The 56,934-nt window shown below is 73.1% G+C and carries 48 protein-coding genes (1 of these 48 cut by a window edge); 32 read left to right on the plus strand and 16 right to left on the minus strand.

Translation table 11 applies throughout. The features are described from left to right. The first annotated feature begins 176 nt into the window (after positions 1 to 176). The 3 genes from D4B81_RS04730 to D4B81_RS04740 all read left to right on the plus strand — a co-directional run bounded on the left by D4B81_RS04730 (position 177) and on the right by D4B81_RS04740 (position 3,600). On the plus strand, positions 177 to 1,532 hold the full coding sequence (locus D4B81_RS04730) for a PhoH family protein (protein ID WP_237565814.1): 1,356 nt from the start codon (positions 177 to 179) through the stop codon (positions 1,530 to 1,532). Between the two features lie 240 nt (positions 1,533 to 1,772). Continuing rightward, positions 1,773 to 2,708 (plus strand): aggregation-promoting factor C-terminal-like domain-containing protein, encoded by a 936-nt coding sequence (locus D4B81_RS04735; protein ID WP_122261313.1) that lies wholly within the window; start codon positions 1,773 to 1,775, stop codon positions 2,706 to 2,708. An 82-nt stretch (positions 2,709 to 2,790) separates the two neighbouring features. Continuing rightward, positions 2,791 to 3,600, plus strand: a complete 810-nt coding sequence (locus D4B81_RS04740; RefSeq protein ID WP_237565815.1) for a DUF1206 domain-containing protein — start codon at positions 2,791 to 2,793, stop codon at positions 3,598 to 3,600. Positions 3,601 to 3,649: 49 nt separating this feature from the next. Here D4B81_RS04740 and coaA read toward each other — a convergent pair whose 3' ends face one another. Continuing rightward, positions 3,650 to 4,609 carry a type I pantothenate kinase gene (gene coaA / locus D4B81_RS04745; RefSeq protein WP_122261436.1) on the minus strand — a complete coding sequence of 320 codons (960 nt, stop codon included), beginning with the start codon at positions 4,607 to 4,609 and terminating at the stop codon, positions 3,650 to 3,652. 56 nt (positions 4,610 to 4,665) lie between these two features. On the opposite strand from coaA, the gene glmS reads away from it, so the two are divergent. The 4 genes from glmS to D4B81_RS04765 all read left to right on the plus strand — a co-directional run bounded on the left by glmS (position 4,666) and on the right by D4B81_RS04765 (position 9,194). Beyond that, positions 4,666 to 6,531: a glutamine--fructose-6-phosphate transaminase (isomerizing) gene (glmS, locus tag D4B81_RS04750; protein ID WP_122261315.1), complete on the plus strand. Its 1,866-nt coding sequence runs from the start codon at positions 4,666 to 4,668 to the stop codon at positions 6,529 to 6,531. A gap of 9 nt (positions 6,532 to 6,540) precedes the next feature. Continuing rightward, the gene (locus D4B81_RS04755) at positions 6,541 to 6,921 is read left to right on the plus strand and encodes a holo-ACP synthase (RefSeq protein WP_097187256.1); all 381 of its coding nucleotides are present in this window, start codon (positions 6,541 to 6,543) and stop codon (positions 6,919 to 6,921) included. Beyond that, complete coding sequence (locus D4B81_RS04760; protein ID WP_122261316.1) at positions 6,922 to 8,505, plus strand: bifunctional ADP-dependent NAD(P)H-hydrate dehydratase/NAD(P)H-hydrate epimerase; 1,584 nt, start codon at positions 6,922 to 6,924, stop codon at positions 8,503 to 8,505. It abuts the gene before it with no gap. A gap of 230 nt (positions 8,506 to 8,735) precedes the next feature. Beyond that, on the plus strand, positions 8,736 to 9,194 hold the full coding sequence (locus D4B81_RS04765) for a VOC family protein (protein ID WP_122261317.1): 459 nt from the start codon (positions 8,736 to 8,738) through the stop codon (positions 9,192 to 9,194). Here D4B81_RS04765 and D4B81_RS04770 read toward each other — a convergent pair. After that, a complete protein-coding gene (locus tag D4B81_RS04770; RefSeq protein WP_122261318.1) occupies positions 9,151 to 10,185 on the minus strand; it encodes a TerC family protein in 1,035 nt (344 codons plus the stop codon). The genes D4B81_RS04765 and D4B81_RS04770 overlap by 44 nt on opposite strands. A gap of 248 nt (positions 10,186 to 10,433) precedes the next feature. Continuing rightward, a complete protein-coding gene (gene leuA / locus D4B81_RS04775; protein WP_237565832.1) occupies positions 10,434 to 12,125 on the minus strand; it encodes a 2-isopropylmalate synthase in 1,692 nt (563 codons plus the stop codon). Positions 12,126 to 12,530: 405 nt separating this feature from the next. Here leuA and D4B81_RS04780 point away from each other — a divergent pair, with 405 nt between their 5' ends. Then, the gene (locus tag D4B81_RS04780; RefSeq protein ID WP_122261320.1) at positions 12,531 to 15,122 is read left to right on the plus strand and encodes a M14 family zinc carboxypeptidase; all 2,592 of its coding nucleotides are present in this window, start codon (positions 12,531 to 12,533) and stop codon (positions 15,120 to 15,122) included. A gap of 111 nt (positions 15,123 to 15,233) precedes the next feature. Here D4B81_RS04780 and leuD read toward each other — a convergent pair whose 3' ends face one another. Both leuD and leuC read right to left on the minus strand, forming a co-directional pair. Further along, positions 15,234 to 15,833: a 3-isopropylmalate dehydratase small subunit gene (gene leuD / locus D4B81_RS04785; protein WP_122261321.1), complete on the minus strand. Its 600-nt coding sequence runs from the start codon at positions 15,831 to 15,833 to the stop codon at positions 15,234 to 15,236. After that, on the minus strand, positions 15,833 to 17,239 hold the full coding sequence (leuC, locus tag D4B81_RS04790) for a 3-isopropylmalate dehydratase large subunit (RefSeq protein WP_122261322.1): 1,407 nt from the start codon (positions 17,237 to 17,239) through the stop codon (positions 15,833 to 15,835). The genes leuD and leuC overlap by 1 nt, the downstream gene beginning before the upstream one ends. A gap of 91 nt (positions 17,240 to 17,330) precedes the next feature. On the opposite strand from leuC, the gene D4B81_RS04795 reads away from it, so the two are divergent. The 6 genes from D4B81_RS04795 to pheA all read left to right on the plus strand — a co-directional run bounded on the left by D4B81_RS04795 (position 17,331) and on the right by pheA (position 23,420). Then, positions 17,331 to 18,464 carry a 3-isopropylmalate dehydrogenase gene (locus D4B81_RS04795; RefSeq protein ID WP_122261323.1) on the plus strand — a complete coding sequence of 378 codons (1,134 nt, stop codon included), beginning with the start codon at positions 17,331 to 17,333 and terminating at the stop codon, positions 18,462 to 18,464. Next, a complete protein-coding gene (alr, locus tag D4B81_RS04800) occupies positions 18,461 to 19,672 on the plus strand; it encodes an alanine racemase (protein ID WP_122261324.1) in 1,212 nt (403 codons plus the stop codon). The genes D4B81_RS04795 and alr overlap by 4 nt, the downstream gene beginning before the upstream one ends. After that, entirely contained in the window at positions 19,669 to 20,151 is a 483-nt protein-coding gene (gene tsaE, locus D4B81_RS04805) for a tRNA (adenosine(37)-N6)-threonylcarbamoyltransferase complex ATPase subunit type 1 TsaE (RefSeq protein ID WP_202613567.1), read from the plus strand. The genes alr and tsaE overlap by 4 nt, the downstream gene beginning before the upstream one ends. A 10-nt stretch (positions 20,152 to 20,161) precedes the next feature. After that, positions 20,162 to 20,770: an arsenate reductase/protein-tyrosine-phosphatase family protein gene (locus D4B81_RS04810; RefSeq protein WP_161964987.1), complete on the plus strand. Its 609-nt coding sequence runs from the start codon at positions 20,162 to 20,164 to the stop codon at positions 20,768 to 20,770. Between the two features lie 194 nt (positions 20,771 to 20,964). Further along, positions 20,965 to 22,458 carry a sugar transferase gene (locus D4B81_RS04815; RefSeq protein ID WP_202613568.1) on the plus strand — a complete coding sequence of 498 codons (1,494 nt, stop codon included), beginning with the start codon at positions 20,965 to 20,967 and terminating at the stop codon, positions 22,456 to 22,458. Between the two features lie 32 nt (positions 22,459 to 22,490). Next, positions 22,491 to 23,420 carry a prephenate dehydratase gene (pheA, locus tag D4B81_RS04820; RefSeq protein ID WP_122261326.1) on the plus strand — a complete coding sequence of 310 codons (930 nt, stop codon included), beginning with the start codon at positions 22,491 to 22,493 and terminating at the stop codon, positions 23,418 to 23,420. A gap of 4 nt (positions 23,421 to 23,424) precedes the next feature. On the opposite strand, the gene D4B81_RS04825 is transcribed toward pheA, so the two are convergent. The 6 genes from D4B81_RS04825 to D4B81_RS04845 all read right to left on the minus strand — a co-directional run bounded on the left by D4B81_RS04825 (position 23,425) and on the right by D4B81_RS04845 (position 28,294). Continuing rightward, positions 23,425 to 24,096 (minus strand): GDSL-type esterase/lipase family protein, encoded by a 672-nt coding sequence (locus D4B81_RS04825; protein ID WP_122261327.1) that lies wholly within the window; start codon positions 24,094 to 24,096, stop codon positions 23,425 to 23,427. Between the two features lie 30 nt (positions 24,097 to 24,126). After that, positions 24,127 to 24,297: a DUF6104 family protein gene (locus D4B81_RS18430; protein WP_202613569.1), complete on the minus strand. Its 171-nt coding sequence runs from the start codon at positions 24,295 to 24,297 to the stop codon at positions 24,127 to 24,129. Positions 24,298 to 24,306: 9 nt separating this feature from the next. Further along, positions 24,307 to 25,362, minus strand: a complete 1,056-nt coding sequence (locus D4B81_RS04830; protein ID WP_122261328.1) for a GNAT family N-acetyltransferase — start codon at positions 25,360 to 25,362, stop codon at positions 24,307 to 24,309. After that, entirely contained in the window at positions 25,359 to 26,147 is a 789-nt protein-coding gene (locus D4B81_RS04835; protein WP_122261439.1) for an alpha/beta fold hydrolase, read from the minus strand. Before D4B81_RS04835 ends, D4B81_RS04830 begins: the two co-directional genes overlap by 4 nt. Before the next feature lie 222 nt (positions 26,148 to 26,369). Then, a complete protein-coding gene (locus D4B81_RS04840) occupies positions 26,370 to 27,257 on the minus strand; it encodes an aldose-1-epimerase (protein ID WP_122261329.1) in 888 nt (295 codons plus the stop codon). Beyond that, on the minus strand, positions 27,254 to 28,294 hold the full coding sequence (locus D4B81_RS04845) for a LacI family DNA-binding transcriptional regulator (protein ID WP_122261330.1): 1,041 nt from the start codon (positions 28,292 to 28,294) through the stop codon (positions 27,254 to 27,256). The genes D4B81_RS04840 and D4B81_RS04845 overlap by 4 nt, the downstream gene beginning before the upstream one ends. Before the next feature lie 135 nt (positions 28,295 to 28,429). Between D4B81_RS04845 and D4B81_RS04850 the strand changes: the two genes are divergently transcribed. Genes D4B81_RS04850 through D4B81_RS04875 form a run of 6 tightly spaced genes read left to right on the plus strand, consistent with a single transcriptional unit; the run spans position 28,430 to position 36,797 of the window. Beyond that, the gene (locus D4B81_RS04850; protein ID WP_122261331.1) at positions 28,430 to 29,785 is read left to right on the plus strand and encodes an ABC transporter substrate-binding protein; all 1,356 of its coding nucleotides are present in this window, start codon (positions 28,430 to 28,432) and stop codon (positions 29,783 to 29,785) included. Between the two features lie 2 nt (positions 29,786 to 29,787). Then, complete coding sequence (locus tag D4B81_RS04855; protein ID WP_122261332.1) at positions 29,788 to 30,786, plus strand: carbohydrate ABC transporter permease; 999 nt, start codon at positions 29,788 to 29,790, stop codon at positions 30,784 to 30,786. Then, a complete protein-coding gene (locus D4B81_RS04860) occupies positions 30,783 to 31,610 on the plus strand; it encodes a carbohydrate ABC transporter permease (RefSeq protein ID WP_122261333.1) in 828 nt (275 codons plus the stop codon). Before D4B81_RS04855 ends, D4B81_RS04860 begins: the two co-directional genes overlap by 4 nt. Positions 31,611 to 31,648: 38 nt before the next feature. Beyond that, positions 31,649 to 33,901, plus strand: a complete 2,253-nt coding sequence (locus D4B81_RS04865) for a glycoside hydrolase family 43 protein (protein WP_122261334.1) — start codon at positions 31,649 to 31,651, stop codon at positions 33,899 to 33,901. Next, positions 33,898 to 34,944: a glycoside hydrolase family 43 protein gene (locus D4B81_RS04870; protein WP_202613570.1), complete on the plus strand. Its 1,047-nt coding sequence runs from the start codon at positions 33,898 to 33,900 to the stop codon at positions 34,942 to 34,944. The genes D4B81_RS04865 and D4B81_RS04870 overlap by 4 nt, the downstream gene beginning before the upstream one ends. Then, the gene (locus D4B81_RS04875; protein WP_122261335.1) at positions 34,944 to 36,797 is read left to right on the plus strand and encodes a glycoside hydrolase family 2 protein; all 1,854 of its coding nucleotides are present in this window, start codon (positions 34,944 to 34,946) and stop codon (positions 36,795 to 36,797) included. Before D4B81_RS04870 ends, D4B81_RS04875 begins: the two co-directional genes overlap by 1 nt. A gap of 133 nt (positions 36,798 to 36,930) precedes the next feature. On the opposite strand, the gene D4B81_RS04880 is transcribed toward D4B81_RS04875, so the two are convergent. Continuing rightward, a complete protein-coding gene (locus D4B81_RS04880; protein ID WP_161964988.1) occupies positions 36,931 to 38,052 on the minus strand; it encodes an amidohydrolase in 1,122 nt (373 codons plus the stop codon). 70 nt (positions 38,053 to 38,122) lie between these two features. Between D4B81_RS04880 and D4B81_RS04885 the strand changes: the two genes are divergently transcribed. Genes D4B81_RS04885 through D4B81_RS04895 form a run of 3 tightly spaced genes read left to right on the plus strand, consistent with a single transcriptional unit; the run spans position 38,123 to position 40,965 of the window. Further along, a complete protein-coding gene (locus D4B81_RS04885) occupies positions 38,123 to 39,442 on the plus strand; it encodes a saccharopine dehydrogenase family protein (RefSeq protein ID WP_122261441.1) in 1,320 nt (439 codons plus the stop codon). A gap of 9 nt (positions 39,443 to 39,451) precedes the next feature. Further along, positions 39,452 to 40,618: a M14 family zinc carboxypeptidase gene (locus D4B81_RS04890; protein WP_122261337.1), complete on the plus strand. Its 1,167-nt coding sequence runs from the start codon at positions 39,452 to 39,454 to the stop codon at positions 40,616 to 40,618. A gap of 35 nt (positions 40,619 to 40,653) precedes the next feature. Next, positions 40,654 to 40,965: a putative quinol monooxygenase gene (locus D4B81_RS04895; RefSeq protein ID WP_237565833.1), complete on the plus strand. Its 312-nt coding sequence runs from the start codon at positions 40,654 to 40,656 to the stop codon at positions 40,963 to 40,965. Positions 40,966 to 41,067: 102 nt separating this feature from the next. Here the strand turns inward: D4B81_RS04895 and D4B81_RS04900 are convergent, their stop codons facing one another. Beyond that, complete coding sequence (locus D4B81_RS04900) at positions 41,068 to 41,721, minus strand: hypothetical protein (RefSeq protein WP_122261338.1); 654 nt, start codon at positions 41,719 to 41,721, stop codon at positions 41,068 to 41,070. A gap of 115 nt (positions 41,722 to 41,836) precedes the next feature. Between D4B81_RS04900 and D4B81_RS04905 the strand changes: the two genes are divergently transcribed. Both D4B81_RS04905 and D4B81_RS04910 read left to right on the plus strand, forming a co-directional pair. Beyond that, a complete protein-coding gene (locus D4B81_RS04905; protein WP_122261339.1) occupies positions 41,837 to 43,150 on the plus strand; it encodes an MFS transporter in 1,314 nt (437 codons plus the stop codon). 10 nt (positions 43,151 to 43,160) lie between these two features. Then, the gene (locus D4B81_RS04910) at positions 43,161 to 43,562 is read left to right on the plus strand and encodes a PaaI family thioesterase (RefSeq protein WP_122261340.1); all 402 of its coding nucleotides are present in this window, start codon (positions 43,161 to 43,163) and stop codon (positions 43,560 to 43,562) included. 25 nt (positions 43,563 to 43,587) lie between these two features. Here D4B81_RS04910 and D4B81_RS04915 read toward each other — a convergent pair whose 3' ends face one another. Next, complete coding sequence (locus D4B81_RS04915) at positions 43,588 to 46,449, minus strand: FAD-binding and (Fe-S)-binding domain-containing protein (RefSeq protein WP_122261341.1); 2,862 nt, start codon at positions 46,447 to 46,449, stop codon at positions 43,588 to 43,590. A gap of 103 nt (positions 46,450 to 46,552) precedes the next feature. Here D4B81_RS04915 and D4B81_RS04920 point away from each other — a divergent pair, with 103 nt between their 5' ends. Further along, positions 46,553 to 47,083: an acyl-CoA thioesterase gene (locus D4B81_RS04920; protein ID WP_237565816.1), complete on the plus strand. Its 531-nt coding sequence runs from the start codon at positions 46,553 to 46,555 to the stop codon at positions 47,081 to 47,083. A gap of 68 nt (positions 47,084 to 47,151) precedes the next feature. On the opposite strand, the gene D4B81_RS04925 is transcribed toward D4B81_RS04920, so the two are convergent. Beyond that, positions 47,152 to 48,762, minus strand: a complete 1,611-nt coding sequence (locus D4B81_RS04925) for a Na+/H+ antiporter NhaC family protein (RefSeq protein ID WP_122261342.1) — start codon at positions 48,760 to 48,762, stop codon at positions 47,152 to 47,154. Positions 48,763 to 48,858: 96 nt separating this feature from the next. Then, a complete protein-coding gene (locus D4B81_RS04930; RefSeq protein ID WP_122261343.1) occupies positions 48,859 to 50,085 on the minus strand; it encodes an ROK family transcriptional regulator in 1,227 nt (408 codons plus the stop codon). Positions 50,086 to 50,192: 107 nt separating this feature from the next. Here D4B81_RS04930 and D4B81_RS04935 point away from each other — a divergent pair, with 107 nt between their 5' ends. From D4B81_RS04935 to D4B81_RS04960, 6 genes are all read left to right on the plus strand, one after another. After that, positions 50,193 to 51,722, plus strand: a complete 1,530-nt coding sequence (locus D4B81_RS04935) for a sugar ABC transporter ATP-binding protein (protein ID WP_122261344.1) — start codon at positions 50,193 to 50,195, stop codon at positions 51,720 to 51,722. Beyond that, on the plus strand, positions 51,719 to 52,765 hold the full coding sequence (locus D4B81_RS04940) for an ABC transporter permease (protein ID WP_122261345.1): 1,047 nt from the start codon (positions 51,719 to 51,721) through the stop codon (positions 52,763 to 52,765). Before D4B81_RS04935 ends, D4B81_RS04940 begins: the two co-directional genes overlap by 4 nt. Before the next feature lie 102 nt (positions 52,766 to 52,867). Then, positions 52,868 to 53,935: a substrate-binding domain-containing protein gene (locus D4B81_RS04945; protein ID WP_122261346.1), complete on the plus strand. Its 1,068-nt coding sequence runs from the start codon at positions 52,868 to 52,870 to the stop codon at positions 53,933 to 53,935. Positions 53,936 to 54,012: 77 nt separating this feature from the next. Continuing rightward, positions 54,013 to 55,230 carry a Gfo/Idh/MocA family protein gene (locus D4B81_RS04950; RefSeq protein WP_122261347.1) on the plus strand — a complete coding sequence of 406 codons (1,218 nt, stop codon included), beginning with the start codon at positions 54,013 to 54,015 and terminating at the stop codon, positions 55,228 to 55,230. Next, complete coding sequence (locus D4B81_RS04955) at positions 55,230 to 56,234, plus strand: sugar phosphate isomerase/epimerase family protein (RefSeq protein ID WP_097187221.1); 1,005 nt, start codon at positions 55,230 to 55,232, stop codon at positions 56,232 to 56,234. The genes D4B81_RS04950 and D4B81_RS04955 overlap by 1 nt, the downstream gene beginning before the upstream one ends. 107 nt (positions 56,235 to 56,341) lie before the next feature. Continuing rightward, positions 56,342 to 56,934, plus strand: the 5' portion of a protein-coding gene (locus D4B81_RS04960) for a LamB/YcsF family protein (RefSeq protein ID WP_122261443.1). Its footprint extends 172 nt past the window's final position; only the first 593 of its 765 coding nucleotides appear in the window; it begins with the start codon at positions 56,342 to 56,344; its stop codon lies beyond the right edge, outside the window.

Genomic DNA, 56,934 nt, shown 5'->3' on the forward strand with positions numbered 1-56,934 from the left:
CCGTCGGAGCAGACGCCAGGACGCCCCGTCCTCGTCTCGGGAGGCCCACCACATGGAGCTCACGCTTCGGACGGAGGGCCGGCACCGGCTCCTCGTTCCCATGGCGTGGTCCGGTCCCGGTCCCACTCCGACGAACGGCACGTCACCGTGAGGGCGCGTGCCAGCAGGGAGCCTCGATGACGACCACCACCCGCACCCCCGTCGCGACGCCCGGCGCCGACGGGGCGCCGCCCACCGGCCTGAAGACCTACGTCCTGGACACCTCGGTGCTCCTGTCGGACCCGCGCGCCGTGCAGCGCTTCGCCGAGCACGAGGTCGTGCTCCCCGTCGTCGTCATCACCGAGCTGGAGGCCAAGCGGCACCACCCGGAGCTGGGTTACTTCGCCCGTCAGGCGCTCCGCCTCCTCGACGACCTGCGGGTCGAGCACGGCACGCTGAGCGAGCCGGTGCCGGTCGGGGGCGCCGGCGGCGTCGTCCACGTGGAGCTGAACCACAGCAACCCGGACGCGCTCCCCGCCGGTTTCCGGCTGGGGGACAACGACACGCGCATCCTGGCGGTCGCCGCCAACCTCGCCGCCGAGGGCAAGGACGTGACGGTGGTCAGCAAGGACCTGCCGATGCGGGTCAAGGCGTCCGCGGTGGGCCTCGACGCGGAGGAGTACCGCGCCGAGCTGGCCGTGGAGAGCGGCTGGACGGGGATGGCCGAGCTGGAGGTGGACGACGAGGGTATGCACACGCTCTACGAGCACGGGCGGCTGGAGCACCCCGAGGCCCGCGAGCTGCTCGTGCACACCGGGCTCACGGTCCTCGGTCCCTCGGGCAGCGCGCTGGGTCGCGTGGCGCCCGACCACAGCGTGCGCCTGGTCCGAGGCGACCGTGACGCGTTCGGGCTGCACGGCCGCTCCGCCGAGCAGCGGATCGCCCTCGACCTCCTGCTCGACCCCGACGTCGGCATCCTCAGCCTCGGTGGCCGGGCGGGGACCGGCAAGAGCGCGCTCGCGCTCTGCGCGGGGCTCGAGGCCGTCATGGAGCGTCGGCAGCACCGCAAGGTGATCGTCTTCCGCCCGCTGTACGCCGTCGGCGGGCAGGAGCTCGGCTACCTGCCGGGCAGCGAGAACGACAAGATGGGCCCGTGGGCCCAGGCGGTCTTCGACACCCTCGGCGCGGTCGTCTCCAAGGAGGTCGTGGAGGAGATCCTCGACCGCGACATGCTCGAGGTCCTGCCCCTGACCCACATCCGGGGGCGGTCCCTGCACGACGCGTTCGTCATCGTCGACGAGGCGCAGTCGCTGGAGCGCAACGTGCTCCTGACCGTGCTGTCCCGGATCGGCCAGAGCTCGCGGGTGGTGCTCACCCACGACGTCGCCCAACGGGACAACCTGCGGGTGGGGCGTCACGACGGCATCGCCGCCGTCATCGAGGCGCTCAAGGGGCATCCTCTCTTCGCGCACGTCACCCTGACGCGGAGCGAGCGCAGCCCGATCGCCGCTCTCGTCACCGAGATGCTGGAGGGAACTGCGGGTCTGGTGTGATCTCCTGGGACGCAGGTGGCCGATGACGCGGTCGGGAGGCGTCCCCAGGGTGTGACCTTGACCACCTGGGCGGGTCTCGGTTTGACCTCCCGGGGGTTCGGCGGGCATCGTGGAGGAACTTGATCACGATTTGGTAACGCCGCCAGTCCCCCATCCGGGTGTCCCTGTGCGGTCCCGCGACAGGATGCGGGACCTGCTCCCCCGGAGCGTGCGGTGCGCCGATCTCCGAGAGGTAGCCCCATGTCGAACACCCCTGTGCGCGAACCCCTGCACGACCCGAACGCCCGCCATCGCCCGCGTCGCCGCCTCGGCGGTCCCGCGGCGGCCGTGACGGCCGGCATCGCCGCGACGTCGCTGCTCGTGGCCGGCTACGCCGTCAGCACGAACGCCGCGGCCCCGGACACGTCCGGCCTGACCGCCGCGATCAGCCGGATCGACCCCGACCTGGCCACCGACGCCGTGTCGAGCCGTAGCGCCGACGCCGGCGCCGAGGCGCGGGCCGCCTACGCCGAGGCCCGCGAGCTGCGCGCCCGGCAGGGCGCCGAGTCGCTCGGGGCCTCGGCGTCCCTGACCCGCAGCGGTGTGGACGCCGTCAAGGGCCAGGACGAGGCGATCGCCCAGCGCAAGGCCGAGGAGGCCGCCGCCGCCCGCGCCGCCGAGGAGGCTGCTGCGGCGAAGGCCGCCGAGAAGGCCGCCGAGGAGGCGGCCGAGCAGGCCGCCGCCGCCCGTGCGGCCGAGGAGTCGGCCGCGGCGCAGGCCGCCGCCGAGCGCACCGCCACCGAGCAGGCCTCGCGCTCCGCGGCCCGCGAGGCCGCCCCGGCCCCGGCTCCGGCACCCGCGCCGGCCCCCGCACCGGCGTCGACCCCGGTCTACTCCGGCGACTCCCGCTCGATCGCCCGCTCGATGCTCGGCAGCTACGGCTGGGGCGACGACCAGTGGGGCTGCCTCGACTCCCTCTGGCAGCGCGAGTCCGGCTGGAACCACCTCGCCATGAACGCCTCGTCCGGCGCCTACGGCATCCCCCAGTCCCTGCCCGGCAACAAGATGGCCACGGTCGGCTCCGACTGGCAGACCAACCCGGTCACCCAGATCACCTGGGGCCTGAACTACATCCAGGGCCGTTACGGCAACCCGTGCGGTGCGTGGGCCCACTCCGAGGCCGTCAACTGGTACTGAGCCGACCCGGACGGCCGGCACCTCGGCATACTCCGCAAACCCCCGGTCGCACTGCGGCCGGGGGTTTGCGATGGTTAGCCCTGTGAATGACCTCCGCGACACCGGGGCCGGCGCGGAGCGCGCGGCCCGCAGACTCTCCGACCACCCGTGGCTGGAGCGTCTCGCGCGGGTCGGTTTCGCCGCCAGCGGCCTCGTGCACCTGCTCATCGGGTGGATCGCCGCGAGCGTCGCCCTCGGCAGCGGGGGAGAGGCGGACCAGGGCGGGGCCCTCGGCGCGCTGCGCGACGCCCCCGCCGGGGTGTTCCTCCTGTGGGGCTGCGTCGTCGGGTTCGCCGCGCTGGCGGTCTGGCAGGCGCTCGAGGCCGCCTTCGGCGGCGGCGAGGTGAAGGACAGGGTCAAGGCAGCGGCCAAGGCGGTGCTCTACGCCGCCCTGGGAGCCACCACGCTCACCTTCGCCCTGGGCGGGTCCAGCGACAGCGGCGAGACCAGCAGCGACCTCACCGCGCGGCTGATGGAGGCCCCTCTGGGACGGGTCGTCGTGGGGCTGGTGGGGGTCGCCGTCATCGGGGTCGGTGCCTACCACGTCTACAAGGGCGTGGCGAAGACCTTCCTGGAGGACCTGCGGACCACGGGCGGGGGGAAGGTGGGTCGCGGCGTGGTCGTCAGCGGGATGGCGGGGTATGCCGCCAAGGGCCTCGCGCTCGCGATCGTGGGCGGGTTGTTCGTGCTCGCGGCTGTCCAGGCCGACCCCGAGGAGTCGACCGGGATGGACGGGGCGCTCAAGCTGCTGGCTGAGCAGCCGCTGGGCACCGCCCTCCTGCTGGCGGTCGCGCTGGGGCTGGTCCTCTACGGTCTCTACAGCTTCGCGCGCGCCCGCTACGCCGACCTCTGACCTCGGCGGCGCGCCGGAGCGGGCCTCGGGGTAAGCGTGGGCGGGCGGGTCACAGACGGCGTAGCCGGACCCGGTCCACCTTGTGGTCCGGGCCCTTGAGCAGGACGAGGGTCGCGCGGCTGCGGGTGGGGAGGATGTTCTCGACGAGGTTGGGCGCGTTGATGGACTCCCAGATGTTCTCCGCGATGTCGACGGCGGCGTCGTCGCTCAGCGAGGCATACCGGTGGAAGTGCGACTCCGGGTCGGCGAAGGCGGTCTGGCGCAGCGACAGGAAGCGCTCGACGTACCAGCGCTTGACGTCGCCGGCGTGGGCGTCGACGTAGACCGTGAAGTCGAAGAAGTCGCTGACCGCCAGCCCCGCCCGGCCGTTGGTGTGGGCCTGCGGCGGCTGGAGCACGTTCAGCCCCTCGACGACGAGCACGTCCGGCTGCCGGACGACGATCCGCTCGCCCGGGATGATGTCGTAGACGAGGTGGCTGTAGACGGGGGCGCTGACCTCGGCCTTGCCAGCCTTCACCTCGGCCACGAAGCGCAGCAGCGCCCGCCGGTCGTAGGACTCCGGGAAGCCCTTGCGGGCCATCAGGTTGCGGCGGGTCAGCACGTCGTTGGGGTAGAGGAACCCGTCGGTGGTGACGAGGTCCACCGTCGGCCGGGAGTCCCAGCGCGAGATGAGCTCGGCGAGGATGCGCGCCGTCGTGGACTTGCCGACCGCCACCGAGCCGGCCACGCCGATGATGAACGGGGTCCGCTCGGGGCGCTCCCCGAGGAAGTCGCCGGTCACCTGGTGCAGGCGCGCGGTCGCCTCCTCGTAGAAGGACAGCAACCGGCTGATCGGCAGGTAGACCTGCTCCACCTCGTCCATGTCGAGGCGGTCCCCCAGGCCGCGGATCCGCTCGACGTCGGCCGCGTCGAGGTGCATCGGGTGCTCCTCCCGCAGCCGTGCCCAGTCGTCACGGTCCAGCTCGACGTAGGGCGAGGGGATGCTGGCACCGTTGCCCGAGGAACCCATGCGCCGCATTCTGGCAGAGTCGGGATCCGCACCGACGACGTCGTAGGCTGCACCCCATGTGCGGAATCGTCGGTTATGTCGGACCCCGGGCCAGCCAGCGGGCCCTCGACGTGGTGATGGAGGGCCTGGGACGGCTCGAGTACCGCGGCTACGACTCCGCCGGTGTCGCCCTCGTGGGCGAGGGTGTCGTCGAGACCCGCAAGCGGGCCGGCAAGCTGGCCAACCTGCGCTCGGCGCTCGAGGACGCGCCGCTTCCTGACACCGCGACCGCGATCGGTCACACCCGCTGGGCGACCCACGGCGGGCCGACGGACGAGAACGCCCACCCCCACCGCGGCGGCCCGGACGGCAAGCTCGCGCTGGTCCACAACGGCATCATCGAGAACTTCCACTCGCTCAAGCAGGACCTGATCGCGCGCGGGGTGCGTTTCACCTCCGAGACCGACACCGAGGTCGTGGCCCACCTGGTCGACGAGGCGTTCGGCCGGACCGGCAACCTCACCGACGCGATGCGCGAGGTCGTCAACACCCTGCACGGCGCCTTCACGCTGCTGGCCGTGCACGCCGACCAGCCGCACGTCGTCGTCGGCGCCCGCCGCAACAGCCCGCTGGTCGTGGGCCTGGGCGAGGGGGAGAACTTCCTCGGCTCGGACGTCGCCGCGTTCATCGGCTACACGCGCCACGCCCTCGAGCTCGGCCAGGACCAGATCGTCACCATCACCCCGGACAGCTACGAGGTCATCGACTTCGACGGCATCCCCACCGACGGCAAGGCCTACGAGGTCACCTGGGACGCCGCCGCCGCCGAGAAGGGCGGCTACGCCACCTTCATGGAGAAGGAGATCCACGAGCAGCCGCACGCGGTCGCGGACACCCTGCTCGGCCGCACCGACGCCGACGGCAACCTCACCCTCGACGAGCTGCACGTCAGCGAGGACGAGCTCCGCGCCGTGACGAAGATCGTCATCGTCGCCTGCGGCACCGCCGCCTACGCCGGAACCGTCGCCAAGTACGCCCTCGAGCGCTGGACCCGCATCCCGGTGGAGGTCGAGCTCGCCCACGAGTTCCGCTACCGCGACCCCGTCATCGACGAGCACACGCTGGTGGTCTCCATCAGCCAGTCGGGGGAGACGATGGACACCCTGATGGCGGTCCGCCACGCCAAGGAGCTGGGTGCCCGGACGGTCTCGATCTGCAACACCCACGGCTCGACCATCCCGCGCGAGTCCGACGCCGTCCTGTACACGCACGCCGGCCCCGAGATCGCGGTCGCCTCGACCAAGGCCTTCCTCGCCCAGATCACGGCCAGCTACATCCTCGGTCTCTACCTCGCCTCGCTGCGCGGCTCGATGACGGCCTCGGGCACCGACCCCGCGGAGGTGATGGCCGAGCTGCGCGAGGTGCCGGCCAAGATCGAGCAGCTGCTGGGCTCCATGGACCGTGTCAAGGAGATCGCCTACTACATGGCCGACTCGCGCTCGGTCCTCTTCCTGGGCCGCCATGTCGGCTACCCCGTCGCCATGGAGGGCGCGCTCAAGCTCAAGGAGCTCGCCTACATCCACGCCGAGGGCTTTGCGGCCGGTGAGCTCAAGCACGGCCCGATCGCGCTGATCGAGCCCGGTCAGCCGGTCTTCGTCATCGTCCCCTCGCCCGACAGCGAGCACGGCCTGCACGGCAAGGTGGTCTCCAACATCCAGGAGATCCGCGCCCGCGGCGCCCGGACCCTCGTGATCGCCGAGGAGGGGGACGAGGAGGTGGTGCCGTTCGCCGACGTCGTCATCCGGGTGCCGCGCACCTCGGCGTTGCTGGCCCCGCTGCTGACGGTCGTCCCGCTGCAGATCTTCGCGCTGCAGCTGTCCACCGCCAAGGGCCTGGACGTGGACCAGCCGCGCAACCTCGCCAAGTCCGTCACCGTCGAGTGAGGTGAGCCGATGATCGTCGGGGTCGGGATCGACGTCGTCGACATCGAGCGGTTCGCGGCTCGGCTGGAGGCCACCCCCCGCCTGGGGGAGCGCCTCTTCACGCCGGAGGAGCTGGGCCTGCGTCCGGAGTCGATGGCTGCGCGGTTCGCCGCCAAGGAGGCGCTCGCCAAGGCGCTCGGTGCACCCGTGGGGCTGCGCTGGACCGACGCGACGGTGGTCCGCGCCGCCGACGGGCGACCGCACCTGCGGGTCACCGGCACCGTGCAGGCGCGCGCGGAGGCGCTCGGCGTCACCGCCCTGCACGTGTCGCTGTCCCACGACGCGGGGATCGCCTCGGCCGTCGTCGTCGCCGAGGGCGAGGCCCCCGTCCCCGCCGCCGAGGAGGCCTGAGTGCTCCAGGGGTATGCCGTGGAGGACGTCCGCGCGGCCGAGGCCCAGGTGCGTGGGCGGCTGCCGTACGGCGAGCTGATGCAGCGGGCAGCCCGCGGCCTGGCCGCCGTGGTCCGGGAGCGGGCCGCCGAGCGCCAGGCCACGGGCCTGGTCGTGCTCGCCGGGCCCGGCGACAACGGCGGTGACGCCCTGCACGCGGCGGCCCTGCTGGCCGGGCCCCTGAAGGTCACCGCGGTCGGGATCGCCCGGGACCTGCACGCCCGGGGCCTCGCCGCCGCCACCCGGGCCGGGGTGGTCGTGCACCAGGTCGCCCCGGACGGGCCGCTGCCGACGCTGGTCGAGGACCTCCTGTCCAGGGCCGACCTCGTCCTCGACGGGCTCCTGGGCATCGGCGCCCGCCCGGGCCTGCGTGGCGCCATGGCGGCCGCCCTGGACGTCGTGCCGGACACGGCATACCTGATCAGCGTCGACCTCCCCAGCGGCGTCGACCCCGCGGGGATCCGCCCGCCCGGGACCACCTCCCTCGGCGACGCGCTCCACGGCCGGTGCGTGCGCGACGCCGCCCGCGCCGAGGAGACGGTGACGTTCGGCATGCTCAAGCCCGCGCACCTGCTGCCGGCCACCGAGCCCGCCGTGGGACGGCTGACCGTCGTCGACATCGGCGTCCCGCCCGGCCGCCGCCCCGCCGTCGAGCGGCTCGAGCCCGCCGACGCGGCACGGCTGTGGCCGGTGCCCGGTGCGCGCGACCACAAGTACACCCGCGGGGTCCTGGGGGTGGTGGCCGGCAGCGACACCTATCCCGGTGCCGCGGTGCTGTGCACGACCGCCGCGGTCGAGGCCGGGGCCGGGATGGTCCGCTACCTCGGGCCGCGGCGCTGCGCGGACCTCGTGCTCGCGGCCTGCCCCGAGGTGGTCCCCGGCCCGGGGCGGATGCAGGCGGCCGTCGTCGGGCCCGGCATCGAGCCGCACGGCTGCGACCACCCGGACTGCGACGACGACCAGGTGGAGAGGGTGCGCGAGGCGTTCGCGGACCAGGAGCTGGCCCTCGTCGTCGACGCCGGCGCCCTTCCCCTGCTCGCCGGCTGGCTCGCGGCGGGCGGTCGGCGGGCCGCGCCGACCCTGCTCACGCCGCACGCGGGTGAGCTGGCCCAGCTGCTGAGCGTCGTCGTGGCTGGCCAGGACGAGCCTGACCTGCCCCGCGGGGCGCAGGCGGCCGAGCACCACGTCACCCGTGGTCAGGTGGAGGCGGCGCCGGTTGAGCACGCCCGCCGGGCCGCCGCGCTCACCGGCTGCACCGTCCTGCTGAAGGGCGCCACCACGCTCGTCGTCGACCCGGACCCGGCTGTGCCGGTGCGCTCGCAGGCCGACGCCCCGCACTGGCTGGCGACCGCCGGTGCGGGTGACGTGCTCGCGGGGGTGGCGGGGGTGCTGCTCGCCGGTGGGCTGGACCCGCGCGACGCCGGTTCCCTGGCCGCGATGGTGCACGGTCTGGCCGCCGGGCGGGCCAACCCGGGCGGCCCTGCGCGCGCGCTCGCGGTGGCACGCGGGGTGCCGGGGGTCGTGGCCTCCCTCCTGCGGGGCTGACCGCCGCGCACCGCCATCGCGGCCGACCGCCGTGCCGTGCCACCGCCCTGCTCTGCCACCGCCCTGCTCCGCCCGTCCCGCCGAACGGGCACACCTGACCCGTTCCTGGGCCGACGCGGCCGGATCGGCAGATGTGCCCGTTCGCGGCAACCGGAGACTCCGGAGGTGCCGGGCGCCGCTGGGCCACCACCCCGTCGAGCGGGCCGGCGGCCTGTTGTTAGGTTGGCGGCATGGAACAGCGCGTCTCCCTGGTGACCCTCGGCGTGGCCGACATGGACCGTGCCCGCAGCTTCTACACCTCCCTGGGCTGGCGGCCCGGGCCGTCCCCGGAGCACATCGTCTTCTTCCAGGCCGGTGGCATGGTGGTGGCCCTGTGGGAGCGGATGGCGCTCGCGGTGGACTCCGGGATCGACGTCGAGGACGACAACGAGGACACGCCCGGCAGCGGCGACGGCTGGGGCGGCAAGGTGCTCGGGCTGAACGTGCCGAGCGCCGGCGACGTCGACGAGCAGTTCACCGCGGCGGTGGACGCGGGGGCGGAGGTGCTGCGCGCCCCCGCCACCCGCTACTGGGGCGGCTACTCCGGCGTCTTCGCCGACCCCGACGGCCACATCTGGGAGATCGCCTACAACCCCTACTGGAGCGTCACCGAGGACGGCCTGACGCTGCTGGGCGACGGTCGGGGCTGACCTCCCTCGACGACCGGCGGTCGGCGAGCAGGCTGGTCACCACGGTGATCGCGAGGATGCCGACGATGACGAGCAGCGAGGCCAGGGTGGGCACGGTCGGCACCGACTCCCACGTGCCGTGGGCCCAGTGCAGCACCAGCTTGACGCCGATGAAGGCCAGGATCACCGAGAGCCCGTAGCCCAGGTGGCGCAGCCGGCCGAGGGCGCCCTCGAGGACGAAGTACAGCGCCCGCAGGCCGAGCAGCGCGAAGGCGTTGGTGACGAACACGAGGTAGGGGTCGCCGGTGATCCCGTAGACCGCCGGCACCGAGTCGATCGCGAAGACGACGTCGGTCCCGAGGATGGCGAGCGCGACGAGCGCGAGCGGGGTGAGCGCCCGACGACCGCCCTGGCGCACGACCATCCGGGTGCCCCGGTAGTCCTCGGTGACGGGCATCAGCCGCCGGGTCAGGCGCACGACCGGCAGCGTCGCCACGTCGACGTGCTGCTCCCCCTTGCGCGTGTCCCGCAGCACCTTCCACGCGGTGGCGAGCAGGATCAGCCCGAAGACCAGGAAGGTCACCGAGAAGCGCGAGATCAGGGCGGCGCCGACGGCGATGAAGATCGCCCGCAGGACGAGCGCGCCGACGATGCCGATGAGCAGCACCCGCTGCTGCAGGACCCGCGGGACCGCGAACGCGGTGAGGATGATGATGAAGACGAACAGGTTGTCGACCGACAACGACTTCTCCACGAGGTAGCCCGTGTAGTACTCGAGCCCGGTCTGGGAGCCGTGCACGCGCCATACCCAGACGCCGAAGGCGAGCGGGAGCGCGACGTAGAAGGCCGACCAGCCCAGCGCCTCCCGCATCGAGACCTCGTGGGGCCGGCGGGTGAGGAGGAAGTCGAGCGCGAGCAGCAGCAGGACCGCCGCGACGGTGACCGACCACAGCCAGGGGTCGGCGATGGTCGTGGTGCCGCCGGGGGCGGGCAGGGACAGGGGGAGTGACACGGGTGCACCTCACTGGCGACGGACGTCAGCGAGGTCTCCTTCACCCCGTCGGGACGGGGCGCGCGCCGGGCGGAGCATCGGGCTCCACGCAGTGACCGGTCGCGGCTTCGGGAAGTACTCCCCTCGTGCGGGAAGTGTAGGGACAATCCCGTTGAAGCGTCAACCTCACGACCGGTCTCACCGCACGGGCGGGGACCACCACCGGCGGCCGACCTCCTCCATCCGCGCGACGTGCTCGATCACCGACGTCACCCGGCGGTCGGCCGGTTGATCGCGCTCGTCACGGCCCGCAGCGAGGCGGTGACGGTGCTCGGGTGGACGGCGACCCCCCACCGGACCGCGCCGTCGATCGCGCACTCGACGTAGGAGGCGGCGAGGGCGTCCGAGCCCGAGCTCAGCGCGTGCTCGTGGTAGTCGAGGACGCGCACGTCGATGCCCTCGGAGGCGAGGGCGTCGGTGAACGCGGCGATCGGGCCGTTGCCGGTGCCGACCACCCGCCGCTCCTCCCCGTGGACGGTGACGGAGGCCTCGATGCGGTCGTGCCCGTGCTCGTCGTCGTGGGTGACCGTGTAGTCGTGGCCGACGACGGGTCCGCTGTTGTGGAGGTACTCCCGCTGGAACGCCTCCCAGATCTGCGCCGGGGACATCTCGCCTCCCTCGGTGTCGGTGTGCCGCTGCACCGCGCCGCTGAACTCGATCTGCAGCCGGCGGGGCAGGTCCAGCTTGTGCTCCGACTTCATCACGTAGGCCACGCCCCCCTTGCCGGACTGGCTGTTGACCCGGATGACCGCCTCGTAGCTGCGGCCCAGGTCCTTGGGGTCCACGGGCAGGTAGGGGACCTCCCAGCGGAAGTCCTCGACCGGGACCCCGGCGGCGCGCGCGTCCCGCTCCAGCGCCTCCAGACCCTTCTTGATCGCGTCCTGGTGGCTGCCGGAGAACGCGGTGAACACCAGGTCGCCGCCGTAGGGGTGGCGCTCGGGGACCGGGAGCTGGTTGCAGTGCTCGACGGTGCGGCGCACCTCGTCGATGTCGGAGAAGTCGATCTGGGGGTCGACGCCCTGGCTGAGCAGGTTCATGCCCAGGGTGACGAGGCAGACGTTGCCGGTGCGCTCGCCGTTGCCGAACAGGCAGCCCTCGATGCGGTCGGCGCCGGCGAGGTAGCCCAGCTCGGCCGCGGCGACGCCGGTGCCGCGGTCGTTGTGCGGGTGCAGGGAGAGGACGACGTTCTCACGGTGGTCCAGGTGCCGGCTCATCCACTCGATCGAGTCGGCGTAGACGTTGGGGGTGGCCATCTCCACGGTCGCCGGCAGGTTGATGATGACGGGGCGCTCCGGGGTGGGGACGAACACCTCCATCACCGCGTTGCACACGCGGACGGCGAACTCCAGCTCGGTGCCGGTGTAGGACTCGGGGGAGTACTCGTAGGTGATCTCGGTGTCGGGGTAGCGGGCCCGCAGCTGCTCCTCGTGCTTGACGCAGATGCGCGCACCCTGCACGGCGATGTCGACGATCTCGTCCTCGGAGGCGCCGAAGACCACCCTGCGCTGCAGCGTCGAGGTGGAGTTGTAAAGGTGGACGATCGCCTGCCGGCAACCCGCGATGGACTCGTACGTGCGCTCGATGAGGTGCTCGCGCGCCTGGGTCAGGACCTGGATGACGACGTCGTCGGGGATGAGGTCCTCCTCGACGAGCATCCGCACGAAGTCGAAGTCGGTCTGGCTGGCCGCGGGGAAGCCGACCTCGATCTCCTTGTAGCCCATCCGGACCAGGAGCTCGAACATGCGCCGCTTGCGCTCGGGGGTCATCGGGTCGATCAGCGCCTGGTTGCCGTCCCGCAGGTCGACCGCGCACCAGCGCGGCGCTGCGGCGATGGTGCGGTCCGGCCAGGTGCGGTCCGGCAGGTCGACCGCCGGGTATGCGGTGTAGCGGCTCACGGGCATGCCGCTCGGCTGCTGGGGGTTGCGGCGGATCACGTGCGTCGTCGACGCGGGGGAGGTCACCGGGTCGGCGGTGGGTACGGGGGTCTGGATGCTCATGGGGGTGCGGGCTCTCTCGCTGGGTCTGCGTCCGTGGTCCGTCGGGCGACAGCAGGACTCCGCAGCGAGGGCCGGACCTAGGAGGTCTCGCTGCGGCGCGGAAGGAGGAGCAGAGCAGTCATCGCCCGCCACCCTAGCCGATGCACGTGACGCCGCGTCAAGGTGGGTCGCGTCACAGCCTGGTCCGCCGCGGACGGGCGAGGTCCTCGGTCAAGACTTGGTCAAGTCTCTTCTCCCCCCGCTCCCTGAGCGGCAGACTGGCCGGACGCCCGTCCCCGCGTCCGACGCAGAACCCCTCCAGGAGTGCTCATGGTCCCCTTCTCCTCCCGCCGTGCCGTGGTCGGCGTCGTCGCCTCCTCCCTCGCCCTGACGGTGGTCTCCGCGCCCGTCGCCTTCTCCGAACCGCGGAACGGCGGGGGCAAGGGTGGCCAGGAGGTCAACGTCGAGGCGGCCGAGCGCCGCGAGGCTCGCGGTCCCCGCCCGGTCGAGGCGCCCGTCTCGGGGCTGGAGATGCCGGCGTCCTACCCCTTCCAGCCCGAGCTCACGGTCTACCCCGCCGACGCGACGGACCGCTCCTACGCCGGTGACCTCGTCGGTTATGCCGACCTCGCGCCCAGGCTCAACGACCTCATGTCGCGCAGCGACCGGGTGTCGGTGCAGGTCGTGGGGCAGTCGACGAGCGGTCGGGACCTCTACCTCGTCACCCTCACCGCGCCCGAGAGGGCGGCGGAGACCCGGCGCCAGACGGCATACCGGGACCTGATCCAGAACGCCCCCGAGAAGGCGGCGCGGGACAAGAAGCTCGCGGCGGACTACAAGACCCCCGTCTGGTTCTCCTCGAACATCCACGGTAACGAGTGGGAGGGCACAGACGCCTCCCTGGACTACATCGAGGAGCTGGCAACGGCCCCGTGGACGGAGGTCGAGGACCTGCTGACCAACCACCGCCTCTACTTCTCGCTGACGCTCAACCCGGACGGCCGCTTCCTCGGTCAGCGGGCCACGGCGCTCGGTTTCGACGCCAACCGCGACATGATCACCAACGTGACGCCGGAGTCCGCCTCCTACGTGCGCACCACCCAGGCGCTGCTGCCGCTCTATGCCTCCGACATCCACGGCTACACCGGCGTCCTGCAGGTGGAGCCGTGCGGGCCGCCGCACGGGGAGAACTACGAGTACGACCTGTACATCCCGCACAACTACGCGCTCTCGCTGCAGATCGAGCGGGACGTCGTCGAGGCGGACATCCAGGGCAACCCGCTCACCGGCGCCGGCGGGATCCGGATCCCCTACCGGGACACCCCCTCGGGCTGGGACGACTACCCGCCGATCTTCACCGCTCAGTACGCCGCCTACTACGGCGCCCTGACCAGCACCGTGGAGCTGCCCCTGGGGCGCGTCGGAGGGGTCCAGACCCCCTCTGGTGCGGCGACCAACAGCGCTGTCGCGCTGCAGGTCATCCGCAGCACCGTCGACTACATGGCGGAGAACGACACCGAGATCCTGGCCAACCAGATCGAGTTCTTCCGGCGTGGGCTCTCCGGCGAGCCGAAGGCCGCCCTGACGCAGGAGGACGTCGCCGCGGTGCCCGGCCCGGAGCAGTGGAAGGAGCTGTGGGACGTCGCGGACGACCAGGACCCGGTCGCCCTGCCCCAGGCCTACGTGATCCCGGTCGGCGCCGGACAACGGTCGCTGAGCGACGCCACGGCGCTGGTGGACCAGCTGTTGCGGCACGACGTCGAGGTGCGCACCCTCAACGCGGCCACCACGGTCGCCGGCACGACGTACCCGCGCGGCTCCTACGTCGTCGACATGGCGCAGCCCAAGCGGGCCCTCGCCAACACGCTGCTGGACCTGGGCACGGACATCTCCGCCAAGGTGCCGTTCATGTACGACATCTCGGCGTGGAGCTACTCCTACCTGTGGGGGGCGAGCGTCGACAAGGTCGGGGACGTCACCGACGGCCGGGTGCTGCGGACCTCTGCGGTCGAGCGCGCGACCCGGCAGGCCACCGTCCCGGCCCGCGCCCAGCACGTCACCTTCGACGTCGCCGGCGCGCGGGACTACGTGGCGCTGAACGACCTGCTCGCGGACGAGGCGGTGGCCTGGCTGCTCCCCTCCGGTCAGGCGGTCGTCGCCCCCGAGTCGCACTCGTTGGCCGTCAACGTGGCGCTGGAGCACGACATCGCGTTCCGGGCCGCCACTCGCGCGGAGATCGCGACGGTCACCGCCGGGGGGGCCAAGGAGCTGGACGAGGTCAACGTCGGCTACACCGGCAACCAGGACCACGTGAACTCGCTGCGGCAGCTGGGCTTCGACCCGGTGCCGGTCTCCACGGCGACGATCACGGCCGACCCCTCCCTGCTCGAGGACCTCGACGTGATCTGGCTCGGTGCGGCGCTCAGCTTCAGCGGCACCCAGGCGACCGGTCGTGACGCGTTGCAGGCGTGGCTCGACGAGGGGCACGCGCTCGTCGGGTCCGGCAACAACGCCTTCATCACGGCACGGACCTTCGGGCTGGTCTCCGCGACCGCGAGGAACGGGAACCGCGACGGCAACGGCATCGTCGCGGTGGACACGCCGGAGGACTCGATCCTGGCCAACTACCCGCAGTCCTCGGCCTTCGTCTACCCGGCGCAGTCCTACACCGGGCTCGGCGCCGGCACCAGGGCCGAGCAGACCTACGGCGAGGGGGACCCGCTGCTGGCCGGCCACTGGCGTGCGACGAGCGCGACGGACGGCCCGCTGGCCGCGGCCGGTAACGCGTCGGTGATCTCGGGCGAGTCGGCGACCGGCGGCAAGGCCGTCGTCTTCGGGACGTCGGTCTTCTACCGCACCCACCCCAAGGGCGGTCAGAGCCAGGCGGCGCAGGCCATCTTCTGGGCCACCCCGGAGGGCTGAAGCCACAGCGTCCGTCGCGGCGGCACCCGGTCCGGACCGGCACGAGCGAGCGCGCTCGGGGCCGGTCCGGACCGGCATCTCATCGGCACGGACCTGCCGTGGCCGGAGGACCTACTCGACGGCGGCGGTGACGACCGGTGTCCAGCCCGGCCGCCGCGCCTCGAAGGCCGTGATGTCGGCCTCGTGCTCGAGGGTGAGTGAGATGTCGTCGAGGCCGTTCTCCAGCCGCCAGGCGACGTAGTCGTCGATCTCGAACGGGGCGACCACGTCGCCGCAGGTCACCCGGCGGGCCGGCAGGTCGACGGTCACCGTCGTACCGGGCTCCGCCTCCAGCTGCTTCCAGATGAGCTCGATGTCACCCTGTCCCAGCTGGGCCGTGAGCAGCCCGCCCTTGCCGGAGTTGCCCCGGAAGATGTCCGCGAACTTGCTGGACAGCACCGCGCGGAAGCCGTACTGCTGGAGCGCCCACACCGCGTGCTCCCGGCTGGAGCCGGTGCCGAAGTCGGGACCGGCCACGAGGACCGAGCCGGCGGCATACCCCGGCTGGTTGAGCACGAACCCGGGGTCCTCGCGCCAGCGGGCGAACAGCCCGTCCTCGAAGCCGGTCCGCGCGACCCGCTTGAGGTAGTGCGCCGGGATGATCTGGTCGGTGTCGACGTCGGAGCGCCGCAGGGGTACCCCGACACCGGTGTGCGTGGTGAAGGGCTCCATCAGACCAGGACCTCCAGGTCGGCGGGGGAGGAGAGGGTGCCGCGCACCGCGGTTGCGGCGGCCACCGCCGGGGAGACGAGGTGGGTCCGGCCCCGGGCGCCCTGGCGGCCCTCGAAGTTGCGGTTGGAGGTGGAGGCGCACCGCTCCTCGGGGGCGAGCTGGTCGGGGTTCATGCCCAGGCACATCGAGCAGCCGGCGAGGCGCCAGTCGCCCCCGGCTGCGGTGAAGACCTCGTCCAGGCCCTCCTCCTCGGCCTGCAGCCGCACCGCGTGGGAGCCGGGCACGACGAGGAGCCGCACTCCCTGCGCCACCCGGTGACCACGCAGCACGTCGGCGGCCAGCCGCAGGTCCTCGATCCGGCCGTTCGTGCACGAGCCGAGGAAGACGACGTCCACCGGGATCTGCCGCATCGGCGTGCCGGCCTCCAGACCCATGTACTCCAGCGCCCGGCGAGCCGTGTCCTTGGCGTCGTCCTCGCCGAACGTCTCCGGGTCCGGGACGGCCTCGCCGAGCTGGACCGACTGGGCCGGGTTGGTGCCCCAGGTGACGTAGGGGGTCAGCTCGGTGGCGTCGATGTGGATCTCGGCGTCGAAGACCGCGTCGACGTCGGAGGGCAGCTGGCGCCAGGCCGCGACGGCGGCGTCCCAGTCGGCGCCCTGCGGGGCGTGCGGCCGACCCTGCAGATAGGCGAAGGTCGTCTCGTCGGGGGCGATCATCCCCGCCCGCGCGCCTGCCTCGATGGACATGTTGCAGACCGTCATCCGGCCCTCCATCGACAGGCTCCGGATCGTCGAGCCGCGGTACTCCAGGACGTAGCCCTGCCCGCCTCCCGTGCCGATGCGGTGGATGACCGCCAGGATGATGTCCTTCGCCCCGACCCCGACCGGCAGCTCGCCCTCGACGGTGACGGCCATCGTCCGGAACGGCTTGAGCGGCAGCGTCTGGGTCGCCAGCACGTGCTCGACCTCGGAGGTGCCGATGCCCAGGGCCAGCGCGCCGAACGCGCCGTGGGTGGAGGTGTGCGAGTCGCCGCACACGATCGTCATACCCGGCTGGGTCAGGCCGAGCTCGGGCCCGATGACGTGCACGATGCCCTGACCGAGACGGCCGCGCTCGTGGTGGACGATCCCGAACTCGGCGCAGTTGGTCCGGAGCGCGTCCAGCTGGGTCCGCGAGGTGAGGTCGGTCACCGGGCCGAGGGTCGTCGGCACGTTGTGGTCCTCGGTCGCCACCGTCAGGTCCGGCCGGCGGACCCCCCGCCCGGCCAGCCGCAGTCCGTCGAAGGCCTGCGGGCTGGTGACCTCGTGCACGAGGTGGAGGTCGACGTAGAGCAGGTCCGGCTCACCGTCCGCAGAACGGACGACGTGCTGCGCCCAGACCTTCTCGGCCATCGTGCGGCCAGCCATGACGGGCCCCTTCCTGCGGGTCGTGGCGGGTGGGTAAGAATGCATGCACTGTAGTGCCCGTGCCTTGACGCGACGTCACCGGAGGTCCTCCATGCGCTCCCACTCCATCGCCGTCCTGCCCGGTGACGGCGTCGGTCCCGAGGTGACGTCGGCCGCGCTCGCCGTCCTCGACGCGGCCCAGGAGCGGCACGGCTTCACGACCACCCGCACCGACGTCTCGCTCGGCGCGGAGCACTACCTCGCCACCGGCGAGCTGCTCGAGGACGAGGCGGTCGAGCAGCTCCGCGGGCACGACGCGATCCTCTTCGGCGCCATCGGCAGCCCCGCCGTGGCCCCCGGCATCCTCGAGCGCGGCATCATCCTCGCGCTGCGCGGCGCCATGCGGCAGGCCATCAACCTGCGGCCCGTCCGGCTCTACCCGGGCGTCCCGACCCCCATTCGCGGGCTCACCCCGGAGCGCTGCGACCTCGTCATCGTCCGGGAGAACACCGAGGGCGCCTACGTCGCCCAGGGCAGCACCGTCCACCGCGGCACCCCCGCGCAGGTGGCGGTCCAGGAGTCGGTCAACACCTGGTATGCCGTCGAGCGCGCCGTGGACTTCGCGTTCCGGCTGGCGTCCGAGCGCCGCGGGCGCCTCACGCTGTGCCACAAGACCAACGTGCTCGTCGAGGCGGGTCGGCTCTGGACGGCGGTGATGGAGGAGGTCGGCGCGCGTCACCCGGACGTGGAGACGGACTACGTCCACGTGGACGCCATGTGCATGCACCTGCCGGTGAGCCCCGAGCGCTTCGACGTGGTCGTGACCGACAACCTCTTCGGGGACATCGTCACCGACCTCGGTGCGGTCCTGCAGGGCGGGCTCGGCGTGGCGGCCAGCGGCAACCTCAACCTCGACGGGGCCGCGCCGAGCATGTTCGAGCCCATCCACGGGTCGGCGCCCGACATCGCCGGCCGGGGCTGGGCGAACCCTGCCGGTGCCTGCCTCTCCCTGGCGATGATGCTCGGGCACCTCGGCGAGGGCGAGGCGGCCGCGGCGGTCGAGTCCGCGACGGCCGCCGTGCTGGCCGACCTCCCGGCGCTCGCCGGCGCGGGGATGGGTGCCTCGACGCAGGAGCTGGGGGAGCGTGTCGCGGCGCTCGTCCGGGACGGGGGTGCCCCCGAGGTGGAGGGCAGCCTGATGAGCCAGCTGGCCCGGGTGATGGCCGGCCTGCGGCCGTCGTCGTGACCACCGCGGCAGGCCTCTGGCCCGCGCACGTGACCGTCGACCTCGACGCGATCCGTGACAACGTCCGTACCCTGCGTGATCGTGTGGGGGGCGCCGAGCTGATGGCTGTCGTCAAGGCCGACGCCTACGGCCACGGGCTGGTCCCGGCGGCCCGGGCCGCCCTCGCCGGCGGGGCCTGCGCGCTCGGGGTCGCCCAGCCGGCCGAGGCGCTGGCCCTGCGGGCGGCCGGCGTCGAGGCGCCCGTGCTCACCTGGCTGGTCGTGCCCGGCCCGGACCTGCGGCCGCTGGTGGACGCCGACGTGGAGGTCGCGGTGTCCGACCCCCGCCTGCTGGACGAGCTCGCCGCCACCGCCCGCGCCGCCGGGCGTCCGGCCACCGTCCAGCTCAAGGCGGACACCGGGCTGGCGCGCAACGGCGCCTACGCCCTGCGCGTCCGCCCGGACGACCCCCGCACCGACTGGGTCGCCCTCGCCGACCGCGCGGCCCGGCTGCAGGCCGAGGGGGCGGTGCGCGTGCGCGGGGTCTTCAGCCACTTCGCCTACGCCGACGCCCCGGAGCACCCGACGGTGCGCGCGCAGCAGGAGGTGTTCGCCGACGCCGTGGCTGTCGCCGAGCGGGCCGGTCTGGCGCTGGAGGTGCGACACCTCAGCAACTCCGCCGCGACCCTGACCAACCCTTCGGCCACGTGGGACATGGTGCGGCCCGGGCTGGCCGTCTACGGCCTGTCGCCCGTGCCGGACGTCGGCAGCGCCACCGACCTCGGGCTGCGCCCGGCCATGCGGGTCAGCGCCCGGGTCGCGGTCGCCAAGCGCATCCCCGCCGGTCAGGGAGTCTCCTACGGCCACACCTACGCGCCCTCCTCGGAGACCACCGTGGTCGACGTCCCTCTCGGGTATGCCGACGGCGTGCCCCGCCACGCCTCGGGCACCGGGCCGGTGCAGGTGGGTGGCCGGCGGTTCCGGGTCTCCGGCCGGGTCTGCATGGACCAGTTCGTCGTGGACGTCGGCGACCTCGACGTCGTGGCCGGGGACGAGGTGGTGCTCTTCGGCGCCGGGGACGCCGACGAGCCGACGGCGCAGGACTGGGCCGAGGCGGCCGGCACGATCAGCTACGAGATCGTCACGAGGTTCGGGCCACGCGTGCCCCGGGTCTACGTCGGCGCGGACGTCGGCCGGGACGGCGGGACCATCTCGGGGGCGGACGGGTGAGCGGGCCGCTGCGCCTGGACCTGCCCACGAGCGAGGACACCCGCGCGCTGGGTGCCCGGCTCGGCGCACTGCTGAGGGCGGGGGACCTCGTGGTCCTGACGGGTGACCTCGGAGCGGGCAAGACCACCCTGACCCAGGGCCTGGCCGAGGGCCTCGGGGTGCGGGGGCCGATCACCTCGCCGACCTTCGTCATCGCCCGCGTGCACCCGTCGCTGGTGGGCGGCCCGGCGCTGGTCCACGTCGACGCCTACCGGCTGGGGGGCGAGGCCGAGCTGGACGACCTGGACCTCGACACCTCCCTGGAGGAGTCGGTGACGGTCGTGGAGTGGGGGCACGGGCTGGCCGAGCACCTCGCCGAGGAGCTGCTCGAGCTGGAGCTGCAGCGCTCCGGCACCGAGGACGGCGACCAGCAGTCGCGCACGGTGACCCTGCGCCCGGTGGGGGACCGGTGGCGGGACCTGCAGAGCCTGCTCCCGTAGGGTGAGCCCCGTGGACAACGCTGCGATCCTGGTGGTGTGCACCGGCAACATCTGCCGGTCCCCCGTCGTCGAGCGCGTCCTGCAGGCCGGGCTCGACGAACGCTACGGCGCCGGCGCCGTCCAGGTGCGCTCGGCCGGGACCGGAGCGCTGGTCGACCACCCGATCGACGAGCGCGCGGCCAGGGTGCTGGCCGGCCTCGGCGGCCGGGCCGACGGCTTCCGGGCCCGCCGCCTGGCGGAGCCGATGGTCGCCGGGGCGGACCTCGTCCTCACGGCGACGCGGGAGCACCGGGCCCAGGTCGTGCGGATGCACCCGCGCGCGCTGAAGCGCACCTTCACCGTGCGTGAGCTGGCTGACATCGTCTCCCGCCTCGCCGACGACGAGCTCCCGGCCCGCGACGACCCCGCGGAGCAGGTCCGCGAGCTGGTCCGGGTCGCCGTCCAGAACCGGGGTCTGCACCTGCCGGCCGAGGCTGCGGACCACGACGTCGTCGATCCCTTCCGGCGCGAGGACGCCACCTACGACCTCATGCGCGACCAGGTCTCGACGGCTCTCCCGCACCTGCTGCGGGCGCTCAGGGCCCGACCCTCCCCAGTCATACCCCCGGGGGTTTCCTGACTTCGCTGCGCATGAGGGTAGACGCGGTGGGGTAGGGACTGATTAAATGCCCGAGGGTAAAGAGTTGGTAAGGAAGAATGCCGGTCCCGTGAATAGTCGGCCTTCCTGCCAGCACGGCAGATGGGTCATCAGTGACAGCTTCAATCGAGGTCTCTCCGCGGTCGGGGGTGACTGCGGTCTACGGCGAGCGAGCCGTGGGTGCGCCTCCGTTCTTCGTCATGCCCGACGCGTTCGCGCTGGGCCGTAGCTCCCGCGTGCGCACCACGGCCGGGGCCCGCAGGTATCTGAGGGGCTACCTGCGCACGATCCGTCTCCTCGACGTCGTGTGCGTCACCCTCGCCCTGCTCGCCGCGCACCTGCTGCGCTTCGGCACCGACTCGCCCTCGCTCAACGCGCCCTGGTTCTCGATCGGTTACACCTCGGTGTCCGTGGCGCTCGGGGTCGGCTGGCTGCTCAGCCTGCGGCTGCAGAACGCCTACGACGGCCGGCTCGTCGGCCACGGGGTGCAGGAGTACCGCCAGGTGTTCCAGGCCTCGACGTGGCTCTTCGCCGTGCTGGCCATCGTCGCGTTCGCCCTCAAGCTCGACTTCGCGCGCCTCTTCGTGCTCATCGCCTTCCCGCTGGGCACCGTCCTCCTTCTCGCCGGCCGCTGGTCGGCCCGTCGCTGGCTCGTCCGTCAGCGGCGCCGCGGGTTGCTCTCGGACCGGGTCCTGCTCGTCGGCGACCGCGAGCACGTGGCCAGTCTCGTCGTGGCCCTGCGCCGGGCCCCCGACGCGGGCTACCACGTCCTCGGCGCCTGCGTCGACGCCACCCCCGCCGGCAAGGTCGCAGGGGTCCCGGTGGTGGGGCAGGAGGCCGACGTGCTCGTCCGAGCCCTGGAGCTCGACGTCAACGTCGTCGCGGTCTCCTCCTCGGCCGGCCTGGGGCAGACGGGTCTGCGCAAGCTGGGCTGGGCCCTCGAGGGCACCGACATCGACCTGGTTGTCGCCCCGGGGATCATGGACGTCGCCGGGCCCCGGGTCCTCACCCGTCCGGTGCAGGGCCTGCCGCTCATCCATGTCGAGGCACCGACCTTCGCCGGGCCCCAGCTCGTCCTCAAGAACGTCAGCGACCGGGCCATGGCCATCCTCGGCAGCATCATCCTGCTGCCCCTGATCCTGGGGGTGGCGCTGGCCGTCAAGCTCGAGGACGGCGGCCCGGTGCTCTTCCGCCAGGAGCGGGTGGGCCGCGACGGCCGCACCTTCTCGATGTACAAGTTCCGCAGCATGGTCGTCGACGCGGAGAACCACCTGCCCCGGCTGCTCCTGGCCTCGGAGGGCTCGGGTCCGCTGTTCAAGATGCGCAGCGACCCGCGGGTGACCCGCGTCGGCCAGGTGATCCGCCGCTACTCCCTCGACGAGCTGCCCCAGCTCCTCAACGTCGTGCGCGGCGACATGAGCCTGGTGGGGCCACGGCCGCCGCTGCCCCGCGAGGTCGCCGAGTACGAGGTGGACGCCCGGCGCCGGCTGCTCGTCAAGCCGGGCATGACCGGCCTGTGGCAGATCAGCGGCCGCAGCGACCTGGCCTGGGACGAGTCGATCCGCCTGGACCTCTACTACGTCGAGAACTGGACCCCCCTCCTCGACCTGATGATCCTGTGGCGGACCGCGGCCGTGGTCGTGCGCCCGGACACCTCCGGCGCCTACTGACCGGCCCGCGCGCCGGTGGGTAGGGTGCGGGCGTGACCAGCGCCCAGATCGCCTACCTCGGCCCCGCGGGCACCTTCACGGAGCAGGCCGCGAGGCAGTGGGCCCCCGACGACGCCGCCGACGCCTGGCCGGCGCCGAGCGTGCCGGCGGCCGTCGAGGCGCTGCGCGAGGGGCGCGTGCGCGAGGCCGTCGTCCCGTTCGAGAACTCCGTCGAGGGATCGGTCCCCGCGACCCTCCAGGCGCTCCTGGACGGGAGCACCGACGACGGGGTGCGGATCATCGGCGAGCTCCACGTCGAGGTGCAGTTCTCCCTCCTCGTCCGGCCGGGCACCACGCTCGGGCAGGTGCGCACGGTCGCCTCCCACCCGCACGCGTTCGCCCAGACCCGCGACTGGCTCTCGGCCCGGTTGCCGCAGGCGCAGCAGGTGCCCGAGAGCTCCACCGCGCGGGCCGCCCAGGCGGTGGCCGAGGGCGGGTATGACGCCGCCGTCGCCGCTCCCGGCGCGGCGACGGCATACCGGCTGGTCCCGGCAGCGGAGCACATCGCCGACCGCGAGGGAGCGGTGACCAGGTTCGTCGTGCTGCGCCGGGGCGCGGCCCTGCCCGCGCCGACCGGGGGCGACCGGACCACCCTGGTCGTGCTCATCTGGCAGAACCGACCGGGCGCGCTGCTGGAGCTGCTGGAGCAGTTCGCCACCCGGGGCATCGACCTGAGCCGCCTGGAGTCGCGGCCGACGGGGGAGGGCCTGGGGGAGTACTGCTTCTGGATCGACGCCGACGCCCACCTGTCCGAGCAGCGGATGCGCGAGGCGCTCACCGGGTTGCGCCGCACCTGCCGCGAGGTGCGCTTCCTCGGCTCCTACCCGCGCGCCGACGGTCGGGCGGCCGAGGTGCCGCCGCACGCCGACGACGACGCCTACGCAGAGGCCCAGGGATGGGTGGAACGGCTGACCCGGGGGTAGGCCCTCAGGCGTCCAGCCGCAGCCAGTGCTGCCAGCCGTTGTTGAGCACCAGCCAGGCGATCAGGCCGTAACCGGCCTGACCGGGGTGGACCGCGTCGCCCGCGGCGAGGTCCGACTGCCACTGGTCGTGGGACGCGAGCGGGGTGAAGCAGTCCACGAACGGCACGCCGCGGCGCTGGCACACGTCGGACTGGGCCTCCATGAGCACCCGGACCCGGTCGTTGACCTCGTGGTCCAGCGTCGGGGTGGGGCCGACCACGAAGCAGGCGATCCCCGTCGAGCTGGCCTCGTCGAGGATGTTCGCCATGTTGAGTCGCGAACGCGCGGTCGTCAGTCCCTGCGCGACGTCCTCGGCGCCCATCGAGACGACGAGCCGCCGCTCCGACCTGCCCGCCCAGCGCGGCGGGCACTCCACCCGCCACCGGTTCATCACGTCGGCCGAGCTGCTGCCGCGCACGCCGAGGTTGTAGGAGGTCAGGCCGGCGTCCTGGGTGTCCGTGCGGCCCACCACCCGGGAGACCCAGCCCAGGGCCTTCGGGTCGCCGTACCCGGCCACGAAGCCGTCGCCCACGAAGCAGAGCCCGATGTCGCGCGGTCCCTCCGTGACCGTGAAGTCCGCGCTGGGGGTGTAGTGCAGGTCGACGGGTCCCCCGTCGGTCCGCTCGTCGGTGGTCACGTCGTCATCGCCTCCGCCATGCTGGGTCGCTCACTCGTCGTCGTCCCGGGCGAGCCAGGTCGCCAGCCGGTCGACCGGGGTCTCGAACTCGGGGTGCAGGTCGACGAAGGTCCGCAGCTGCTCGGACAGCCAGCCCAGCGTCACCTCGTCCCCGCCCCGGCGCTCGGCCAGCTCCTCGATCCCACGGTCGGTGAAGTACACGTAGGCAGGTTAACGCCCGGGCCCCGCCGAGCCCGGGAGGCTCAGGCTGCGGTGCCAGGACTGCGTCGTGTAGGCCGTGGTCCAGCCCAGGCTGAGGTAGAGCCCGTCGGCCCCCGTGGGCGAGTGGGCGTCCACCTCGAGCTTGACCGACTCGCGCCCCCGGACGGCGGCGTCCGCGACGACCGTGCGCAGGAGGGACTTGGCCACCCCGCGGCCCCGGGCCCGGCGGTGGACGCCGATGTACTCCACGTAGGTGGAGTCGGGGCGGGCGCGTCCGTGCTCGTCGACGCCCCCCGTCGAGGTGGTGGCGACGAGTGCACCGGCCGGCTCGCCGTCGACGGTGGCGAGCCACCAGTGGTCCCAGCGGTGCCCCGGATCCTCGCGCAGCCGGTTGACGAACTCCTCGAAGGTCTCGCGGTAGGAGTTGAAGTGGTCGGCGAAGGACTCCTCGAGGACGAGGTGCACGGCGCGCAGGTCCTCCTCCTGCGGCATCCCCACGCCGTCGTCACGCCGGACGCGGCGGATCTCGACGCCGGGCCGGGTCACCACCGGCTCGGCATCCGTCCCCGGGTCCACCGGCCGGGTCATCTGCCACCACTCGCGGACCTGCTCGTAGCCGGCCGCCGCGAGCCACCGCTGCTGGCGCGGGTCGTCGGCGTAGGCGCCCGAGTCCAGCTGGGTGGTGGCCATGCCGCGGCGCTCCAGCACCTCCCGTCCGAGGTCCTCGGCCCGGCCGAAGCCGTGCGCGGCCAGAGGGTCGGCGTGGTGGTCGGGCAGGTCGGGGTCGACCGTCACGCCCACCAGCACCCGTCCCGCGGCCCGGTCGTGGCAGTTGATCCAGGCGCGCAGGACCCCGTCGGCGTCGCGGACCACCTCGTGCAGCCGGGTGCTGGCGCCGCGGCCGGTGACCTCGGCGGCCACCGACTGGCTGTCCGCCCCCGGCCAGCCCCGCGCCTCCCGCTCGTGCCTGCGCAGGAGCCGCGCGAGGTCGTCCAGGTCGTCGGCGTCGGGCGGGTAGGCGGTGAACCCGGCGGGCAGGGCAGGTCCGGCGGCGCTGACGGTCATGCGGGCCAGTGTGCCAAACGCTCCACGCCGCGGACGTGGTCCAGGTGACCCAGCACGAGCCGGCTGGTCTCGACCGGACGCTCGAGGCTGGGCAGGTGACCGGCCCAGGCGAGCTCCACCAGCTTGCCGTGCGGGACCTCCCCGGCCACCCGACGGGCGGTCGCGGAGAAGTCCGGGAGGTCGTGGCCGCCCGCCACGGCCAGGGTCGGCGCGGTCACGTCGGCGAGGTCGAGGGGGGTGTCGTCGTCGGACTCCTCGGCCGCGCCGGCGGCCAGCTGGAGGGTGTAGGCCCGGTGCTGCATCGTCAGGACGAGCTCCCGGGCGGCGTCGTCCGCCTCGGGGCCGACGAAGTGATCGACCATGAGTTCCGAGGCGCCGTCGAGGTCGCCCGCGTCGACGAGCCTGACCTCCTCCCGCCACAGCCGCCGGAGCTCCTCCGACGGGGTGAGGTCGGGGGCCGCGGGGCACAGGAGGGCCAGGGCGGCCACCCGGGCGGGCGTCCGGGTCGCGACCCGCAGCGCGACGGAGCCCCCCGCCGAGGCACCGACGAGGGCGAACCGGTCGAGCGCGAGGGTGTCCGCCACCTCGAGGACGTCGTCCGCCGCGTCCCACGGCCGGGTCCCGGCCGGGGTCCTGCCGAAGCCCCGCAGGTCGGGAAGGACCACCCGGTAGCCCGCGGTCACGAGGACGTCCCGCTGGTGGTGCCACATCCTGGAGTCCGCCACGCCCGCGTGCAGGAGGAGGACAGCCGGTCCCTCGCCGACGACGTCGGTGCTGATGGTCACCGGGACACGGTAGGGCACCACCGGCGGCCCGGGGGATGGTGGTCGGACCGTGCGCCGACGTCCCCGCCGCGCCGTGCCCGCCCTCTGCGGCACTCACAGGCCCGAACCCTCAAGAACGCCGGATGCATCCGCCCTTTCACACGATTGCCGCCTGTGAGTTGCCGCGACGAGGGAGGTCAGGCGGGCGGCGGGCGGGCGGTGGGTGGGTGGGCGGGCGGGTGGTCAGAGGATCGCGGCGAGCGTCAGCGTCAGCGACCGGGAGTCGCCCGGCTGCAGGAGGACGCCGTCCGGGTCGCTGTTGAAGGCGTCCGGGGGACAGGTCATCGGCTCGATCGCCGCGCCCCGCCGGCCGATCCGGTCGCCGGTGTAGAGCTGGACCCAGCGGGCCTCGCTCGTCATCCGCACGCCCACCGTGTCCGGGTGGGTGAGCTCGACCACCCACCGGCCCTCCGGCAGGTCGGTGTAGGCGTTGTCGACCAGCCGCTCACCCACCTCCGTGGGCGCGAGGAAGTCGTGCGGGGTGCCCGCCACCGGGGCCAGCCCCGCCGGCGAGAGCCGCTCGTCGGTGAGGAGCACGGTCGGCGCCGGGAGGTGCAGCGTGCACTCCGCCAGCGGCCGGTCGTCGCAGGAGAGGTAGGGGTGGGTGGAGGCACCGAACGGTGCGGGTCCGGACCCCTGGTTCGTGCCGGTGACGGTCAGGGTGAGCCCCTGCCCAGCGTCCAGCGCGTAGGTGGCCCGGCAGAGCACGTCGAAGGGGTAGCCGTAGGTCGCCGGCAGGTCCAGGACCCACGACCCCGCCCCCGACGAGGAGGTCTGCAGGTCCCATGCCTGGAAGGCCCCGAGCCCGTGCAGGGCCGCTCCCGTCTGCGGCTCGTCCACCGGCAGCCGGTATGACGTGCCGCCCACCTCGTACCGGCCGCCCACCACCCGGTTCGGCCACGGGACCAGGGTGCGGCCCTGGTAGCCGTCGGCGAGGTCGTCGTCCGCGCGGACGGGCTGGACGAGGTGCCGGCCCCGGTGGGTGAGGGACAGCAGGCTGGCCCCCACCTGCCCGACCCGGGCCTCGTAGCTCCCGGCAACGAGCGTGGTGATGCTGCCGTTGACGGTCATGCGCTCTCCTCGAGGACGACGACGGGGTGGCGGGTGCCGGTGGTGGACTCCCGCGGCACGAGGGACCACGGCACGTCGGGGTGGGCGGGCTGCGCCGTCGACCCGTTGATCCGGTCGATCAGCAGGTCGAGGACGGTGCGGGTCAGGGCGTCCAGGTCCGGGCGGATCGTCGTCAGGGCCGGGGTGTGGAAGCGCCCCTCGGGGATGTCGTCGAACCCCGCGACGGCGATGTCGTCGGGGACCCGGACCCCTGCCTCGAAACAGGCTCGGAGCGCGCCGACGGCCATCAGGTCGTTGAAGGCGAAGACGGCGTCCGGGCGGTGGGCCGCGGGCAGGTCGAGCAGGGCGCGCATCCCGAGGTAGCCCTCCGCCCGACCGAACCCCCGCACGCGCACCACCCGTTCGGCCGGAAGCTCGACCCCGGCGGCGTCGAGCGCCTCCCGGTAGCCCCGCAGCCGGACCGAGGCGGTGCCCTCGCGCAGCTGCCGCCCGAGCGCGGCCAGCCGGCGACGGCCGGTGCCGAGCAGGTGCTCGCCCATCGCTCGGGACGCCGCGACCGAGTCCACCGCCACGTGGTCGAACTGCGTCGGTGTCCGCCGCTCGCCCAGCAGCACCAGGGGGAGGCTGTCGGTGCGGGCGGCGATCTCCTCCGCGGTCAGGGTCAGCGGGCTGAGGATGACGCCGTCGACCATGTGGGCCCGGATGCCGGAGAGGACGAGACGCTCCTGCTCGGGGTCCCCGCCGGTCTCGTCGAGGAGGAGGAGGAACCCGCGACGGGTCGCCTGCTCGGACAACCGCGCGGCGACCTCGGCGAAGTACGGCTGGGTGAGCTGCGGCAGGGCCATCGCGATGAAGCCGCCGCGCCCGTGCTTGAGCTGGCGGGCGGCGAGGTTGGGCCGGTAGCCGAGGGCGGTCAGCGACGCGCTCACCCGCTCGCGCATCGCCGGACTGACGTGGGGCTGGTCGTTGACCACGTTCGAGACGGTCTTGACGGACACCCCGGCATGGAGCGCCACGTCCTTCAGCCTGACCGCCATGCGGTCATCGTAGGGGGCGGGAGGGTCGCGCCGGGGGCCGTGCCGGTTCGTCTTTACAACGTTGCACACCACCGGCATACTCAGGCAGAGCCGCAACGGTGATCCGTTGTAAACCCGGGAGACAAGGACGTCGCAATGAACCCGCAGAGCAGCCGCACCCCCTTCAACCGCCGGACCTTCCTGTCGCTGGCCGCAGCCGGAGGCATGTCGGCCACGCTGGCCGCCTGCGGCGGAGGCACCTCGCCCCGGGACGCGGGCGGGGCCGATCCCGTCGCCGCGAGCGGTGACGGCGGCGCGAGCGGCTACGACGGTCCGAACGTGGACCTGGCCTTCTGGAACGGCTTCACCGGCGGTGACGGCCCGACGATGAAGGCCCTGGTCGACCAGTTCAACACCGAGCACGCCAACATCGCGGTGACGATGACGACCATGCAGTGGGCCGACTACTACTCCAAGCTGCCGACCGCGGTGTCCTCGGGCAACGGTCCCGACGTGGGCATCATGCACGTCGACTCCGTCGCCACCAACGCCGCGCGCAACGTCATCCAGCCGCTCGACGACGTCGCCACCGCGCTGGAGCTGCAGGAGTCGGACTTCGCCCCCGTGCCGTGGCAGGCCGGCATCTTCGACGGCAAGCGCTTCGCCATCCCGCTGGACGTCCACCCGCTCGGCTTCTACTACAACAAGGCGCTCATGGAGGAGGCCGGTCTCGACCCCGAGGCCCCGCCCACCGACGAGGCGTCCTACATGGAGGCGCTCGAGGCCCTCAAGGGCGCCGGCATCCAGGGCCACTGGGCCAGCCCGTTCCCCTTCACCGGCGGGCTGTCGGTGCAGAGCCTCATCTACCAGTTCGGCGGCAGCCTCTTCAACGAGGACGGCACCACGGTCCTGTGGGCCGAGGAGCCGGGCGTCAAGGCGATGACCTGGTGGGCCGACCTCATCAAGCAGGGGTACTCCCCGGCCAAGGTCGACCAGGACGCCGACTACGTCGCCCTGAAGAACGGCGAGAACGCCTTCAACTGGAACGGCATCTGGCAGATCAACGACCTGAAGCAGACCGACCTGGAGTGGGGCGTCGCCGCCCTGCCCAACATCGGCGGCACGCCGGCGGCGTGGGCAGGGTCGCACCAGTTCGTGCTCCCCGTGCAGAAGTCGGCCGACGAGAACAAGGCCCAGGCCTCGCGGGTGTTCCTCAACTGGATCAGCGAGCAGTCCCAGGCCTGGGGCGAGGCCGGTCAGGTCCCCGCCCGCAACTCCGCACGGGAGGCCGAGGAGTTCACCTCGCTGGAGGAGCAGAACACGCTGGCCAGCCAGATCGACGACCTCAAGTTCCTGCCGGCCGTCCCCGGCATCGGCGACTGCATGGGCGAGTTCGACAAGGCGCTCAACGCCTCGGTGCTCGGCGGCGCCGACCCGGCGAAGGCGCTGGCCGACGCGGCGGCGCGCGCCCAGAAGATCCTGGAGGACAACGCCACCAAGTACGGCCGCTGACGATGGCACGCCGCACCTCGGCGGGGGCGGGCGGCCGCGCCGGCTCGCCCCTGACGCCCTACCTGTTCCTGGCGCCGTACCTGGTCCTCTTCGTCACCTTCGTGGCCATCCCGGCCGTGCTGGGCCTGTGGATCAGCCTGCACAACTGGGACTACATGCTGGACAACCGTCCTTTCGTGGGGCTGCAGAACTACGCGGCGCTGTTCGACGAGACGTCCGTCTACTACCCGGACTTCTGGAACGGCATGAAGAACACCCTGATCTTCACGGTCGCGAGCGTGCCCTTCCTCGTGGTCCTGCCGCTGCTGCTGGCGCTGCTCCTGCACCAGAGGTTCCCGGGTCGGACCTTCTTCCGGGCGATGTTCTTCGCCCCCTACGTGCTCGGCGTCGCGGTCATCGGCCTGATGTGGCGCTACCTGCTGGACAGCAACTTCGGCATGGTCAACGACATCCTCGGCACCGAGATCGCCTGGACCACCTCCCAGCCCTGGGCGTGGGTCTCCCTCGTCTTCGTCACGGTCTGGTGGACCCTCGGCTTCAACGCGATCATCTACCTCGCCGGGCTGGGCGACATCCCCACCGAGCAGTACGAGGCGGCCGCCCTCGACGGCGCGGGCTGGTGGGGCAAGTTCGTCAACGTGACGCTCCCCGGCCTGCGGCCCGTCCTGGTGTTCATCATGGTGACGACGATCCTGGCCAGCGCCAACATGTTCGGGCAGTCCTACCTCATCACCCAGGGCGGCCCCACGAACTCCACCGAGACGGCGATCATGGAGATCCTCGACCTCGGCCTGTCGCGCTACCAGATGGGCGCGGCGGCGGCGGAGAGCTACCTGCTCGCGCTGTTCCTCGGCGTGGTCTCGATCGTCAACTTCTGGCTGATGCGGGACAAGGACGCCGCGGCCCAGAACAAGCTGCTCAAGCAGCAGCGCAAGGGCACCGGCACCCGTCGTCCGGACGACGTGCCCGCGACCCCTGCGAGCCTGGAGGTGTCCCGATGACCAAGGTCGCCCGCAACCCGCTGCTGTGGGTGCTGCTGCTCCTGCTCTCGCTCATCTTCATGGGGCCGCTCGTGGTGATGGGCCTGACCGCCCTGAAGACGCCCGGCGACGCCCAGGCCGCGGACTGGTCGTTCTGGCCGTCGGAGTTCACCGCCCGGGCGTTCGAGCTGCTCTTCAGCTCGCCCGACAACCCCATCCTGCGCTGGTTCCTCAACTCGCTGATCGCGGCCTCGGCGCACTCGGTGCTCGTGGTGATCACGGCCTCGCTCGCCGGCTACGCGCTGGCGCGGATGGACTTCCGGGGCAAGAACATCATGTTCGCGATCATCATCTCGACGATGTTCGTGCCGGGCTTCATCTTCATGATGCCGAACTTCCTCATGCTCGACCGGTTCGGCTGGCTGGACACCCTGCTGGCCATCGTCGTGCCGGGCGCCGCCGGGGCGTTCGGGGTGTTCTTCATGCGGCAGTTCTTCCTCTCGCTGCCCAAGGAGTTCGAGGAGAGCGCGCGCATCGACGGGGCCGGCCCGTTCACGACGTTCTTCCGGATCATGCTGCCCAACGCCACCCCGGCGCTGGTCACGCTGCTCGTCCTGAGCTTCCTGGCCAACTGGAACGACTTCATCTGGCCGCTCTACGTGCTCTTCAACGACGCCAACCTGACGCTCCAGCCCGGCCTGTCCAAGCTCCAGGGGGCCTACACGATCGACTACCCGGTCATCATGGCCGGCGCCGTCATCGCCTCGCTCCCGGTCCTCATCCTCTACACCTTCGTCCAACGCTTCGTGATCGAAGGCGTGGCCAGCTCCGGAGTCAAGGGCTGACCGCTCCTCGCCCCGGGGTCCACCTCAAGGAGACGACGATGTCCCGCACCCGCACGCTCCGTCCGACCGTGTCCGTCCTCGCCGCGCTCGCCCTCGGCGGCGCCGTGCTCAGCCCGCTGAGCTCGACCGCCGACGAGCACGGCACCTACACCAACCCGGTGAGCGAGTCGTTCGCCGACACCTACGCCGACCCGGCGGTGATCCAGGGCAAGGACGGCTGGTGGTACGCCTACGCCACCGCCGATCCCCTGCGCGCCGGTGACCCTCCGGGCATCGGGCACGTGTCCCGGACCAAGGACTGGTCGAGCTGGGAGTACCTCGGCACCCTCTTCACCGACGAGAACCGGCCCTCCTGGGCCGAGCCGACCGCCGGGCTGTGGGCCCCGGACGTGAGGTACGTCGACGGTCGTTACGTCCTCTACTTCACCGTCACCGACACCACGGTCAACCCCGGCGGCGACTCCGCCATCGGGGTCGCGACGTCCGACTCGCCCGCGGGGCCCTGGGTCCCGGCGGACGAACCGATCGTGCCGCCCCGGCCCACCGGTGACGGGGGCTTCTTCTGGACCTTCGACCCGGCCGGCTTCACCAGCACCGACGGGCGTCACTGGCTCTACTACGGGTCCTACTTCGGCGGCGTCCACGTCGTGGAGGTGAGCGCCGACGGCCTGACACCGGTCGGGGAGCCCACCCAGGTGACCGCCTGGGACCGCTACGAGGGCACCTACGTCGTCGAGCACGACGGCTGGTACTACCTGACGGCCAGCTCCGCCAACTGCTGCGCCGGGCCCGCGACCGGCTACTCGGTCTTCGCCGGACGGTCCCGCTCGCCGCAGGGCCCCTTCCTCGACGCCGACGGCCTCGACCTCAACGCCTCGGTCACCGGCGGCACGACCGTGCTCACGCAGAACGGCGAGAACGACTGGATCGGGGCCGGTCACCACGCGGTCTTCACCGACGCGCAGGGACGCGACTTCATCGCCTACCACGCGATCGACCAGGACGAGCCGTGGCTGACCGAGCCGTTCGGCATCAACCGCCGTCCGATGCTCGTCGACCGGCTGGACTGGGTCGACGGGTGGCCGCGCACCCGCGCGGGTGCCGGCCCGTCGGCCACGCCGCAGCCGCTGCCGGTCACCTCGTCCCTGCTGCCCGGGGACCCGGCCGAGCCGGCCACCGCGTTCGCGGGTATGGCGTCGGGCTCGGACCCCCAGGCCGGCGTCACGGGCGTGGTGCAGGGCACCGCGACGAGCACCGCCCCGGCACCGGCCGACGAGGCCCGGGTCCGGCTCGACGTCCGCGCCGACGAGGTGGTCTCGGTGACGCTGGGGGCCGCCCCCAAGCAGGTCCGGGTCACCCACGACGGGCCTGCGGGAGTGCTGCGGACCGAGGTCGTCATGGGCCGCAGGAAGGTGGTCAGCACCGGCACCGCCGTCCTCCCCGGGGGGGACGGCTGGCGCAGCCTGTCCCTGGAGGTGGCGGGCCGCGGCATTGAGGCGCAGGTGTCGGCCTCCGACCTCAACGACCCGATGGCGGTCGCCGCCACGCGGTTCCCCGGCTTCTCGCTCACCGCCGCGCCCGTCGTGCTCTCCGGTGACGGTGCCAGCGTCGACAACCTCACCGTGCAGACCGTGCACCAGGAGACCGCGACCCTCGCGCCCGTCCCCGAGCCCGGGGAGGTCCTCTTCCAGGAGACCTTCGCCGGGGCCCTCGACCCGTCGTGGTCGTGGGTGCGGCCGGACGACGGCATCGAGGTGGCCGGTGGCGACCTCGTCTGGCCGCTGCGGTCGGTGGACCTCGTCGGCGGCACCAACTCCGGTGCCCTGCTCCTGCGCGACATGCCCGCCGGCGACTGGATCCTCGAGACGAGCCTGACGCTCGACCTCGGGGAGGAGACCGTCCGCAACTACCAGCAGGCCGGGATCGTCGTCCACGAGACCGACGACGACTTCGCCCGCCTGGGCAGCGTCGCCATCTGGAACACCCGCACCGTGGAGTACGGCCGCGAGGTGGCCGTCGCCCCCGGCGACCCGCGCACGATCTTCGCCGGCGCGATCATCGGCGCCCCGGCGCCCACGATGTCCATGCGGATCGCGCACAGCACGAACGCCGACGGTGAGCACGTCTACCGGGCCGGCATCAGCCGCGACGGCGAGTCCTGGGTGTGGGGGGCCGCGTGGACCTTCCCCGCGGACGCGGACCCGCGCGTCGGTCTCTACGCGGGCGGCGGTGCGCAGCCCCCCGTCGAGGCGCGCTTCCACGAGGTGACCGTCTACGAGACGGCACCGTGACCGCCCACCTGCGCCACGGCATACCTCTCGGCCTGCTCGTCCTCGCCCTCTCCGGCTGCGCCGCGGAGGGCGAGGGGGAGGGCGCGGCGACGAGCGAGGCCGCGGACGCGTCCTCGACGAGCGCCCCCGGTGGGTTCACCAACCCCGTCTACGCGACCAACTTCGCCGACCCGCACATCCTGGCGGACGGGGACGGCGGCTACCTCGCCTTCGCCACCAACGGCAACGCCATGAACGTCCAGACCGCCACGAGCGAGGACATGGTCACCTGGCGCCAGGGCAGCGACGCCCTGCCGCAGCTGCCGTCGTGGTCCACGCCCGGCAAGGTCTGGGCCCCGGAGACGATCGCGTGGGCGGACGGCACCTACCGGATGTACTACACGACCGCGCTCGCCGGCCAGGACCGGCAGTGCATCTCGGTGGCGACGTCCGACACGCCGGCCGGTCCCTACACGGACGACTCCAGCGAGCCGCTGATCTGCGAGATCGAGGACGGCGGGTCGATCGACACCAGCCCCTTCGTCGCCTCGGACGGGACGGCGTGGCTCTACTGGAAGAACGACGGCAACCACATCGGGGTCGACACCTTCATCCGGGCGGCGCGGCTGTCGGAGGACGGGATGAGCGTCGAGGGGGAGACGACTGACGTGCTGCAGCAGGACCTGCCGTGGGAGGACATGCTCGTCGAGGGCCCCTCGCTGTGGGAGCACGACGGGCGCTTCCACCTCTTCTACTCCGGCAACGGCTTCTGGACGGACCGGTATGCCGTGGGGCACGCCGTCTCGGACAGCCCCACGGGCCCGTTCGTCAAGGACGAGGAGCCGGTGCTGCGCGGCAACGACGTCGCCGCCGGGCCGGGCCACAACTCGCTCGTCGAGGTCGACGGCCAGGTGTGGATGGTCTACCACGCGTGGGTGCCCGGCGCGGTCGGGGACGACTCCGTCGGACGGCAGATGTGGCTGTCCCGCGTGACCTTCGCCGACGACGGGTCGGTCGAGGTCGAGCCGCCCACCGTCTCCTCCCCCATCGCACCGGAGAGCTGATGACCCACCACCAGGACATCCCCCGCCCCGAGCACCCCCGACCCCAGTTCGTCCGCGCGGAGGAGAGGTGGCTCAACCTCAACGGCTCCTGGCAGTTCGAGCGCGACCCCTCCGACTCGGGGCTGGAGCGAGGGCTGGTCGGGCGGGAGCTGGAAGGGTCGATCCTCGTCCCTTTCTGCCCGGAGTCCGAGCTGTCGGGCATCGCCGACCCGGACTGGCACGAGGCGGTGTGGTACCGCCGCACCGTCGAGCTGCCGGACGCCTTCCCCGAAGGTGACCGGGTGCTGCTGCACTGCCAGGCCGTCGACCACGACGCGACCGTCTGGCTCGACGGCGTCGAGGTGGGGCGGCACCGGGGCGGGCACACGAGCTTCACGCTCGACCTCACCGACGCGCTCGCGGGCCGCCGCAGCGGCACCCTGGTCGTCCGCGCGCGCGACCCGCGTCACGAGCCGTTGCCGCGGGGCAAGCAGGCGACGTGGTTCGCCAACACCCACTGCCAGTACACCCGCACCACCGGGATCTGGCAGACGGTCTGGCTGGAGTCGGTGCCGACGGCATACCTGGAGCGACCCCGGATCACGCCCGACGCCAACGTGGCTCTCGACCTCGACGCCACGGTGCGTCACGGCAGGGTGGGGCAGCGGGTGCGGGCGGTCCTCTCCGACGACGCCGGGCAGGTGGCGGTCGCCGAGACGCGGGTGGGCCTGCAGATGGTGCCCCGCCTGCGGCTCGAGGTGCCCGAGGACCGGCGGCGGGTGTGGCAGCCGGAGGACCCGCACCTCTACGGTCTGACGTTCGAGCTGCTCGACGCGGGAGGCGAGGTGGTCGACCGGCTCGACTCCTACGCGGGGCTGCGGACCATCGCCGTCGAGGGTCACAAGGTGCTGCTCAACGGCCGGCCGGTCTTCCAGCGGCTCGTGCTCGACCAGGGCTACTGGCCGGAGTCGCTGATGACGGCGCCGAGCGAGGAGGCGCTCGTCCGCGACGTCGAGCTCGGGTTGGCAGCGGGTTTCAACGGCGCCCGGATCCACCAGAAGATCGCCGAGGAGCGCTTCCTGCACCACTGCGACCGGAGGGGTTACCTCGTCTGGGGGGAGTTCCCCGACTGGGGGGTGTCGGGGCAGGGTCCGGCCGGGCACAACCAGAAGCCGGGTGCGACGTTCGTGGCGCAGTGGGTGGAGGCGGTGGAGCGCGACTACTCGCACCCGAGCATCGTCGGCTGGTGCCCGCTCAACGAGACCCACCAGTATCTCCACGACCGGTTCACCGTCCTGGACGACGTCACCCAGGCCATGTACTGGGCCACCAAGGGGATGGACCGCACCCGGCCCGTCATCGACGCCTCGGGCTACAGCCACCGGGTCCCCACGACCGACGTCTGGGACAGCCACGACTACACCCAGGACCCCCGGGAGTTCGCCCAGGTGATGGGCGGGCTGGCGACGGGCCGCCCGCACACCAACACCGGGGAGAACACCGGGTCAGCGGTGCCCGGTGCTCCGGACTACTCCACGCCGTACGCCGGCCAGCCCTACTTCTGCAGCGAGTACGGCGGGATCTGGTGGGTTCCGCCGCAGGAGCGCACCGAGGAGGACGCCACGAACGACGAGGGCGAGTCGTGGGGGTACGGCAACCGGCCCGCCGACGAGGAGGAGTTCTACTCCCGCGCCGAGGGGCTGACCCGTGTGCTCGACCAGGACCCGCTGATGTTCGGCTACTGCTACACCCAGCTCACCGACGTGTTCCAGGAGAAGAACGGCATCTACGCCTTCGACCGGTCGGCCAAGCTCGACATGGAGCGTGTGCGGGCGATCTTCGACCACCCCTCGGCGTACGAGGCCGCCGGCTGACCGCTGCCGCCGCCGCGACGCCCCTCGCTGCTCACAGGCGGCAACCCTGCGCAACGGCGGATGCATCCCCCTGGAGGTGTGACTCGGCGCCTGTGAGTCGGGGAGGGGGGACGGGGAGTGGTGGCCGCGCCGCTCAGTCCCGGCCGGCCGCGAGCACCAGCGCCCGGGCCAGGACGGCGGCGGCGGTCGGCAGCGGGGCGGTGTCGTAGGTCATCGTCGGCACGTGCAGCCCCGGCGTGAGCCCGACGCCGACCGCGAGCATCGCCGACCGCAGCCCGGGCCGTGCGACCGCGTAGTGGTGGAAGTCGTCGGCGCCGGTGGTGACGATCTCCTCCCGCAGCGCCTCCTCGCCGGCGACCTCGCGGATCGCCCGGGCCAGCGTCGCGGCGGCCTCGGGGTGGACCTCGGCGCCGGGGGTGCCCCCGTGCCAGTGCACCTGCACCTGCACGCCGTACGTCGCGGCGATGCGGACCACCGCCTCGTCGACCCGCTCGCGCAGCTCGGCGATCACCGCGTTGCGCTGGGCCCGCAGGTCGAGGGCCACCTCGGCCGTGCCGGGGATGACGTTGAGGCTCGCCCCGCCGGCCCGGACGCGGGTGATCTTGGCCGAGTAGGACTCCGCCGGGTTGAACCGCAGGGCGGGCAGCACCTGGTGCAGCGCCACCACGGGGTCGACGGCGTTGCGCCCGAGGTGCGGCCGCGCACCGTGGGCGTCCTCCCCGGTGAAGGTCACCAGCCCGGTGAGCGAGGCCCCGCTGTGCAGCGCGGGCGCGAGCTCGCCGGCGGCCAGCTCCTCGACCGGTCGTAGGTGCAGCCCGAACAGGTCGGTGACCCCCTCCAGCGCGCCCCGCTCGAGCAGGTCGAGCGCCCCCTCGCCGGTCTCCTCCGCGGGCTGCAGCAGGAACCGCACCCCGACCCCGTCCGGCAGGCGCTCGCCGACCAGGAGCGAGGCGACCCCCAGGACCACCGCCATGTGCGCGCTGTGACCGCAGGAGTGGACGGCATGCCCGTCGGCGTCCTCACCCGTCCAGATCGCGTCGAGGTCGGCACGCACCGCGACCCACCGCGGTCCGTCCCCCAGCTCCGCGACCGCCCCCGTGCGCCCCTCCACCTCGGTGGCGGGAACGCCCAGGCGGGCGAGCTGCTCCACGAGGTATGCCGTGGTGCCGGTCTCCCGATACGCCGGCTCGGGGTGCGCGTCGAGCCAGGCGTGCCAGTCGAGCACCTGCCGGGTGAGCTCCGGGGTCACGTCCACGTCATACCTCCTGGCGGTCGGGGCGGGCGTCGCCCACGATGCCAGACGACCTCGCTGGCACGATGGCCCGATGACCCGCGACCTCGACCTGACCCTGTTCGGCGCGACCGGCTTCGTCGGGCGGCTGACCGCCGAGCACCTGGCCGCGACGGTCCCCGACGGCGTCACGGTGGCGCTCGCGGGCCGGTCCGTCGCACGGCTGGAGGAGGTCCGCCGCGGACTCGGCCCCCGGGCCTCGGCCTGGCAGGTCGTGGTGGCCGACGCCCAGGACGTGGCCGGGCTGGAGGCGATGGCCGCCCGCTCACGGGTCGTGGTGTCCACGGTGGGGCCCTACCGGCGCCACGGCATACCCCTGGTCCTGGCCTGCGCACGTGCCGGCACGGACTACGCCGACCTCACCGGCGAGACCCTCTTCGTGCGCGAGGCGGTGGGGCGCGCGCACCCCACCGCCCGCCGGACCGGTGCGCGGATCGTCGTCTCGTGCGGCTACGACTCCGTGCCCTCCGACCTCGCGGTGCACCTGCTGCACCGCAGGGCGGAGGAGGACGGCGCCGGCGGGCTGACCGACACCACCCTGGTCGCCAGGGCCAGCGGAGGGGTGAGCGGCGGCACCGTCGAATCCATGCGGCTGATGGTGCAGGAGCTCGCGGACGACCCCTCGCAGCGGGCGGTCATGGCCGACCCCGAGGCGCTCTCCGGAGGGGTGGCGGGTGCCCCCGGCCAGGAGGACGTGTGGCGCCCCTTCGTGGAGGAGCGCACCGGCCGCTGGGTGGTGCCCTTCTTCATGGGGCCCTACAACACCCGGGTGGTGCGCCGCTCGAACGCCCTCACCGGCCGCCGCTACGGGGAGCGCTTCCGCTACCGGGAGCTGATGGCGACCGGGCGCGGGGTGCGGGGCGCGGCGCGGGCGGCCGGCGTGGTCGCCGGGCTCGGCGCGCTCGCGGCCGGGATGGCGACCCCGGGGGTGCGCCGGGTGCTGGACCGCGCCCTCCCGTCGCCGGGGGAGGGGCCGAGCGCCCGGGTGCGGGACAGCGGCTGGTTCCGGATGGAGACCACCACCACGACCGAGGACGGCACGAGGTATGCCGCGACCGTCGCCGCGCAGGGCGACCCCGGCTACCGCGCGACCGCGGTGATGCTGGGCCAGGCCGCCCTCGTCCTGGTGTCCACGCGCCGGGACGGGACGGCCGGCGAGGGAGGCGTGCTCACGCCGGCGGTGGCGCTGGGCGACCGGCTCGTGGCGGCGCTGCGGGCCCAGGGTTTCACGCTCGAGGTGCGGCGCGAGGAGGCCGGGCGGTTTGGGGCCGCGGGTCAGGACTTGGTCAGGGTTCGGTCAGGGTTCGGTCAAGGCTTGGTAAGAAGGCTGGTGCCCGGGACCGGCCCGTCCTAGCGTGCGGGCATGGACCGCACTGACCTCTCCCGCCGCTCCCTCCTCGGCCTCGGCTCGCTCGCCGCGCTCTCGATCCCGCTCGCCGGGGCGGGCACGGCCTCCGCAGCCCCCACCTTCCCCGACCCGGGCAGCAGCACGCCGCTCTCGGCGATCCGCAGCTACGGCGACATGGTCGACCAGCTGCAGGCGCTGGCGCGCAGCAGCCGCTTCCCGGTGACGGTGCGCACCCTCTCCCAGATCGGCACCCAGGAGTCGCTCTCCGAGCAGGGACGCGAGCTGTATGTCGCGACCGTCGGCTCCGGAGCGACACCGGTCTGGGTCCAGGGCCGGATCCACGGCAACGAGCCCTACGGGCTGGACTCGACGATGAGCGTGCTCAGGAGCCTGGCGACCAGCGGTGCGGCACAGTGGGCACGGATCCGCGAGGAGTTCACCGTCCACGTCATCCCGGTCTACAACCCCGACGGGTCCGAGGCGAACATCCGGGAGACCGTCCTGTGGGACCGGGCGGCCGACGCACCGCGGCTCGACGCGCAGGGACGGCAGCAGCGGATCGACCTCAACCGGGACTGGTCGCCGACCGGCTTCGTGGCGCGAGAGTCGCTGGCCTGGTACGAGTACTGGACGAGGGTGAAGCCCGCCTACGCGCTGGACATCCACCACCAGGGCCTCAAGCGGGACTACGTGACGGGGGAGGAGATCACCTTCTCCCTCGGGATCTCCCTCGCCCCCGGCGGCCCGACGCTGCCGACGCTGGAGGGCGGCGCCTACGACGTGCTGACGAGGCAGATGCAGAGCCACGTGTGGCTGGAGACGAAGGACTACGGGTTCGTCGGTATCGACAAGTACGACGTCGGCCACGGCACCGTGATCGACATCCGCGGCGGCGTGGTGTCGGCGATGATGCTGGGGCTGGACCACGCCGGCCTCAACCCGACCGGGCACAGCAACCCGGCGGTCTTCTTCGAGACCTCGGGCAACACCCGCGACGGCAACATCGGGCACAAGGCCCGCGGGAAGATGGTGCGGCAGAACGTCCTCGGCCTGACCGCCTGGCTCGACGGCCTGGCGGACGGGTCGGTGTTCCAGGTGGACCCGACGATCTGGGACGACCAGATCCCGGGGACGCCCGTCCTGCGCTACCTCACCGACTGGGGCGGCGTGATCCCGGCCTGAGGTGGGCGACCTGACACGATGAGGGCATGTAGCTCATCGTCGTGAAGTTCCCCGTCCGGCCCGAGTCCGTCGAGCGCTGGACGGACGTCGTCGCCGACTACACGGCTGCGTGCCGCGCGGAGGAGGGCAACATCTTCTTCGAGTGGTCCCGCAGCGTCGAGGACCCGTCCGAGTTCGTGCTCGTCGAGGCGTTCACCGACGAGGGCGCGGCCGCGCACGTGCAGAGCCCCCACTTCCAGCAGGGGATCGACGCGATGCGGCCGCACCTGTCGGCCACCTCGAGGATCGTGTCCCGACGGGTGGACGGTGACGGCTGGGAGGAGATGGGCGAGCTGCGGATCGGGTGATCGGCCGCGGGGGCGTCACGCCGAACGGGCACACCTGACCCGGTCCTGGGCGGATGCGCCCGGATCTGCAGATGTGCCCGTCCGGCGTGACAGCGGACGGCGTCAGTTGGCGATGCCTCCGCACAGCACCGGCAGGGTGGCCTCGAGCGGCGCCTGGTCCGTCAGCTCCGAGGGACCGGCGTCGAAGTCGTAGGTACCGCTGGTGTTGAGGTCGATCCCGTGCACGACGACCTGCGCGGTGTCGGCGTTGGCCAGCGAGTCCCCGTTCACGAAGGTCCTCGTGTAGCTCAGGCGGCCGTCGGCGTCGGCGACCGGGAAGCGGTCGAGCGCGAGGGCGCTGCTCGGGCTCGTGTCGCCCGAGGTGGTGAGCGAGGCGATGATGCCGCCGTAGGAGGGCGCCCCCTCGATGACGTTGACGAGGCCGTTCCCGTCGCTGTCCGCGGCGGGGCCGGGGCAGCCGAGGTCGGCCTGGTCGGTGAAGCCGTGCAGGTGCATCGCGTGGGGAAGGAGCGGCGCCAGACCCCAGGCCTGCACGCTCACCTGCACCTTGCCGTTGGGCAGCGCCGTGATGCGGGTCGACCCGCCCGCCTGGCTGTTGGGGACCGACTCCGCCTGGACGGGCGCGAGCCCGTAGGCGTAGGTCGCGACCCGCTCCGACGGGTTGCGGTCGTGCCCGGCCGAGGCCGGGGCGGCGGCACCCACCGCGGTGACGGCGGCGACGACGGCGAGGCTGGAGAGAGCTGCGCGGACCTTCATGATCACTCCTTCGTGGATCGGGCGACGTCCTGTCGCCCTGGTAGGAGGTCTTCGGAGCCGTGGGCCGGGGCGGATTGGACGCACGTGCCGCTGAACCGCCACCTAGGCTTCGGCTGTGCGGTGGAGCGGTGAGGGGAGCAGCGCCCGCCTGATGCTCGGCGCCAGCGCGCTCACCACCCTCGGCGCCATCCCCCCGTTCCTCGTCGGCGCCCAGGCGGTCCTGCTGATGCGGGACCTCGACTTCGGTCCGGCCGGGCTCGGGCTGGCGGTGAGCACCTTCTTCGCCGTGGCGGCGCTGGTGACGATCCTGGGCGGCTCGCGCCTGGAGCGGTGGGGCGACCCGGCAGGCCGGCTCGTGGCCGGCCTGCTCGTCGCGACCGGGGGCCTGGGTCTGGCGCTGCTCGTCCGGGACTGGCCCTCCCTCGTCGCGGCGATGGCCGTGCTGGGCGCCGGCAACGCGACCTGCCAGGGCACCTCCAACCGGACCGTCGCCACCGCCCTGCCGCCCCACCGCCGCGGCCTGGGGTTCGGCGTCAAGCAGAGCGCGGTGCCGGCCGCCATCATGCTCGGCGGCCTCGCCGTGCCCACGACGACGGCGGCGCTGGGCTGGCGCAGCACCTTCGTCGTCACCGGCCTCCTCGGTGTCCTGCTCGCGTTCACCGCCCTGACCTCCGCGCTGGCCGGCCGGCGCCGGCACCGCAGGACCGCGGCCGCTCGGCCCGGGGACGGTGCCGGGGCCGTCCCGGGGCGAGGTGGACGGCATACCCCCGAGGACCGGGACCGGGCGCCGTGGGGACCTCTCCTGCTGTGCGGGGTGGCCATCACCTTCGCCAGCGCCGCGGCGAACTTCCTCGGCGCCTACCTCGCGAGCTGGGCGCACGAGGTGGGGCTGACCATCGGCCAGGCCGGCCTCCTGATGGCGGCAGGCTCCGGCAGCTCGGTCCTCGTCCGCGTCGTCAGCGGGCTGCGCGCCGACGCCCGGCACGGCGGCAACCTGTCGGTCGTCGCGGCGATGATGCTGTCCGGGGCGGCGTGCCTGGCCCTGATCGGCGCGGTGCCGCAGGTGTGGAGCGTGCTGCTGTTCGGCTTCCTGGCCTTCGCGGTCGGCTGGTCCTGGCCCGGCCTGATGCTGTATGCCGTGGCGCGGGTGGGGCGGGACGCGCCCACCCAGGCGTCCTCGGTCGTGCAGGCCGGTGCCTTCGTCGGCGGTGCCCTCGGCCCGGTCGGGTTCGGCCTGCTCGTCGCGGGCCTCGGCTTCCGCGGCGCCTGGGAGGCCGCCGCGGCGGCCCTCCTCGTGGCCGGAGTGCTCACCCTCCTCGCCCGGCACGGCTTCCGGCGGGACCTGCGCGAGCGCCCGCCGACGGAGCCGTTCGCCTACGGCGGAGGTCGGCGGAGCCCCCGCTTCGTCACGAGGACCCGGGGCGGCTAACCTCCGCCCCATGGAACCTGCGACCCGGGGCCCCGCCTCGTCGAGCTTCTCCGACCACCTGGGTGTGCACGACGTCGAGGTCGGCACGGATCGCGCCGTCACCCGGATGGCCGTCACGGACGCGCTCGCCAACCGCAACGGCGTGCTCCACGGCGGCGCGCTGATGTCGCTCGTGGACCACTGCGCCGGCACGCTCGCCTTCGCGCTCTGCCCGCCCGGGTTCACCAACGTGACGCTCGAGGCCAAGACCAACTTCTTCCGCAAGGCCCGCGTCGACGACACGGTGACCGCGGTGGCCACGCCGCTGCACGTCGGCCGGACGACGCTCGTGGTCCAGGTCGTCACCACCCGCGGGGACGGCAAGGAGGTCTCGGCGACCACCCAGACCCAGCTGTTCCTCGAGTGGTCCTAGCCCCCGGGGCAGCGGGACGGGGCCCTCACGGCCTGGTCGCCACCTCCAGCAGCTCGAGGACGTGCTGGTAGGGACGCCCGGTGGCTCGCGTCAGCCCCAGCTCGCAGGTCCGGTTGTTGGACACGTAGGCGGCGTACTCCCGCCCCGCCACCTCCGCCGCCTCGGGCGCGGTCGCGGCGGCGGTCAGCTCCGGGTGCAGCATGCCCCGGTCCCCGGCGAAGCCGCAGCACCCCCACGCGACCGGCACCGTGACGTCGTCGCTGACGTGCCGGGCCACCCGGACGAGCGCGTCGGTGGTGCCCAGGTGGGTGCTCGAGCAGGTCGGGTGGACGACGACCGGCCCGGTCGCCGCGGTCACCGGGAGCCGGTCCAGGAGCGTGTCGGCGACCCACGCGGTCGCGTCGACGACCCGGATCTCCCGGTAGGCCGGATCGCTCCCCAGCATCTGCACGAGCCCCTCGGCGCACGAGGCCGCCTCGCAGACCACCGGCAGCGCTCCTGCCTCGCTCGCCCCGAGCAGGGCGGGGAGCACCCGGGCGGCCATCGCGGCATACCCGCCCCGGCGCCCCTTGGACTTCCACGGTGTCCCGCAGCAGAGCCCGCCGACCCCGTCCGGGACCCGCAGACCCACCCCGGCGCGCCCGGCCAGGGCGACGAGCGCCCGCTCGGCGCCGACACCGCCGGTGGCCGGCTCGGGCCCGAACATCGTGCCCACGCAGGGGGCGAAGTGCACCGCCGCGGCCCCGGGCACGGCCCCGTCGGTCCCGCCACGCCGCGGTCCGCCCCGAGGCAGCCCCCGGTCGTAGCGGGGGAGCGCGTCGTGGTCGACCACCGTGCGGCCCGCGCGGGTCAGCAGCGACGGCACCTGGGGGAGCACCCGTGCGGCGGTCAGGGCCGCCGACGCGGCGACCGTGCCGGCCCCCCACACCCGTGCCGCACCCCGCCACGCGACCTCCCCGACCGGCCCGGAGGCCTCGGCCCGCAGCCGGCGGGTGAGGTCGCCGGTGTTGATGAGGACCGGGCAGACCGTCAGGCACATCCCGTCGACAGCGCAGGTGTCGGTGCCGTCGTACTCGTACTGCTCGGCCAGCTCGGCCGCCAGGGCGTCGTCGCCGCGCAGCTGGGCCGCCCGCATCTCCCGCCGCACCACGATCCGCTGGCGGGGTGTCGTCGTGACGTCCCGCGAGGGGCAGACCGGCTCGCAGAACCCGCACTCGACGCACCGGTCGACCTCCGCCTCGACCGTCGGGGCGGTCTTGAGGTCCGCGAGGTATGACGTGGGGTCGTCCGAGAGGACCGACCCGGGGTTGAGCACGCCCCGGGGGTCGAGCAGCCGCTTGAGCTCGCACATCACCTCGTAGAGCTCGTCGCCGTACTGCCGCCGCACGAACGAGGCCATGATCCGCCCGGTCCCGTGCTCGGCCTTCAGCGACCCGCCCTCGCCGAGCACGAGGTCGACCATGTCCTCGGTGAAGGCCTCGTAGCGGGCCATCGACGCCGGGTCGGCGAACTGCTCGTTGAGCATGAAGTGGACGTTGCCGTCGCGGGCGTGGCCGAAGATGACCGACTCCGGGTAGGCGTGCCGCTCGAACATCTCGGTCAGCGCCAGGATGGTGTCGCCGAGCCGGTCGACGGTGACGACGACGTCCTCGAGGAGCGCGTTGGTGCCCGCCGGCCGCGCCCCGGCGACCGCGCTGTAGAGCCCCTTGCGCACCCGCCACAGGCCGGCGCGCTCCACCGGGTCGCGCGTCAGCGAGACCGGCACGGTGAGCGGGAGGTGGCCGAGCTCACCCTGCACGCGCGCGACGGTCTCCTCCAGGCGCGCCCGGTCGTCGTCCTGCCACTCGACTAGGAGCGCGGCGTGGTCGACGACCTCGAGGTCGGCGATCAGCCTGGGGCACAACGGGTCCTGCGCCGAGACGCGCAGCGACGCCGCGTCGAGGAGCTCGGCCGTCGCTGTCCCGGCAGCGACGAGCTCCGGCACCGACCCGGTCGCGCGCACGACGTCGTCGAAGACGAGCAGCCCGGTCGCCACGTGCGGGCGCACGGGCACCGTCCGGAAGGTCGCCGACGCGACGAACCCCAGCGTCCCCTCGCTGCCCACCATCAGCCGGGCCAGGATCTGGGCCGGCTCGTCGAAGTCGAGGAAGGCGTTCACGCCATACCCCATGGTGTTCTTCAGCGCGAAGAGGCGACGGATCGTCGCGACCGAGCCCGCGTCGCCACGCACCCGGTCCCGCAGCCTCAGCAGCCCCTCGTGCACGTCCGGCGCGGCCGCGCGCAGCTGCCCGGCGGCCCCCGGGTCGCCCGTGTCGAGGACCACCCCGGTCGGCAGGACGACCACGAGCGACTCCAGCGTGGCGTAGGTGTTGGCCTCCGTACCGCACTGCATCCCCGAGGAGTTGTTGGCCACCACGCCGCCCACCGTGCAGGCGCTCTCGCTGGCCGGGTCGGGGCCCAGCCGGCGGCCGTGCCGCGCCAGCAGCGCGTTCACCCGGCCGACGGTCACCCCCGGCCCGACCCGCACCCGGGCCCCGTCGTCGAGCACCTCCACGTCGCGGAAGTGCCGACGCACGTCGACCAGGACCGTGTCGGTCACGGCCTGACCGGACAGGCTGGTGCCGCCCGCGCGGAAGGTGAGGCTGGTGCCCGCGCGGTCGCACGCGGCCATCACCGCGGCCACCTGGTCCCGGTCCCCGGGCCGCACCACGAGCTCCGGGACGAGCAGGTAGTGCGAGGCGTCGTGGGCGAGCGCGTAGCGGTCGAGGGCGCGCGAGGACACCCGCCCCTCGCCCAGGGAGGCGGCCAGCTCCTCCTCCAGCCGGGCCCACCCGCCCGCCGGGCCGCGGTCCAGGTCGTGGTCGTGGTCGTGGCTCGCTCGGTCCATCGTCTCTCCTCGCCCGCCGCGCCGGCACGCACCGTCGCGTGGGGTCCATTAGACCCCCGACCGGGTGCGTCGTGGGGCGACGCGGCTGGGTAGCGTGCAACCCGTGGCCCGACAGCTCCAGCTCCTCCGCGCCAGCGCGCGCCCGCGACCGGCGATCCCCGGGCAGGGGATCCTCGACCCCTCGGTCACCACGATGCGCGTGCGTCCCCCGGACCTGGACCTCTACCTGCACGTCAACAACGGCGTGTACCTCCAGATGATGGACGTGGCGCGCAGCAACTACATCGCCGACCTGGGCGGGTTCCCGCTGCTGCGCGGGCGCGGCTGGTACCCCGTGGTCGCCGCGCAGACGGTGACCTACCGCCGCTCGCTCACCCTCGGCCAGCGCTTCGGGATCACCACGCGGGTGGTCGGCTGGGACGACCGCGTGGTCTACCTGGAGCAGGTCTTCGACCGCGGGACGGGGCGGATCGCCCGCGGGCTGGTCGCCGGCCGGTTCCTCACCCGCCGCAGCGGCGCCCGGGTGCCGGCGCCGGAGGTCATCGGTCTGCTGGACCCGGTGACACCCTCCCCGCAGCTCCCCGACGACGTGGCCCGGTGGGCGCGCGCGGTGGACGTGGCGCACCGCGTCTGAGGGGCTCGGGTATGCCGCGGGCCGGGGACCGCCGCCCGGCGCCGGACCTCCTCGGACGCCGGTCCGCCTCAGGTGCGGCTGATCGCCGCCTGCTCGGTCTCGGGGATCTCCTCCTCCAGCCGCGTGGACACCACCCGGCCGACCACCGCCACGAGCACGAGGCCGGCGACCACCGCGAGCAGACCCAGCCAGGTGCTGAGGGTGAGCGCGAAGACGACGTAGCCACCGAGCGCGACGACCGCACCGACCACGGCGTACGGCAGCTGGGTGGTGACGTGGGTGATGACGTTGCACCCGGCGCCCGTGCTGGACAGGATCGTGGTGTCGCTGATCGGCGAGCAGTGGTCGCCCCAGACCGCGCCGGCCAGGACGGCCCCGAAGGCCGCCAGCAGCAGCTGGTCGCCGCCCTCGACGGTGGTCATCACCTGGCCGGCGATCGGCAGCAGGATCCCGAAGGAACCCCAGGAGGTGCCGGTCGAGAAGGCCATCGCGCCGGCCAGGACGAACATCAGGGGGACGAGCCAGGCGGGGGGCAGGTCCGCCCGCTCGACGAGGGTGCCGAGGTACTCCCCGGTGCCGAGCTGACCGATGAGGGAGCCGAGCATCCAGGCCAGCAGGAGGATCCAGACGGCGGGCAGCATCGACCGCACGCCCTCCCAGGTCCCGCGGCCCAGGGTGGCGGCCGAGAACCGCGGGTTGGACGTCGTGTAGCGCACGTAGTAGTAGAGCGCCGCCGCGACCCCGAGCAGCCCGCCGTAGAGGAGGGCGTCGGTCACCGCCGTGTTGGCGAGCACGTCGAGGGGCGCCCAGCTGCCGCCCGCGCGGTAGCCGGTCCAGGTGATCCCCGCGAGCACCCCCACGACGAGCACGAGGAAGGGGATGACGAGGGCGCGCTTGGCGCCCGGCTGGTGGACGGGCAGGTCCTCGGCCAGCTCCCCGGGCACCTCCTCGGTCGCGTCGAAGGTCCGCCCCTCGGCGATGGCGCGCCGTTCCTCGCGCCGCATCGGCCCCAGGTCGAGCTGGAGGAGGACGACGATCCACACCAGGAGGACGGCGGCGATGGCGTAGTAGTTCATCACCGCGGCGCCGAGGAAAGCCTCCACGTCGCTCACCGCCAGGGCGGAGCCGGCCACGATCGGGGCCATGATGCCGATGATGCTGGCGCCCCAGCTGGAGAACGGGGCGAGCACCGCCACCGGGGCCGACGTGGAGTCGATGAGGTAGGCCAGCTTGGCCCGCGCCACGTGCATCCGGTCGGTGACCGGCCGCGAGACCTGCCCGACCGCCAACGCGTTGAAGTAGTCGTCGATGAAGATGACGATGCCCAGCACCGCGGGCAGCACGGTCGCCCCCCGGCGGGTGCGGATGCGTCCCAGCGCCCAGTCCGCGAAGGCGGCGCTGCCGCCGGCCATCATGACGAGCGCCGCGATGACGCCGAGCAGCAGCGTGAAGACGAGGATGTAGACGTAGGTGGTGTTGAGGCCGCCCTCCTCCCAGAAGATGCCGGAGAAGGCGTCCCACACCAGCCCCAGGGTGGCCAGGGGTGCCAGGTCGGCGACCAGGGCGGCGCTCGCGAGCACCCCGGCGCCCAGGCTGAGCAGCACCTTGCGGGTGGCGATGACGAGGACGATCGCCAGCAGCGGGGGAAGGACGGTGAGGACGGGCAGGGAGTCGGTCATCGGGGGCCGCCTTCGCACGTGGGGGTGAGTCCACGGTAGCGGCCGGCGAGCCTCAGCGGCCGCGGAGGACGAAGGCACGGTAGCGGCCGGCGAGCCTCAGCGGCCGCGGAGGACGAAGGCGTCGACGCCCTCGGGGGAGAGCACGAGGTTGGTGACCAGCACCGACGCGCCCACGATGCCGGCACTGGCACCGGAGGCCGACCCGACGATGCGCAGGTGGTGGGTGCCCAGCGGCAGCGAGCGGCGGTAGACCGACTCGCGGATCCCCGCGAGCAGCTGCTCCCCGACCGCGGCCATCCGCCCACCCACGACGATGACCGAGGGGTTGAGGAGGGAGACGACCCCCGCGAGCACGGCCCCGATGTCTCGCCCGGCCTCCCGGACCGCCGCGATCGCCGCGGGGTCACCGGCCCGGGCCAGCGCGACGACCTCGGCCTGGCCCGCGACGTCCAGGCCCTGGCTCCGCAGGGAGGCCGCGATCGCGGTCCCGGAGGCCACCGCCTCGACGCACCCGCGGTTGCCGCAGGTGCACAGGGCCTGGTTGCCGTCGGGGACCGAGACGTGGCCGAGGTCGCCGGCCGCGCCCTCGGCGCCGCGCTGGAGGAGGCCCCCGCTGATGATGCCGGCACCGATGCCCGAGGCGACCTTGACGAAGACCAGGTCCAGCACGTCGGGGTGGCGCTCCGCGTGCTCGCCGAGAGCCATGATGTTGACGTCGTTGTCGACGAGGACCGGGGCGTCCAGCCGGTCGGCGAAGAACGCGGGCACCTCGAACCGGTCCCAGCCCGGCATCACCGGGGGGCTGACCGGGCGGCCGGTGCTGAACTCGACGGGGCCGGGCAGGCCGATGCCCATCCCGGCGACCTCGGCAGCCGTGCGCCCGGCGGCCTCGAGCAGCTGCTCGGTCACGGTGGCCACCTCGCCCAGGACGACCTCGGGACCGTCCGTGATGCGGATGTCCTCGAGCCGTTCGGTCAGCACGGTGTTGGCCAGGTCGGTGACGGCCACGTGCACGTGCGACACCCCGAGGTCCACGCCGACCACCACCCGGCTGTCCGGCGCGAAGGCCAGGGTCGCCGCGGGCCGGCCACCGTGGGACTCCGCCGCACCGGTGAGCGTCACCAGCCCGGAGGAGAGCAGCTCCTCCACGCGCCCGGTGACCGTGGACCGCGCCAGGCCGCTCGCCCGCACGAGCTCCGCCCGGGTACGGGGCACGCCGTCGCGCAGCAGCTGGAACAGGGCCCCGGGTCCGCCCGAGAGGCCCTGTCCCGGGGGTCCGGTCGGGCCCGACCGGAGGGTCGCGGCGGGGGGTGCAACAGCCATGTCCGAAGTAAACCACCCCCCCTTGGGTACGGGACAGGTCAGAACAGTGACTAGAACATCCTCACTTTTGCTTGACGCCCGACATAAGGGTGCGTAGCGTTCCGCGCATGGTCACCGTCGACCCCCCCGGGGGGCCCGCGCCGCTGCTGCGGATGACGGGCATCGTCAAGCACTTCCCGGGCGCGAAGGCGCTCGACGGGGTCGACCTCGAGGTGCGAGCCGGCGAGGTCCACTGCCTCCTCGGGCAGAACGGCGCGGGGAAGTCCACGCTCATCAAGACGCTGGCGGGGGCCCACCGGCCCGACCGCGGCGAGATCCTCATGGACGGCAGCACGGTCAGCATCGACTCGCCGACGGCGGCGCTGCGGCTGGGGATCGCGACGATGTACCAGGAGCTGGACGTCGTCGACGGCCTCAGCATCGCCGAGAACGTCTTCCTCGGTCACGAGCTGCAGCAGGCCGGCGTGCTCCGCCGGGGCGAGACCCACGCGCGGACCCGCGACCTGCTGGCCAGGCTGGGCCACCCCGAGCTCCCGCCCCACCGCGAGGTGGGGCAGCTGTCCGCGGCCGGCAAGCAGATCGTCTCGATGGCGCGGGCGATGTCCCGCGACGCGCGGGTCATCGTCATGGACGAGCCGTCCGCGGTGCTGGACCCCGAGGAGGTCGACAACCTCTTCCGGGTCGTGGACGCGGTCACCGCCGAGGGGGTGGCGGTGGTCTACATCTCCCACCGGCTCGAGGAGATCCGCCGGATCGGGGACCGGGTCACGGTCCTCAAGGACGGCCGGACGGTGGCCACCAACCTCCGCGTGGAGGACGAGACCACGGCCGAGGTCATCTCCCTCATGACCGGGCGCGAGGTGGTCACCGACTTCGGTGGGGGCTCGGCCGGCCTGCAGGGGGAGGAGCCGCTGCTCGACGTGTCCGGCCTCTCGCTCGCCGGCACCTTCGAGGACGTCACCTTCGCCGTCCGTCCCGGGGAGGTCGTGGGGATCGCCGGCCTCGTCGGCGCGGGACGCTCGGAGATCCTGGAGACCGTCTTCGGGGCGCGGCGGGCCACCGCCGGGCAGGTCCGGGTCGACGGTCGCGACCTGGCGTGCGGGTCCGTGCCGGCGGCCGTCGCGGCCGGCATCGGGCTGGCCCCCGAGGAGCGCAAGTCGCAGGGCCTGCTCCTCGACGAGCCGGTCTTCCGCAACATCACGCTGTCCACGTTCGACCGCTTCGCCCGCGGTGGGGTCCTCGACGAGCGGGCCGAGCGGCGGGTGGCCGACGAGCAGATCGCCGCCCTGAGCCTGGCTCCGGCCGACCCCGGCCGGATCACCCGGACCCTCTCCGGGGGCAACCAGCAGAAGGTGATGCTGGCCCGCTGGCTCGTGCACGGCTGCCGGGTCCTGCTCCTGGACGAGCCGACCCGCGGGGTCGACGTCGGTGCCCGGTCCGAGATCTACCGCCTCATCCGGCGGCTCGCCGCCGACGGGGCGGCCATCGTCCTGGTGTCGAGCGAGCTGGAGGAGGTGCTCCAGCTCAGCGACCAGGTGCTGGTGCTCGCCGACGGTCGGGTCGTGCACCAGGGACCCGCCGACGACATCGACGAGCACCGGGTGCTCGACCTGGTCATGGAAGGAACGCACACATGACGACGACCGACGCGCCGCAGACGCCGGCCGAGGGCCCCGCCCCCGAGCGGGGGCACGAGGACGCCGGGACCCGTCGGCGGGGGCTGCCCTCCCTCGGTGGCCTCGGCCGCGACCTCGGCCTCATCCTCGCGCTCGTCGCCCTCGTGGTCCTGGGCGGCGCCACCTCGGGCGAGCGCTTCCTCAGCGTGGGCAACCTGATGGTGATCCTGCAGCAGGCGGCGATCATCGGCGTGCTGAGCATCGGCGTCACCTTCGTCATCACCTCGGGCGGGATCGACCTGTCGGTCGGCTCGGTGATGGGGCTGGCGACGGTGTGGGCCTCGACGCTGGCCACCCAGACCATGGCCCAGGACATCCACTGGGTCGTCATGATCTTCGCCGCGCTGGCGGTCGGCACGGCCGCCGGGGTCATCAACGGTCTCATCGTGGCCTACGGCAACGTGGTCTCGTTCATCGCGACGCTCGCCATGCTCGTCGCCGCCCGCGGCCTGGCCGAGATCATCTCCGACCGGCGCACCCAGATCGTCCGGGTCGACCCCTTCCTCGACGCCTTCCGCGGCTCCGTCCTGGGGGTGCCGGTCATCGTCTGGATCTTCGTGCTCGTCGCCGCGGCCGGCTGGTTCCTGCTGAACCGCACCACCTTCGGCCGCCGCACGGTCGCGATCGGCGGCAACCCGGAGGCCGCCCGGCTGGCGGGCATCAAGATCCGGCGGCACACCGTCATGGTGTTCGCGCTCAGCGGGCTGACCGCGGGGATCGCCGGCGTGATGATGCTGGCCCGGACCACCGCCGGCACCTCCACCAACGGCTACCTCTACGAGCTCGACGCGATCGCCGCCGTCGTGGTCGGCGGCACGCTGCTCATCGGCGGGCGCGGCACGATCATCGGCACCGTCCTCGGCGTCCTCATCTTCGCCACGCTGTCCAACCTCTTCATCCAGAACAACCTCTCGATCTCCGCGCAGTCGTTGGCCAAGGGCGCGATCATCGTCGTCGCCGTCCTGCTGCAGCAGCGCTTCGCGGCCCGGTCGCGCTCGTCCTAGCGACCCCGACCCGGTGAGGGACGGCATACCCGCTCCCCACCCACCCCCGACCCCCGTGACCGCCAGAGCCAACCCGCACCATCCCGTCAAAGGAGACCCACCATGGCACGCACCACCCGAGTCCGCCGAGCCTCCCGCGCCGCCGCAGTCCTGTCGGCCGTCGCGCTGCTGGCCGCCTGCACCGGCAACACCGAGGCGGAGGTGAGCGGTGAGGACGACGAGGGGCAGGCCTCCGAGGAGGCGGCGCCCGCGCCGGGCAGCAACGACGAGACCGGTGAGACGGTCGTCATCGGCTTCTCCGCCCCCGCCGCCGACCACGGCTGGATGGGCGCGATCACCCAGGCCGCGATCGAGGAGGCCGAGAGCCACGAGGACGTCGAGCTGAGGGTCGCCGAGGGCACCAACGACGTGAACCTGCAGATCTCCCAGGTCGAGACCTTCATCAACGACGGCGTCGACGCGATCGTGCTGCTGCCCTTCGACGGGGCGGCGCTCACCGAGATCGCCACCGAGGCGATGCAGGCCGGCATCCCGGTCATCAACGTGGACCGCGAGTTCAGCGCACCCGAGGCGGCCCGCGTCACGGTGCTCGGCGACAACTACGGCATGGGCCGCAGCGCCGGCGAGTACATCTGCGAGCGGCTCGCCGACCAGCCCGACGCCGTCGTGGCCGAGGTCGCCGGCATCGACAACCTGCCCCTCACCCAGGAGCGCAGCCAGGGCTTCGAGGACGCCCTCGGCGAGTGCGGTCTGGACGTCGACAACCGCGTCGCCGCCGACTTCACCGTGCAGGGCGGCGAGTCGGCCACCTCCAACCTGCTGCAGGCGGCGCCGGAGATCGACGCGATGTGGAACCACGACGACGACCAGGGCGTCGGCGTGCTCGCCGCGATCGAGAACGCCGGGCGCGACGAGTTCTTCGTCGTCGGCGGTGCGGGCTCGGCCAACATGATGCGCGAGATCCAGTCCGGCGACAGCGTCGTGGAGGCCACCGTCATCTACCCCTCGACGCAGGCCGCCGACGGCATCCGGCTCGCGCGCCTCGTCGCGCAGGGCAAGGGCATGGGCGACCTCGTCGAGATCGAGGTGCCCCGCCTCGTCCAGCTCTACGCCCCGGTCGTCACCGCGGACAACGTCGACGAGTACCTCGACACCGCGTTCGAGTCCTGATCCACGCCGGACCCGGCCGGTGCGAGGCCACCGGCCGGGTCCGCCGCACCACGACCCAGCACGTCAGAGAGGACACGATGAGCAACGCCGACGGCCGGCTGCGGGTGGCCATGATCGGGCACGCCTTCATGGGCCGGGCCCACTCCCAGGCCTGGCGGGTGGCGCCCCGCTTCTTCGACCTGCCCCGCGAGCCGGTGATGCAGGTCCTGGTGGGCCGGTCCCCGGACCGCGCCGAGGAGGCGGCCCGGCAGCTGGGCTGGGCCGAGGCGCAGACGGACTGGCGCGCCGTCCTGGAGCGGGACGACGTGGACCTGGTGGACATCTGCACACCCGGCGACACGCACGCGGAGATCGCGGTCGCCGCCCTCGAGGCGGGCAAGCACGTGCTCGTGGAGAAGCCGATGGCCAACACGCTCGACCAGGCCGAGCGGATGACGCAGGCCGCCGAGCGGGCAGCCGCCCGGCAGGTCTGGTCGATGGTGGGGTTCACCTACCGACGCGTCCCGGCGGTCGCGCTGGCACAGCGCCTCGTCGCGGAGGGCCGGATCGGGGAGGTGCGCCAGGTGCGCTGCCAGTATCTGCAGGACTGGCTCGCCGACGAGCAGGCGCCGGGTTCGTGGCGCACCGACAAGGCGCTGGCGGGGTCGGGGGCGCTGGGTGACATCGGCGCCCACATCGTCGACCTGACCCACTTCATCACCGGGCAGCGCGTCGCCGGGGTGTCGGGCATGCTCGACACGATCGTCGCCGAGCGACCGGTGGCGCAGGACGTCCCGGTCCCCGGCCTCGGTGGCGTGGCCGGCGCCGACCGTGCCCCGGTCACGGTGGACGACGTCGCGATGTTCACCGGCCGCCTGGAGTCCGGGGCCCCGTGCGTCTTCGAGGCCACCCGGATGGCGTGGGGCCGCAAGAACGCCATCCGCGTGGAGGTGAACGGGTCGACCGGCTCGCTGGCCTTCGACTTCGAGGACATGAACGTCCTGCACCTCTACGACGCGTCGGCGCCGGCCGCCGAGCAGGGTTTCACCCGCATCTACGTCACCGAGGCCGACCATCCCTACGTCGCGGCCTGGTGGCCGCCGGGCCACGGGCTGGGCTACGAGCACGGCTTCGTCCACCAGGTGGTGGACCTGGTCACGGCCGTGGCCGACGGGGAGCAGCCGCGCCCGTCCTTCGCGGACGGCCTGACCGTCCAGCGGGTGCTGGACGCGGTCGAGCGCTCGAGCCAGGACGAGGGCCGCTACACCACGACGGGGACGACCAGGCCCGTACGGCATACCGAAGGAGAGAGCTGATGTCCCGACCGATCACGCTTTTCACCGGCCAGTGGGCCGACCTGCCGTTCGAGGAGGTGGCGCGCCTGGCCTCCGAGTGGGGCTACGACGGGCTCGAGATCGCCTGCTGGGGCGACCATCTCGACCCGTGGCAGGGTGCCGAGGACGACGCCTACATCCAGGGCAAGAAGGACGTGCTGGAGAGGTACGGCCTGCAGGTGTGGGCCATCTCCAACCACCTCAAGGGTCAGGCCGTCTGCGACGACCCGATCGACGAGCGGCACCGGGGGATGCTGTCGGAGCGCGTGTGGGGCGACGGCGACCCCGAGGGCGTGCGGCAGCGGGCCGCCGAGGAGATGACGCTGACCGCGCGCACCGCGGCCCGGCTGGGCGTGAAGACCGTGATCGGCTTCACCGGCTCCTCGATCTGGAAGTACGTCGCGATGTTCCCGCCCGTGTCGCAGGAGCTCGTCGACGCCGGCTACCAGGACTTCGCCGACCGGTGGAACCCGATCCTCGACGTCTTCGACGAGGAGGGCGTGCGGTTCGCGCACGAGGTGCACCCCTCGGAGATCGCCTACGACTACTGGACCACCCAGCGGGCGATGGAGGCGATCGGGCACCGCGAGGCCTTCGGGCTCAACTGGGACCCGAGCCACTTCGTCTGGCAGGACCTCGACCCGGTCGGCTTCCTCTGGGACTTCAAGGACCGGATCTACCACGTCGACTGCAAGGACGCGAAGCTCCAGGTCGGCAACGGCCGCAACGGCCGGATGGGGTCGCACCTGGCGTGGGCGGACCCCCGGCGAGGGTGGGACTTCGTCTCGACGGGCCACGGCGACGTGCCGTGGGAGGCGTGCTTCCGGATGCTCAACGCGATCGGCTACGACGGTCCGATCTCGGTGGAGTGGGAGGACGCGGGCATGGACCGCCTGGTCGGGGCCCCGGACGCCCTGGAGTTCGTCCGGCGCTCGCTCTTCGACGCACCGACCGCCGCCTTCGACGCCGCCTTCAGCACGCGCTGAGGCTCGGCCCGGTGGTGGGGGCGGTGCCATGATGGGCGTGGTGTGGCGGCGCGACCTCCGTCACGACCGGCGCCCAGCTTCCTCCAGCCCAGCACGGGGTGACGCAGATGCAGATCGACCTCAACTCCGACCTCGGCGAGGGTCTGGGCAGCTGGCGGATGGGCGACGACGAGGCGCTGCTGGGCATCGTCACGAGCGCGAACGTCGCCTGCGGCTTCCACGCCGGTGACCCGCCCATCATGCGGGCGGTCACCACGATGGCCGCGGCGCGCGGGGTGGCCGTCGGCGCCCACGTCGCCTACCGCGACCTCACCGGTTTCGGCCGGCGGTTCATCGACATGGAGCCGGACGTGCTCACCGACGAGGTCGTCTACCAGATCGGCGCGCTCGACGGCATGGCCCGGCGCGCGGGCCACCGGGTCACCTACGTCAAGCCGCACGGCGCCCTCTACAACGCGGTCGTGACGCACGAGGAGCAGGCCGCCGCGGTCGTGCGGGCCGTGCGCGAGTACGACGCCGACCTCGTCCTCGTGGGGCTGCCCGGCTCCGTCGTGCTCCGGCTCGCCGTGGAGGCGGGTCTGCGCACCGCTCGCGAGGCGTTCGCGGACCGGGCCTACACGCCGGAGGGGCAGCTCGTGCCGCGCACCCGTCCTGGCGCCGTCCTGCACGACCGGGAGCTGATCGCCCGGCGGTGCGTCGC

It is taken from the genome of Ornithinimicrobium cerasi (assembly GCF_003702705.1).
GTDB lineage: Bacteria > Actinomycetota > Actinomycetes > Actinomycetales > Dermatophilaceae > Ornithinicoccus > Ornithinicoccus cerasi.

What these genes read in the sequence shown, in the direction of transcription:
- D4B81_RS04730 (WP_237565814.1), top strand. Translation starts at nt 177, where the DNA reads ATGACGACCACCACCCGCACCCCCGTCGCGACGCCCGGCGCCGACGGG.
- D4B81_RS04735 (WP_122261313.1), top strand. Translation starts at nt 1,773, where the DNA reads ATGTCGAACACCCCTGTGCGCGAACCCCTGCACGACCCGAACGCCCGC.
- coaA (WP_122261436.1), bottom strand. Translation starts at nt 4,609, where the DNA reads ATGGGTTCCTCGGGCAACGGTGCCAGCATCCCCTCGCCCTACGTCGAG.
- glmS (WP_122261315.1), top strand. Translation starts at nt 4,666, where the DNA reads ATGTGCGGAATCGTCGGTTATGTCGGACCCCGGGCCAGCCAGCGGGCC.
- D4B81_RS04755 (WP_097187256.1), top strand. Translation starts at nt 6,541, where the DNA reads ATGATCGTCGGGGTCGGGATCGACGTCGTCGACATCGAGCGGTTCGCG.
- D4B81_RS04765 (WP_122261317.1), top strand. Translation starts at nt 8,736, where the DNA reads ATGGAACAGCGCGTCTCCCTGGTGACCCTCGGCGTGGCCGACATGGAC.
- leuA (WP_237565832.1), bottom strand. Translation starts at nt 12,125, where the DNA reads ATGCCCGTGAGCCGCTACACCGCATACCCGGCGGTCGACCTGCCGGAC.
- D4B81_RS04780 (WP_122261320.1), top strand. Translation starts at nt 12,531, where the DNA reads ATGGTCCCCTTCTCCTCCCGCCGTGCCGTGGTCGGCGTCGTCGCCTCC.
- leuD (WP_122261321.1), bottom strand. Translation starts at nt 15,833, where the DNA reads ATGGAGCCCTTCACCACGCACACCGGTGTCGGGGTACCCCTGCGGCGC.
- leuC (WP_122261322.1), bottom strand. Translation starts at nt 17,239, where the DNA reads ATGGCTGGCCGCACGATGGCCGAGAAGGTCTGGGCGCAGCACGTCGTC.
- D4B81_RS04795 (WP_122261323.1), top strand. Translation starts at nt 17,331, where the DNA reads ATGCGCTCCCACTCCATCGCCGTCCTGCCCGGTGACGGCGTCGGTCCC.
- D4B81_RS04830 (WP_122261328.1), bottom strand. Translation starts at nt 25,362, where the DNA reads ATGACCGTCAGCGCCGCCGGACCTGCCCTGCCCGCCGGGTTCACCGCC.
- D4B81_RS04840 (WP_122261329.1), bottom strand. Translation starts at nt 27,257, where the DNA reads ATGACCGTCAACGGCAGCATCACCACGCTCGTTGCCGGGAGCTACGAG.
- D4B81_RS04845 (WP_122261330.1), bottom strand. Translation starts at nt 28,294, where the DNA reads ATGGCGGTCAGGCTGAAGGACGTGGCGCTCCATGCCGGGGTGTCCGTC.
- D4B81_RS04850 (WP_122261331.1), top strand. Translation starts at nt 28,430, where the DNA reads ATGAACCCGCAGAGCAGCCGCACCCCCTTCAACCGCCGGACCTTCCTG.
- D4B81_RS04855 (WP_122261332.1), top strand. Translation starts at nt 29,788, where the DNA reads ATGGCACGCCGCACCTCGGCGGGGGCGGGCGGCCGCGCCGGCTCGCCC.
- D4B81_RS04860 (WP_122261333.1), top strand. Translation starts at nt 30,783, where the DNA reads ATGACCAAGGTCGCCCGCAACCCGCTGCTGTGGGTGCTGCTGCTCCTG.
- D4B81_RS04865 (WP_122261334.1), top strand. Translation starts at nt 31,649, where the DNA reads ATGTCCCGCACCCGCACGCTCCGTCCGACCGTGTCCGTCCTCGCCGCG.
- D4B81_RS04875 (WP_122261335.1), top strand. Translation starts at nt 34,944, where the DNA reads ATGACCCACCACCAGGACATCCCCCGCCCCGAGCACCCCCGACCCCAG.
- D4B81_RS04885 (WP_122261441.1), top strand. Translation starts at nt 38,123, where the DNA reads ATGACCCGCGACCTCGACCTGACCCTGTTCGGCGCGACCGGCTTCGTC.
- D4B81_RS04890 (WP_122261337.1), top strand. Translation starts at nt 39,452, where the DNA reads ATGGACCGCACTGACCTCTCCCGCCGCTCCCTCCTCGGCCTCGGCTCG.
- D4B81_RS04900 (WP_122261338.1), bottom strand. Translation starts at nt 41,721, where the DNA reads ATGAAGGTCCGCGCAGCTCTCTCCAGCCTCGCCGTCGTCGCCGCCGTC.
- D4B81_RS04910 (WP_122261340.1), top strand. Translation starts at nt 43,161, where the DNA reads ATGGAACCTGCGACCCGGGGCCCCGCCTCGTCGAGCTTCTCCGACCAC.
- D4B81_RS04915 (WP_122261341.1), bottom strand. Translation starts at nt 46,449, where the DNA reads ATGGACCGAGCGAGCCACGACCACGACCACGACCTGGACCGCGGCCCG.
- D4B81_RS04925 (WP_122261342.1), bottom strand. Translation starts at nt 48,762, where the DNA reads ATGACCGACTCCCTGCCCGTCCTCACCGTCCTTCCCCCGCTGCTGGCG.
- D4B81_RS04930 (WP_122261343.1), bottom strand. Translation starts at nt 50,085, where the DNA reads ATGGCTGTTGCACCCCCCGCCGCGACCCTCCGGTCGGGCCCGACCGGA.
- D4B81_RS04935 (WP_122261344.1), top strand. Translation starts at nt 50,193, where the DNA reads ATGGTCACCGTCGACCCCCCCGGGGGGCCCGCGCCGCTGCTGCGGATG.
- D4B81_RS04940 (WP_122261345.1), top strand. Translation starts at nt 51,719, where the DNA reads ATGACGACGACCGACGCGCCGCAGACGCCGGCCGAGGGCCCCGCCCCC.
- D4B81_RS04945 (WP_122261346.1), top strand. Translation starts at nt 52,868, where the DNA reads ATGGCACGCACCACCCGAGTCCGCCGAGCCTCCCGCGCCGCCGCAGTC.
- D4B81_RS04950 (WP_122261347.1), top strand. Translation starts at nt 54,013, where the DNA reads ATGAGCAACGCCGACGGCCGGCTGCGGGTGGCCATGATCGGGCACGCC.
- D4B81_RS04955 (WP_097187221.1), top strand. Translation starts at nt 55,230, where the DNA reads ATGTCCCGACCGATCACGCTTTTCACCGGCCAGTGGGCCGACCTGCCG.